This is a genomic window from Desertivirga brevis (genome assembly GCF_017355835.1).
The window spans coordinates 519,045-576,715 of the sequence record NZ_JAFEWF010000006.1; the positions used below are offsets into that span (position 1 = coordinate 519,045).

40 protein-coding genes and 1 pseudogene (2 of these 41 cut by a window edge) are annotated in these 57,671 nt (G+C 41.6%); 20 read left to right on the plus strand and 21 right to left on the minus strand.

Annotated elements, in window-relative coordinates; translation table 11 throughout:
* From J4N25_RS17530 to J4N25_RS17545, 4 genes are all read right to left on the minus strand, one after another.
* Positions 1 to 426, minus strand: partial view of a FecR family protein gene (locus J4N25_RS17530; RefSeq protein WP_207423086.1) — the 5' portion only. Its footprint begins 540 nt before the window's first position; 426 of the gene's 966 nt are visible here — the first part of the coding sequence; it begins with the start codon at positions 424 to 426; its stop codon lies beyond the left edge, outside the window.
* A 56-nt stretch (positions 427 to 482) separates the two neighbouring features.
* A complete protein-coding gene (locus J4N25_RS17535; protein ID WP_207423087.1) occupies positions 483 to 1,040 on the minus strand; it encodes an RNA polymerase sigma factor in 558 nt (185 codons plus the stop codon).
* 258 nt (positions 1,041 to 1,298) lie between these two features.
* Positions 1,299 to 1,736 (minus strand): Hsp20/alpha crystallin family protein, encoded by a 438-nt coding sequence (locus J4N25_RS17540; protein WP_207423088.1) that lies wholly within the window; start codon positions 1,734 to 1,736, stop codon positions 1,299 to 1,301.
* A 96-nt stretch (positions 1,737 to 1,832) separates the two neighbouring features.
* Positions 1,833 to 2,915, minus strand: a complete 1,083-nt coding sequence (locus J4N25_RS17545; protein ID WP_369410869.1) for a LacI family DNA-binding transcriptional regulator — start codon at positions 2,913 to 2,915, stop codon at positions 1,833 to 1,835.
* Between the two features lie 67 nt (positions 2,916 to 2,982).
* On the opposite strand from J4N25_RS17545, the gene J4N25_RS17550 reads away from it, so the two are divergent.
* From J4N25_RS17550 to J4N25_RS17560, 3 genes are all read left to right on the plus strand, one after another.
* Positions 2,983 to 5,595, plus strand: a complete 2,613-nt coding sequence (locus J4N25_RS17550) for a TonB-dependent receptor (protein ID WP_207423089.1) — start codon at positions 2,983 to 2,985, stop codon at positions 5,593 to 5,595.
* Between the two features lie 75 nt (positions 5,596 to 5,670).
* Entirely contained in the window at positions 5,671 to 7,521 is a 1,851-nt protein-coding gene (locus J4N25_RS17555; RefSeq protein WP_207423090.1) for a glycoside hydrolase 100 family protein, read from the plus strand.
* A gap of 31 nt (positions 7,522 to 7,552) precedes the next feature.
* Positions 7,553 to 8,857, plus strand: a complete 1,305-nt coding sequence (locus J4N25_RS17560; protein ID WP_207423091.1) for an MFS transporter — start codon at positions 7,553 to 7,555, stop codon at positions 8,855 to 8,857.
* Between the two features lie 105 nt (positions 8,858 to 8,962).
* Here J4N25_RS17560 and J4N25_RS17565 read toward each other — a convergent pair whose 3' ends face one another.
* Positions 8,963 to 10,600, minus strand: a complete 1,638-nt coding sequence (locus tag J4N25_RS17565; protein WP_207423092.1) for an ABC-F family ATP-binding cassette domain-containing protein — start codon at positions 10,598 to 10,600, stop codon at positions 8,963 to 8,965.
* 205 nt (positions 10,601 to 10,805) lie between these two features.
* Here J4N25_RS17565 and J4N25_RS17570 point away from each other — a divergent pair, with 205 nt between their 5' ends.
* Positions 10,806 to 11,606 carry an SDR family NAD(P)-dependent oxidoreductase gene (locus J4N25_RS17570; RefSeq protein ID WP_207423093.1) on the plus strand — a complete coding sequence of 267 codons (801 nt, stop codon included), beginning with the start codon at positions 10,806 to 10,808 and terminating at the stop codon, positions 11,604 to 11,606.
* Positions 11,607 to 11,738: 132 nt separating this feature from the next.
* On the opposite strand, the gene katG is transcribed toward J4N25_RS17570, so the two are convergent.
* From katG to J4N25_RS17585, 3 genes are all read right to left on the minus strand, one after another.
* Positions 11,739 to 14,006 carry a catalase/peroxidase HPI gene (gene katG, locus J4N25_RS17575; RefSeq protein WP_207423094.1) on the minus strand — a complete coding sequence of 756 codons (2,268 nt, stop codon included), beginning with the start codon at positions 14,004 to 14,006 and terminating at the stop codon, positions 11,739 to 11,741.
* 242 nt (positions 14,007 to 14,248) lie between these two features.
* Positions 14,249 to 15,571 (minus strand): serine hydrolase domain-containing protein, encoded by a 1,323-nt coding sequence (locus J4N25_RS17580; RefSeq protein ID WP_207423095.1) that lies wholly within the window; start codon positions 15,569 to 15,571, stop codon positions 14,249 to 14,251.
* A gap of 64 nt (positions 15,572 to 15,635) precedes the next feature.
* Positions 15,636 to 18,470, minus strand: coding sequence for an outer membrane beta-barrel protein (locus tag J4N25_RS17585; RefSeq protein WP_207423096.1), 2,835 nt, complete (start codon positions 18,468 to 18,470; stop codon positions 15,636 to 15,638).
* A gap of 180 nt (positions 18,471 to 18,650) precedes the next feature.
* Here J4N25_RS17585 and J4N25_RS17590 point away from each other — a divergent pair, with 180 nt between their 5' ends.
* The gene (locus J4N25_RS17590) at positions 18,651 to 18,950 is read left to right on the plus strand and encodes a hypothetical protein (protein ID WP_207423097.1); all 300 of its coding nucleotides are present in this window, start codon (positions 18,651 to 18,653) and stop codon (positions 18,948 to 18,950) included.
* Positions 18,951 to 19,185: 235 nt separating this feature from the next.
* Here the strand turns inward: J4N25_RS17590 and J4N25_RS27180 are convergent.
* Positions 19,186 to 19,806 (minus strand): annotated as a pseudogene (locus J4N25_RS27180) (DUF6607 family protein).
* Positions 19,767 to 19,970, minus strand: a complete 204-nt coding sequence (locus tag J4N25_RS17600; protein WP_207423099.1) for a DUF6607 family protein — start codon at positions 19,968 to 19,970, stop codon at positions 19,767 to 19,769. The pseudogene J4N25_RS27180 and the gene J4N25_RS17600 overlap by 40 nt, the downstream one beginning before the upstream one ends.
* 9 nt (positions 19,971 to 19,979) lie before the next feature.
* On the opposite strand from J4N25_RS17600, the gene J4N25_RS17605 reads away from it, so the two are divergent.
* Positions 19,980 to 20,684 carry a helix-turn-helix transcriptional regulator gene (locus J4N25_RS17605; protein WP_207423100.1) on the plus strand — a complete coding sequence of 235 codons (705 nt, stop codon included), beginning with the start codon at positions 19,980 to 19,982 and terminating at the stop codon, positions 20,682 to 20,684.
* A gap of 17 nt (positions 20,685 to 20,701) precedes the next feature.
* Here the strand turns inward: J4N25_RS17605 and J4N25_RS17610 are convergent, their stop codons facing one another.
* Together J4N25_RS17610 and surE are read right to left on the minus strand one after the other, a co-directional pair.
* Complete coding sequence (locus tag J4N25_RS17610) at positions 20,702 to 21,952, minus strand: cation:proton antiporter (RefSeq protein WP_207423101.1); 1,251 nt, start codon at positions 21,950 to 21,952, stop codon at positions 20,702 to 20,704.
* Between the two features lie 133 nt (positions 21,953 to 22,085).
* Positions 22,086 to 22,820 (minus strand): 5'/3'-nucleotidase SurE, encoded by a 735-nt coding sequence (gene surE / locus J4N25_RS17615; RefSeq protein ID WP_207423102.1) that lies wholly within the window; start codon positions 22,818 to 22,820, stop codon positions 22,086 to 22,088.
* Positions 22,821 to 22,893: 73 nt separating this feature from the next.
* Between surE and J4N25_RS17620 the strand changes: the two genes are divergently transcribed.
* Entirely contained in the window at positions 22,894 to 23,781 is an 888-nt protein-coding gene (locus J4N25_RS17620) for a diacylglycerol/lipid kinase family protein (RefSeq protein WP_207423103.1), read from the plus strand.
* Between the two features lie 10 nt (positions 23,782 to 23,791).
* On the plus strand, positions 23,792 to 24,205 hold the full coding sequence (locus tag J4N25_RS17625) for an OsmC family protein (protein WP_207423104.1): 414 nt from the start codon (positions 23,792 to 23,794) through the stop codon (positions 24,203 to 24,205).
* Between the two features lie 146 nt (positions 24,206 to 24,351).
* On the opposite strand, the gene J4N25_RS17630 is transcribed toward J4N25_RS17625, so the two are convergent.
* Complete coding sequence (locus J4N25_RS17630) at positions 24,352 to 25,275, minus strand: LysR family transcriptional regulator (protein ID WP_207423105.1); 924 nt, start codon at positions 25,273 to 25,275, stop codon at positions 24,352 to 24,354.
* A 90-nt stretch (positions 25,276 to 25,365) separates the two neighbouring features.
* Between J4N25_RS17630 and J4N25_RS17635 the strand changes: the two genes are divergently transcribed.
* From J4N25_RS17635 to J4N25_RS17645, 3 genes are read left to right on the plus strand one after another with little or no spacing between them, the layout of a single operon-like run.
* Positions 25,366 to 27,018 carry a peptidase domain-containing ABC transporter gene (locus J4N25_RS17635; RefSeq protein WP_207423106.1) on the plus strand — a complete coding sequence of 551 codons (1,653 nt, stop codon included), beginning with the start codon at positions 25,366 to 25,368 and terminating at the stop codon, positions 27,016 to 27,018.
* 13 nt (positions 27,019 to 27,031) lie between these two features.
* On the plus strand, positions 27,032 to 28,372 hold the full coding sequence (locus J4N25_RS17640; protein ID WP_207423107.1) for an HlyD family secretion protein: 1,341 nt from the start codon (positions 27,032 to 27,034) through the stop codon (positions 28,370 to 28,372).
* A gap of 2 nt (positions 28,373 to 28,374) precedes the next feature.
* Complete coding sequence (locus tag J4N25_RS17645; protein WP_207423108.1) at positions 28,375 to 29,781, plus strand: TolC family protein; 1,407 nt, start codon at positions 28,375 to 28,377, stop codon at positions 29,779 to 29,781.
* Positions 29,782 to 29,803: 22 nt separating this feature from the next.
* On the opposite strand, the gene J4N25_RS17650 is transcribed toward J4N25_RS17645, so the two are convergent.
* From J4N25_RS17650 to J4N25_RS17660, 3 genes are all read right to left on the minus strand, one after another.
* Positions 29,804 to 30,310, minus strand: a complete 507-nt coding sequence (locus tag J4N25_RS17650) for a DinB family protein (RefSeq protein ID WP_207423109.1) — start codon at positions 30,308 to 30,310, stop codon at positions 29,804 to 29,806.
* A 95-nt stretch (positions 30,311 to 30,405) separates the two neighbouring features.
* The gene (locus J4N25_RS17655; RefSeq protein WP_207423110.1) at positions 30,406 to 30,942 is read right to left on the minus strand and encodes a dihydrofolate reductase family protein; all 537 of its coding nucleotides are present in this window, start codon (positions 30,940 to 30,942) and stop codon (positions 30,406 to 30,408) included.
* A gap of 61 nt (positions 30,943 to 31,003) precedes the next feature.
* The gene (locus J4N25_RS17660; RefSeq protein WP_207423111.1) at positions 31,004 to 31,786 is read right to left on the minus strand and encodes a helix-turn-helix domain-containing protein; all 783 of its coding nucleotides are present in this window, start codon (positions 31,784 to 31,786) and stop codon (positions 31,004 to 31,006) included.
* Positions 31,787 to 31,911: 125 nt separating this feature from the next.
* Between J4N25_RS17660 and J4N25_RS17665 the strand changes: the two genes are divergently transcribed.
* Positions 31,912 to 32,859, plus strand: coding sequence for a hypothetical protein (locus J4N25_RS17665; protein WP_207423112.1), 948 nt, complete (start codon positions 31,912 to 31,914; stop codon positions 32,857 to 32,859).
* A 288-nt stretch (positions 32,860 to 33,147) separates the two neighbouring features.
* Here the strand turns inward: J4N25_RS17665 and J4N25_RS17670 are convergent, their stop codons facing one another.
* The 5 genes from J4N25_RS17670 to J4N25_RS17690 form a co-directional block, all read right to left on the minus strand.
* Positions 33,148 to 33,669, minus strand: a complete 522-nt coding sequence (locus J4N25_RS17670) for a hypothetical protein (RefSeq protein WP_207423113.1) — start codon at positions 33,667 to 33,669, stop codon at positions 33,148 to 33,150.
* 101 nt (positions 33,670 to 33,770) lie between these two features.
* Positions 33,771 to 34,154, minus strand: coding sequence for a DoxX family protein (locus J4N25_RS17675; protein ID WP_207423114.1), 384 nt, complete (start codon positions 34,152 to 34,154; stop codon positions 33,771 to 33,773).
* A 91-nt stretch (positions 34,155 to 34,245) separates the two neighbouring features.
* Positions 34,246 to 34,713: an SRPBCC family protein gene (locus J4N25_RS17680; protein ID WP_207423115.1), complete on the minus strand. Its 468-nt coding sequence runs from the start codon at positions 34,711 to 34,713 to the stop codon at positions 34,246 to 34,248.
* 35 nt (positions 34,714 to 34,748) lie between these two features.
* The gene (locus tag J4N25_RS17685) at positions 34,749 to 35,096 is read right to left on the minus strand and encodes an ArsR/SmtB family transcription factor (protein WP_207423116.1); all 348 of its coding nucleotides are present in this window, start codon (positions 35,094 to 35,096) and stop codon (positions 34,749 to 34,751) included.
* A gap of 360 nt (positions 35,097 to 35,456) precedes the next feature.
* On the minus strand, positions 35,457 to 41,630 hold the full coding sequence (locus J4N25_RS17690) for a T9SS type A sorting domain-containing protein (protein ID WP_207423117.1): 6,174 nt from the start codon (positions 41,628 to 41,630) through the stop codon (positions 35,457 to 35,459).
* A 600-nt stretch (positions 41,631 to 42,230) separates the two neighbouring features.
* On the opposite strand from J4N25_RS17690, the gene J4N25_RS17695 reads away from it, so the two are divergent.
* From J4N25_RS17695 to J4N25_RS17730, 8 genes are all read left to right on the plus strand, one after another.
* Entirely contained in the window at positions 42,231 to 43,694 is a 1,464-nt protein-coding gene (locus J4N25_RS17695; protein ID WP_207423118.1) for an alpha-L-fucosidase, read from the plus strand.
* Positions 43,695 to 43,855: 161 nt separating this feature from the next.
* The gene (locus tag J4N25_RS17700) at positions 43,856 to 44,977 is read left to right on the plus strand and encodes a FecR family protein (protein WP_207423119.1); all 1,122 of its coding nucleotides are present in this window, start codon (positions 43,856 to 43,858) and stop codon (positions 44,975 to 44,977) included.
* A gap of 198 nt (positions 44,978 to 45,175) precedes the next feature.
* Complete coding sequence (locus J4N25_RS17705) at positions 45,176 to 48,688, plus strand: SusC/RagA family TonB-linked outer membrane protein (protein ID WP_207423120.1); 3,513 nt, start codon at positions 45,176 to 45,178, stop codon at positions 48,686 to 48,688.
* Between the two features lie 72 nt (positions 48,689 to 48,760).
* Entirely contained in the window at positions 48,761 to 50,353 is a 1,593-nt protein-coding gene (locus tag J4N25_RS17710) for a SusD/RagB family nutrient-binding outer membrane lipoprotein (RefSeq protein WP_207423121.1), read from the plus strand.
* 99 nt (positions 50,354 to 50,452) lie between these two features.
* A complete protein-coding gene (locus J4N25_RS17715; protein WP_242695915.1) occupies positions 50,453 to 52,963 on the plus strand; it encodes a carboxylesterase family protein in 2,511 nt (836 codons plus the stop codon).
* Between the two features lie 190 nt (positions 52,964 to 53,153).
* Entirely contained in the window at positions 53,154 to 54,623 is a 1,470-nt protein-coding gene (locus J4N25_RS17720) for an alpha-L-fucosidase (protein WP_242695916.1), read from the plus strand.
* 22 nt (positions 54,624 to 54,645) lie between these two features.
* The gene (locus J4N25_RS17725; RefSeq protein ID WP_207423123.1) at positions 54,646 to 56,253 is read left to right on the plus strand and encodes a beta-N-acetylhexosaminidase; all 1,608 of its coding nucleotides are present in this window, start codon (positions 54,646 to 54,648) and stop codon (positions 56,251 to 56,253) included.
* 20 nt (positions 56,254 to 56,273) lie between these two features.
* On the plus strand, positions 56,274 to 57,671 hold the 5' portion of the coding sequence (locus J4N25_RS17730) for a glycoside hydrolase family 35 protein (protein WP_207423124.1). 486 nt of this gene lie beyond the right edge of the window; the window shows 1,398 of its 1,884 coding nt (coding positions 1–1,398); the start codon lies at positions 56,274 to 56,276; its stop codon lies beyond the right edge, outside the window.

The following is a 57,671-nucleotide window of genomic DNA, read 5'->3' on the forward strand; positions in this document are numbered from 1 at the left end:
AAATTTTATAGAACTTCCAGCACTCAGATAGATAAGCGAGCTATCTGGCAACCGGATGGCTACTAATTCTCCAGTACCGGCTTTCTTGACAACATAATTAATTGCAGAAGTGGTGGCCTTATGATCTTGGTTGAAAAAAGTTAATATTGAAATTAATATAATGACTGCAGCCGCACTAAGCCATGCTGCCATTTGCCAGTTAATGGCTTTCACTTTAGTTTTTTCTTCAGAGCCAATAACCGACCTTTCTATAAAGGAGAGCATCTCTGTTTTTAGCTTAGTCTTTTCTGACTCTGATATTAGATCAGTAACCGGCTCCTGTACTTTGTTAAGCCATTGTGTTAGCAGTAATTCCTCTCGGGGAGTGCAATTTCCCTGTTGGTGTTTTTCAAGAAGCTCGGCAATATCCTGTGGAGTTTTGTTCATTCTACAACTACATACACTTATGTAGAGGCAGCGTACCAGGCCGTTTGATTTTTTTTTTAAAGATCCAGGAAATAGAGCAGGATTGCCAGGTGATAATCTAAGGGGTATTCGGATAAAGCCTGTTTCAGCCGCTTACGCCCGGTACTTAGCTGGTTTTTCACGGTTTGAGTGGAGAGCGATAGTTGATCAGCAATCTCACTGTGAGAAAAATTCTCCATGCAGCTCATACGAACAATTTCACCCATTTTTTCTGGCAAAAGGCTAATCTCACGCCTAATAATCTGTTCAAGCTCTTTTACATTTAAGGTATGAAAAGTTTGTTCCTCGGCTTGAACGAGGGTTTGGAGGTATAATTCCTGATGCTTTTGTTTGACTCCCGTGTTTCTATAGTAATTAAAAAGCCTGTTTCGTATTGATTTTAGAAGATAGAATTTTATTTCTTCCTCTCCGATCGATGAAATATTATTCCAAAATCCAATAAATACTTCTTGTACCAGGTCCTTCGCTGCGTTTGTTTCCCCTGTTTTGGCAAGAGCAATATCAACCAGCATCTTCCAGTATTGCTCGTATGCATCGTAGAAGGTCTTATTAATATGCTCATTAGCTTTAATCATCAAGATCAAAGAAATGAAGTACTTATTAACTTACCGTTAATTAGTACTAAAGTCCATGTGAATTGATCTTAAATTAGGGATACCATGTGAAGGTATTGGTAAGTGCATTATTAAAAATAAAAAAGGGGGAGAGAGGTTTATAAAAAAAAAGGCTTTAGAATGAAATGACTCAAGGGTAATATTTGTTTGGTCATTTCTGAAGGGTCTAAAGCCTTGTTTTGACATTAAAGCTACTTCGAAATAGGCAACAGAGCTTGCTTATTTTATCTCAATTTGTCGTGAAGCTGTTCGGGCTTCTTCTTTTTTAGCCACTTTAATGTTTAATATACCATCGAAATATTCTGCTTCGATTTTTGCATCATCCACCGAATCTGGGAGAGCAAAAGAGCGTACAAAAGAAGTAAAACTATACTCTCTCTTATTATACTTCCTGTTCTCTTGAGAGCTCTCGGACTTTTTTTTCACTGAAATATTCAAAATATTCCGGTCTAAACTAACTTTAAAGTCTTCTTTTTTCAGCCCGGGAGCTGCGAGCTCAATGTGATACTCACTATCGGTTTCAGAGATGTTAACCGCTGGAACACGCGCCATTGTCCGGTTCGACAGCAAAGGATCGTTAAAAAATGATTCAAAAACGTCAGTAAATGGATTTAACAAAGCCCTGTTATTTCCTTCATTGAATTTCACTAGTGCCATAGTTATTTCCTCCTATAGTTATGATAATTTGATTTAGATATTTAACCAAAGGCAAATTAAATGCCAAAATTCAAGAGCCTGAGGGAAAATTGGTTTTTAAAGCGATCCCCCTTCCACTAGAATAGAGTCCAGCCGGAGTTCTTGGACAAAAGGGCTACCAGACAAGCAGCTCAGCATGCGGGTGAATGATAGTTTTGCTAATTTAGTCCCGCTTGTTTCAGCATAAGTGATTTCAGGGTAATACAGTGTTGGAATAAAACCATCACTGATAGCGATAACTCCAATATCTTGTGCGGTTTTTAAGTTCAATTTTTGAAGGCACTTCATCACTCCTGTAAGTATTTCGTCGCTCATACAAAAGATCGAATCTGGTCTTTCTGCCTTCGTTAACAACTCCTCTGTAACGGTAAGGGCTTCCAGAAAACTTCCCGCATAAGCTTTCGTTAATGTTGTTTCTAATTCAGCCTTTTCAATAACATGGGTAAATGCTTCCTCTCTTTTCCGTGTTATAGACATCCGTGGATCGCCAAAAACCGCTAGGATATTTAGTTTCCCCTTTTGAACCAATGCCTCTGCTGCGAGAACCGCCGCTGATGTATCTCCAACACATACCTTATTGCAAGCTTCATAAGATGGTACTTTATCAAAGAAGATTACTGGAATATCAATTTCAGTGAGCTTCAAAAATGAAGTAAGGTCTACCGTTGAAGAAGTAATAGCGACAAAAACGCCCGCCACCCTGGTCTGGCGGCATCGTTTTAAATTCTCTTGTTCGATCAGAGGATCATCTCCCGATTGAAGGATCAAGAGGCTATAGCCATATAAACGGGCTTCCTCTTCCAGCGAACTAATGAACGATTGATAAAAGTAATTGGATACTGAGGGTACTATTACCCCAAACTCCCGGCTACCGTTTGTACGGAGATTGATCGCATAGGTATTCGGTTCGTATTCAAGAACAGCCGCCAGGTCTCTGATCTTTTGTTTTGTTGATTCAGAAATATCGGGATGGTCTTTAAGAGCCCTGGAAACAGTTGATACACTTAGATTAAGCATATCGGCTAGTTTTTTTAATGTTACTGATGCCTTCAATACCTTTTGTTTATTCCTTTTTTCCACAACAATCGTTTGCGGAAATGTTTGCGAAAATGTTTGCGGAAGCAGAAGGCCTAAATACACTAAATTGGTCAATTGCTCTTGCTAACTTCACTTCACCAAAAATAACAAACCAAGAAATATAAATTAAATGAAAAGGATTTTACTAACCATGCTGCTTCTGCTAAGCAGCATCCTGATCTTTGCTCAGAGCACCACACTAGGTGGAAAAGTTGTCAGCGCTGCCGGAGAATCACTTCCTGGCGCAAGTGTTAAGGTGAATGGCACTGGAACGAACACTAATTCTAATGGAGAATTCCTCCTTAAAAATCTACCGGCTAAAAAACTTAATTTAGTAGTTACTTACACCGGGTTTGCCGCTCATCAGGAAGAAGTTGACCTTTCTGCCGGCAGCAAAACAGACCTGGTCATTACCCTCAAATCAGATCATTTGGCTTTAACGGAAGTAGTTGTTACCGGAACCGCCAACCCGCGCACCAAATTGAACAGCAGTTTATCAGTGAGCACGCTTAAAGGTGTTGAGGTGATGCAATCAGCTCCCCGTACGACGGCAGAGATATTCAGAGCAATACCTGGGATCAAAACTGAAGCTTCTGCGGGTGATGGGAATACCAATATTACCGTTCGCGGTGTGCCTATTTCCTCGGGAGGCTCGAAATATCTTCAACTGCAGGAGGACGGCCTGCCTCTTCTTCAATTTGGGGATATTGCTTTTGGTACCTCTGATATGTTTCTTAGAGCTGATCAGTCTGTGGCAAGGATTGAAGCCATCCGCGGAGGCTCTGCTTCTACGCTGGCAAGCAACTCACCTTCCGGGATCATAAACTTCATTTCCAAAACCGGTTCAACCGCTGGCGGGACTATAGCAACCTCCTTTGGGTTAGACTATGGGAATATGCGGACAGATCTAAGCTATGGAGCACCCTTAGGCAAAGGGTTCAGTTTTCATGCCGCAGGTTTTTACCGGCAAGGGGAAGGACCTCGGACTGCAGGTTCTGCGGGAAATAAAGGGGGCCAGATAAAGCTTAACTTAACCAAGACGTTCAATGGTGGTTTTGCGCGTGTATATTTCAAATATCTTGATGATAAGGCAGTAGCCTACATGCCACTTCCGATCCAGGTTACAGGATCTAATGATAATCCTGAATTTTCTTCACTACCTGGCTTTGATATCAAAAATGGGGCAATGCAAACCGATGCTATTAAGACTAATGCGGGCTTGGGACTAAATGGTCTACGCAGCCAGGCAGTTTCTAACGGAATGAATCCTGTATCTAAATCTGTAGGAATGGAACTCAATTTTAAACTTGGCCTGGGATGGACAGTTGAAAACAGGGGGCGTTATGCAGCCAATTCCGGAGGATTTATCTCGCCTTTTCCGGCAATGATCGGAAGTACATCTGAAATACTCGGCGCTGTAGGCGGGGCTACCAATCGCGTAGTAACAGGTGGACGATTGGTGTATGCTGAAAATGGTACAACTTTTACCGGCAGCAAGGCTATGGTGGTCCACATGTTCGATACTGAACTTAACAATTTGGACAATCTAGTTAATGATTTTAAGCTGAAGAAGCGATTGGGGAATGCGGACCTGGCCTTAGGGTTTTATCAGTCCCGGCAAAATATCAAGACTTCCTGGTTATGGAACTCTTATGTTCAGGAAGTATCTGGTGAAAATGCCAAAACTCTGGACATTGTTTCAGTCTCTGGCACTAATATCAGCGAAAATGGTCAATTTGCTTATGGGGTTCCTCTTTGGGGTAATCTGCACAGGAATTATAATACCACTTATAACACGTCTGCACCATATGCTGGCTTGTCCCTTCCTGTAACCAAAGCGCTTAGCCTTGATGTAAGTGCCCGTTATGACATTGGAAACGTATCTGGAAGCTATGCTGGAAACAAACAGACTTCTTATGATGTAAATGGCAATGGAAATATTTCAGCAGCTGAACAAAGTGTTTCTACAATTAACCAGGCTGCCGCTTCTCCTGTAGACTACGGTTATAAGTATTTTTCCTACTCAGCGGGAGCTAATTTTATGATATCCCAGGCAAAAGCAATCTTTGGTCGCTACAGTAAAGGTGCAACCGCAAAAGCCGATCGGATTTTGTTTACCCCGAACGTTCTTGCTGACGGATCAGCTGTGGGTGTGGTAGACGATATCAAGCAAGCGGAACTAGGGTATAAATACAAATACAACAAAGGAGGTGTATTCCTTACAGGTTTTTATGCAAATGTGAATGAAAATGGCGGATTGGAAGCTACTACTCAAAGGGTAATTGAAAACGATTATGTATCTTACGGTCTGGAGTTTGAGGGTGTTCATCAATTCTCAAAGCAAGTTGAACTTCGCGGAAGCACCACGTATACTCATGCCCGTATCAATTCTGGCCCGAATAAAGGAAACAAACCAAGAAGACAAGCAGATGTTATTTTCAATCTAACTCCAACTTATAAATACAATAACCTTACTGCTGGTTTAAGTATCTCTGGAACAACAAAGACTTATGCGCAGGATAACAATAAACTTGTTCTACCTGGTTATACACTCGTTAATCCTTTTGTATCATATAGGTTTGCCAAACGCTTCACAGGTACCTTAAACGCAAACAATGTTTTCAATACTCTTGGTATTACTGAATCTGAAGAGGGCGAGATCTCAGGAACAGGCACAAGCATTATCAGAGCAAGGCCTGTAACAGGACGTACTATTGCTGCTGGTCTTTCTTACAATTTTTAATCATTAAACTTTCCCTTCGGCCTCTTACTTCCATCCGGAAGGATAGGGGCCAGGGTTTATCAATTTTGGAATCTAATGGAGTTAAATAAAAGCACCGGGTTGTTGAAGGAAGCTGAAGAAGTTTTGAAAAAAGCATCTTCTCCTTATGGGATCTCTGCATCGGGTGGTGCTGGCGAAAATTACGGTCACGTTTGGGCAAGAGATAGCGCGGTAAGCGGTTTAGCTATTATTGCCTCTTCTTTGGAAAACCTTTATCCTACCATTGAAAAATCTTATCTCCTGCTACTAAAAGCCGCCGCATCTAATGGTCAAATACCTTCAAATGTTAAGCTGAACGAGCAGGGGGAGATAATATCGATAAGTTTTGGAGGGGTAGCGGGAAGAACGGACGCCAGTTTCTGGTGGATCATAGGTAGTATACATCTGGTAAATAAATTTGGTAACAGCGAATTCGAGCAACTTATCCAGAAGCAGTGCGAAGCTATTTTCAAGCTTGCCGAGGCGTGGGAATTTAACGGTAAGAATTTGATGTATCTACCTATGAGCAGTAACTGGGCCGACGAGTATGTTACGCACGGGTATGTCCTTTATGATCAGCTGCTTCGCTATTGGGCCCTCTATTTGGCGGGTAGGTATTTCAGGAACGAAGCCTGGAGGAACAAAGCCGAATTAGTTAAAAAGGCGATCAAGAAACATTATTTGATGGAGGCAGAAACCGCCCCTTCTCTATTTACTGAGGTTCAGATGAAAGAGCTGGGAAGCATTGACATTTCTGAGCGGTTTCTCGCATCCTTTTCTCCTGGTGACAGACTGGAGCAATTTGATGGTTGGTCAATTGGTTTATTGCTCATGCTGGGAATTCCTTCAGCCCAAAGCACGGAAAAACTTGAAAAGGCTTTAAGAAATGCGTTTTCACAGACTGGCAACAGGGGAATTCCCGCATTTTGGCCGGTTATAGAAGAGGGACATTGGTTTGAAGCATTAAAGAAAAATAATAGTTACCGTTTTAAGAACGCTCCTGGCCATTTTCATAATGGAGGAATATGGCCGGTGGTAAACGGTTTTGTTGTGGCGGGACTTAGTCGTGCCGGACTCCATAGTACTGCAGAGTTGTTAAGTCAGGCACTAGCTGCACAATCAAGGATTCATCATTCCGAAAATCCGTTCGCCGAATATTATAATTTTTATAATGGAAGGCCTGGAGGCGTCAACAATTTGTGCTTCAGTGCATCCGGTTACCTGATAGCACAAAATTCTATCAACAAAAGTTCTTTTATAAACGAAATGATCCTGCCTGATACTATGCTTGAAGGTCTGCGTCATTCAGTCCTTCCGATTGCCGGCGAGGTAATAGCACTATTCAAAACCAAGTCGCCCTGTCCTATAGCGGTTTCCATTGCCGGAGAATCTGGCTGCGGTAAAACAACTTTAAGCAAACTTTTACAGGAGATATTGGCAAGCAACGGAATAAAAAGTTTGGTTCTGCATCAAGATGAGTATTTTAAACTTCCGCCAAAGCAGAACCATCTGGCCAGGGAGAATAACTTTGACCATATAGGTCCGCAGGAAGTACGACTGGATCTAATTGAGCAGCACATTCTGACGATTAAAACGAGAACTGCTACTTCTATTACCATTCCTGTGATGAACTGGGAAACAGACACAGAAGAGGAGATCGATATTAACGTTGCTGGTATTCAGGTAGTCATTGTAGAAGGAACTTACACCACTTTACTTGGAAATCTTGACCACAAGATTTTTATTGATACAAGCTACCTTGACACAAGGAGCAACCGTATAAACCGTAACAGGGAAGAAGTGACCGATTTTATTGAGCGAGTTCTGGCAAAAGAAAGCGCAATAATTCAAAGCCAAAAAACTTCCGCCAGTGTTATTCTAGACAGTAACTTCAAGACGCTGAGCTAGACTTTTTAAACGTTTATAGCCAATTCGAAAGATGAAGATATTTAAGCAGAAGCTGAGCTTCTGGCAAATAATAAACATGAACTTCGGGTTTTTTGGTCTGCAGTACAGTTTTGGTTTGCAGCAGGCTAATATGAGCCCCATCTATTCATACCTCGGAGCTGAAGAAAGCAAATTGCCCTATCTCTGGCTTGCGGGCCCAATTACTGGGTTAGTACTTCAGCCAATTGTAGGTGCAATGAGCGATAAGACTGTTACGAAATGGGGACGACGAACGCCTTATTTTCTGATCGGCGCAATTTTTTGCAGTATCTGTTTGTTTATCATGCCCTACTCCAGCTCAGTTTGGATGGCGGCCAGTACTTTATGGATATTAGACGCCGCCAACAACATCACTCAAGAGCCTTACAGGGCTTTTGTAAGCGATAAGCTCGATGAATCGCAACATCCGATCGGTTTTCTTACTCAAAGTGCTTTTACCGGACTTGGGCAAACGCTTTCGTACCTAACGCCCTCAATTCTGATCTTTTTCGGAGTAAGTAAGCTCGCTGAAAATGAAAACCATATCCCAATTACAACGCTTATTGCTTTCGTGATAGGTGCTGTCTTTTCGCTTTCGTCCATTCTTTGGACCTTAAAGACTACCAAAGAAATACCGTTAAGCGAGGAAGAACTTAATGAGATAAAGGCATGTCCAAGAGGAACTTCAGCAGTTTTTGCCGATATCTGGCAGGCTTTGAAAAATATGCCTCCGGTCATGAAGCAAATGATACCGATGATGTTCTTTAGCTGGTATGCTATGTTTATTTATTGGATCTATATCGCCAAATGCTTATCAACAACGGTCTTTGCGAACAGGCCGGATGCTTTTAGAGATGCTGATCTGCTATCGGGGCAGATTGGTGCTTTTTACAACTTTATTGCCTTTATTTCGGCATTCGGCCTGGCTGCCTTGGCTAAAAGATACAATGCAAAATACGTTCATGCAGCATGTTTAACTTTTGCTGGAATAGGTTTGTTTATTCTTCCCGGCATTAAGGACCAGGAAATGGTGTTTATTCCAATGATAGGAATGGGATTATCCTGGGCGAGTATGATGGGTAATCCTTATGTAATACTAGCTGGTGGGATACCGAAAGAACGCACAGGCGTGTACATGGGTGTATTTAATATGTTTATTGTGATCCCTATGCTGCTTCAAAATATTTCCATGCCCTTGTATTATAATTCCTTGCTCCATGGTGATCCCGGACAGGCAATCAAACAGGCTGGTATCATGCTTGTCTTGGCCGCCATCTCTGTAGTATTTATCAAAAATGAGAATCTGAGCAAATCCTGAATGTCAAACATTTAATAATAAAAAAAGCAGCAGAAATATGATATCCTGCTGCTTTTTTTATTATTCCGGTGCTCGCCTTTGGCTGGCTCTTGAAAGAATCTATTTTTACTGCTTCTGTTCGATCTCCTTCAAGCTCGTCATTTTTTTGTAGGCGAGGAAGCCTTTGATATCTTCAAAATGCTCGCGTACACGTTTATTGCCGAATTCGAACACTTTTTTAACCAGTCCGTCCAAGAAGTCACGGTCGTGAGATACCAGGATTAAGGTTCCATCGAACTCTTGCAAAGCCTCTTTAATGATGTCTTTGGTCTTCATATCCAGGTGGTTCGTCGGCTCATCGAGGATCAATACATTCACTGGTTCTAACAACAGTTTGATCATCGCCAGACGCGTTTTCTCACCTCCTGAAAGTACTTTAACCTTTTTAGTAGTATCATCACCACTGAACATGAATGCACCCAGAAGGTCTTTGATCTTTATGGATCCATCACTAAGTGGAATTTGATCGATCGTTTCAAATACCGTAAGGTTTTCGTCAAGCAATGCTGCCTGGTTCTGAGCAAAGTAACCGATCTTGGCATTGTGACCCACTTTTAAGGTTCCCTCAAAATCGATCTCGCCCATAATTGCCTTGATCATGGTCGACTTACCTTCACCGTTCTTACCAACAAAAGCTACTTTTTCTCCCCGCTCAATAACCATGGATGCTTTTTCGAATACTACATGTTCGCCGTAGGATTTGCTTAGATCTTCTACAATTACAGGATATTGACCAGAACGTGGCGACGGAGGAAACTTCAAGCGTAAGGCAGAAGTGTCTACTTCATCGATCTGGATAATCTCCAGCTTCTCGAGCATTTTTACCCGCGACTGTACCTGCAGGGTTTTTGAATAAGTACCTCTGAAGCGGTCAATGAACTCCTGGTTATCGGCTATAAAGCGTTGTTGCTCTTCATACGCTTTTTGTTGGTGCACCCTGCGTTCAGCACGTAATTGAAGGTAGTGGCTGTATTTTGCTTTATAATCGTAAATACGGCCCATGGTAACCTCGATGGTTCGATTGGTGATATTATCAACAAAGGCACGGTCGTGAGATATCACCATCACTGCCTTTGCTGAATTAACTAAGAAGTCTTCTAACCATTGAATACTTTCAATATCCATGTGGTTTGTCGGCTCATCCAGCAGGATCAGATCAGGTTTCTTCAATAGGATCTTGGCTAATTCTATCCTCATGCGCCAACCTCCGGAAAATTCAGAAGTTTGACGGGTGAAATCTGAACGTTGAAAGCCTAAACCTTTAAGTACTTTCTCTACTTCAGCGTCGTAATTCGTCTCTTCCAACGAGTAGAACTTTTCACTAAGCTCCGAAACACGCTCTATCAGTTTCATGTAATCATCGCTTTCGTAATCGGTCCTGATGTTTAATTGCTCATTTAACTCCTCCAGTTCCTTTTGCATTGAATGCATTTCCTGAAAAGCTTTTGAGGCTTCTTCAAAAACGGTAACATTATCTTGAGTAAGCAAGTGCTGAGGAAGATAAGCGATTACAGCATCTTTGGGTCCGGTAACATTACCACTTGTAGGTTTAGCAGCACCGGCAATTATCTTCAATATGGTCGACTTGCCCGCACCATTCTTTCCCATCAGGGCAATTTTATCGTTCTCGTTAATTGGAAAGGTTACATCACTAAACAAAGTGGTTCCGCCAAAAGAAACGGAAATATTATTTACATTAATCACGAAATCAGGATATTAAAATGAGCGGCAAAGATAGTGTAATTTAGAACAATACTGAATTTGTTGCAAACTCTGATACTCTTAAATAGGGTGCATCCCCTCAATTCGTAGCAGTAAATAGCTGTTTGTGGAAAACTTACAATTTCGCTCTGCTAAACAATTGCTTTGGTAAGGAATTTGAGTAAACCCAGTATCTAAAATTATGACTATGGAAAACAATCAGAAGTACGCCTTAGTTACGGGCGGAACCGCCGGTATTGGATACGAGTTAGCGAAACTATTTGCTAAAGATGGTTACAACCTTGTTCTGGTATCCCGGAACGAATACGAACTTGCCCGCACTCAGGCGGAGCTTCAGGACCAGTACAAAATTCAGGTGCATACCATCTCTAAAGACCTTATGAAAATGGAAGCTCCTTTTGAGGTATACAAGGAAGTTACTGATCAGGGAATTAAGGTGGATGTGTTGGTTAATGACGCTGGCCAGGGTGTGTATGGAGAGTTTGTTGACACCGACATTCAGCGGGAAATAGATATTATCCACCTGAATATTATGGCCTATGTTGTCCTTACCAAATGCTTCGTTCAGGATATGGTGATCCGGGGAGGTGGTAAAGTTCTGAATGTAGGCTCTATCGCCGGTGAAATGCCTGGACCACTCCATTCGGTATATCACGGGACGAAAGCCTTTGTTAACTCCTGGTCAGAGGCAATACGAAATGAGTTGAAGGATTCTAACATTACGGTAACTGTTCTGCTTCCTGGTGCTACCGATACTGATTTTCCGGTAAAGGCGAATATGGAAAACGCGAAAATCTTTGCTGAGTCTAACCTTTCTGATCCTGCCGAGGTAGCTAAAGACGGCTTTGAAGCCTTAATGTCTGGAGATGATAAGATCGTCTCAGGCTTAAAGAATAAAGCGATGGTAGCAATGGGAAATGTGCTTCCTGATAGTGTTGTAGCTGAAAATATGAGAAAACAACAGGAACCTGTAGATAAGAAAGAATAGGTTCGAAAAATAACACCAGTAGTAGTAGCTGTTACTACTGGTGTTATACCACCGGGGAGTAGCAGGAAGCCGAAAGCAAAAAGGGCTTACCTGACCGGTAAACCCCCTTTTCTACATCATATTTTAATCCCCTTAAAACCTGTCAAGGTTCATTACTTTATTCCAGGCTGCAACGAAGTCTTTTACAAACTTCTCTTCCCCGTCAGCACTTGCATACACTTCTGCCACTGCTCTTAACTCAGCATGCGAGGTAATTACCAGGTCTGCTCTCGTAGCTGTCCACTTCGGCTCTCCGCTGTTGCGATCGCATCCTTCAAAAACTTCCTTATCTGCTGACTTAGCCTTCCATGCTGTACGCATATCCAAAAGATTTACAAAGAAATCGGTAGTAAGCTGACCTGGCCGGGATGTAAGTACTCCATGATTTGAACCATCGAAGTTGATATTGATCGCTTTCAAACCTCCCATCAGGACTGTTAACTCTGGTGGAGTTAGCGTAAGCAGGTGAGCTTTATCTACCAATAGTTCTTCTGTTGACACTCGAAGACCCGATTTTCGATAATTCCTAAATCCATCGGCAAGTGGTTCAAGATAGCCGAATGATTCGACATCAGTTTGTTCCTGTGATGCATCCATTCTTCCAGGACTAAATGGAACGCTAATATTATGACCAGCATCCTGAGCTGCTTTTTCTACAGCTGCATTGCCTGCTAATACAATTAGATCAGCTAGAGAGACTTTTTTGCCTGTACTCTGGCTACTGTTGAATTCTTTTTGAATACCTTCCAGGATTCCGAGCACTTTTTGCAATTGTACAGGGTTATTTACTCTCCAGTACCGCTGCGGCGCCAGCCGAATCCGCGCTCCATTGGCACCTCCACGCTTATCCGAACCTCGGAAGGTAGACGCTGAAGCCCAAGCTGTAGAAACCAGTTCAGAAATGCTTAGACCAGATGTTAGGATCTTTTCCTTAAGGATTGCAACATCATTATCATCTACTAATTCATGGTCAACTGCTGGAATGATATCTTGCCACAACAGATCTTCTTGTGGAACTTCAGGGCCTAAATAACGTGATTTAGGTCCCATATCACGATGTGTTAATTTAAACCAGGCACGGGCAAATGCATCTGAGAACGCCTCGTGATCTTCCAAGAAGCGCCTTGATATTTTTTCATACACAGGGTCAAATCTTAATGACAGATCGGTTGTCAACATGGTTGGGCGATGCTTTTTAGTACTATCGTAAGCGTCTGGTATGAATTCATCAGCGTCTTTTGCTACCCATTGGTGTGCTCCCGCAGGACTGGTAGTAAGTTCCCATTCAAAGCCAAAAAGGTTTTCGAAGAAGTTATTGCTCCACTGGGTTGGCGTTTTTGTCCAGGTTACTTCCAAACCACTTGTTATGGTATCTGCACCTTTTCCTGAGCCGTAACTATTGCTCCAGCCAAATCCTTGCGCTTCCAGGCCTGCTGCTTCAGGTTCATCACCAACATGGTCAGAAGACGCAGCTCCATGTGTTTTTCCAAAGCTATGTCCGCCAGCTATTAGAGCAACTGTCTCTTCATCGTTCATTGCCATACGCCCGAAAGTATCACGTATGTCTTTTGCTGCCAGTACAGGATCAGGGTTGCCATCTGGGCCTTCTGGATTTACGTAAATTAATCCCATCTGTACCGCTGCAAGTGGCTTCTCTAGATCACGGGTATGGATATTGCCATCAGCATTATCATCAGAAACCAAAACTCCTCCGTTTTCTACAACACCCTCTGAACCTTTAGCGTATCTCAAATCTCCACCCAACCAGGTCCTTTCTGATCCCCAGTAAACCGACTCGTCAGCTTCCCAGGCGTCTTCGCGACCACCAGCAAAACCGAAGGTTTTGAAACCCATCGACTCAAGGGCTATGTTACCGGCAAGGATCATCAGATCAGCCCATGAAATTTTACGACCATACTTTTGTTTGATCGGCCAAAGAAGCCGGCGGGCCTTGTCAAGATTTACGTTATCAGGCCAACTATTAAGGGGAGCAAAGCGTTGCAAACCAGCACCACCTCCACCTCGTCCATCAGTTACCCGGTATGTTCCCGCACTATGCCAGGCCATTCGTACAAATAAACCACCATAGTGTCCAAAGTCTGCTGGCCACCAATCCTGTGAATCTGTCATTAACTCATGGAGATCCTGTTTAACAGCTTCAAGATCCAGTGAATTAAATGCTTCCGCGTAATTGAAATCTTTGTCCATCGGGTTAGACAAAGGAGAGTGTTGGCGCAAAATATTTAACTTTAGCTGATTTGGCCACCAATCCTGATTTCGGGTTCCGCCCCCGGCAACATTATTCTTCATGGTGCCGTTATGGAACGGACATTTACTGATGTCGTTTGAGTTTTTATCCATTTTCTGTTGAACTTAATTATCTGAACTGTGCTACTGTTTAGCATCGATCACAGGGGTAAAGCTATAACAAGAAACGTTGTCCTCCCAATCACTTTGTTCTATGCGAAATAGGTAAAATCTATGCACCTATTTTGTAATCGTTTCCTGGGATGCAAATCTGCACAGTCTATTAAAACAAAAAATGATTAAAATCACCAATCATGTTGAACAGTAGTTGTCAGCCGTTCTTCCTTTGGAAAACCCTAGTCCCGCGAAAATCTATATTCGCCACCTCCCTGTTTCAGCACCATTGCTTTTTCTGCTGGTTTAAACTCCAGAATTACGCCAGCCTGAGCAAAGCCAAACTTATCTTTCTCTAATGCTTCTAATGGAAATGCCCCCTGGCCGGTAGCCTGCCCAATTAGGGTATTATCTTTTTTTGTTATAGTTACTTTAAGAGGTATAGCTGTTGAAGAATAAACACCCAAATACTTATCTAACTCCTCCGGGCTCAATGTAATTCCTTTTTTAAATTCAGGAATGCTGTACGGTTTACCAAATACTGCACTAAGGACTGCTATGCTTATATCGTTATTATTGAAGTTAGTGCCATTAGAAATTAATGCATAGGAAACAGCATCTTGAGGAAAATGTATAAAAACAGAACTGAAACCATCAATACCGCCAGTATGTCCAAATCCTTTTTTATCGTAAAAAGGCATTTGTATCAGCCCAAACCCAAAGTTGTCCTTCAGCGTTTTCATTTGCTCCAGACTCTTGCTATTAACTACTTTTCCTGCAAATAAGGCGTCTGAAAACTTCACAAGATCCGTTGGCGTAGAAACGATAGAGCCTGCACCAAGAGGAACAGAAGTGTCGGTTTCGGGCGCTTTTACCCAATTTTCGCCAGTAGTATATGAGCTTGCTTCTTTATTTTGAAGGCTGATTTTTCCTCCAACATAGGTGTTTCTAAGTCCAAGTGGTTCAGTGATAAACTCCTTTAACAGCTCAGCATAAGGCTTCTTGAAGCTCTTTTTCAATATAAAGGTCAACAAGATATAGTTCGAGTTACTATAGACCATTTTGCTATCCGGTTCAAAGTCAGTTCCTCCTTTTATGATAATGTCCAGCAATTCTTCCTCTGTTTTCGCCCGGGTATAATAGCTCGCGTAGGCTGCGTCGTCTGTAAGATTATGAATACCACTGCGGTGGTTAAGCAGATGTCTGATAGTGATCTTTGAGGCATTTTTAACAGCAGGGTAATACTTGTCGATCGTTTGATCAAGGGAAATCTTGTTGCTCTCTACTGCTTTCATTACTAGAGTGGCAGTAAAGGTTTTTGTGATTGAGCCTATTCGGTACCTCGAGCTTTGGTCTGCTTTGGTTTGCGATTCAACATCCGCAAATCCAACAGATCTGGTATAAATAACCTTACTATTTTGGGAAATAGCAACACTGCCCATAAAGCGATCATTCTTCTCGAGGGCATCAAAATATGCATCCAATTTCTGCTTGTCCAGTGCTTGGGAAAAGCCGAGATACGATACGAATGATAGTAGGATAGAGCTTAGGAATGTCTTTTTCATCGGATGTTTTTTAATTAGATAGTAGTGTTGGTTGTTTTGTTACAAGTTTCAAAGATGAAACAGGTTAATCTTTATCTACCCGGATGTGCTTTCCGCCGAACCTCGATAAATTATATTGTAGATTCATCGAAAACACCCTGGTTTGCTGTACATTCCGGCTATCTATTATTGTGTTCCCCGACATCATCCTTGAAATATTATTCCCTTGTCCAAGAAGATCACTTCCATAGATTTTAACACTTAAAGCATTGTCTTTTAAGAAGCTCTTCTCTATGCCGCCATTTATGATCATTGGATTGCTATTGTTTAGAGCATAACCATAGCGAACTCCTTTAGAAATACTGAAATGCATAAAATAGGATTTCTTAACCGTCAGTCGGCTAGAAACGTTCATGTTTAAATCACCGATACTTTGCCTGGTTTGACCGTTTCTTGCATTGCTATTACTGCTGTTGTAATTTAGACCTGCATCAACCTTCAAGTTCTTTAAACGAAGGTCGCCATTGAGTCTTGTGCGAATGCCTGTGGTTTTAAAAAAAGCAGGAGAGGGAATCTGACCTATTCCGAGAGACTGGAAACCGAAACCGCTGTACATAGAACTTACATCGTTATTATTTGTGAGATAATAGTTTAGGTTTAGATTAACTGAAAACTTTTTCATGGATAGTGTACCATCCAGTTGTTGATTAAAGTTGGTGCCTTTGCCCGAGATTTTCTGATTATTGAATAGTACGGTCCGGTTAGAAAAGCCAAAAGTGCCCGAATACCTCAGAGATAACTTACGGTGCATAAGTGGAAGATGGATGTGATAGTTAGCATTAGTTTGATAGTTGCCGTTTACATTTTCATAACGGGTTATCTGCTTCAAGCTATTTAACGTATCAGCTATAAGGCTAACTGCACTAACAATCTCTCTCTGAGTGGAAGAAGCACTAGCGCCAACCTGAATTGACAAGCCAGATTTGCTGTGATTGTAATTGAAATTGGTGTTTAGAGAATTTGTAAAAGAAGGTTTAAGATCAGGATTTCCAACAACAATGTTTTGGAGGCTCTGGGCATTTCTTATAGGTTGTAATTGGTAAAGAGTTGGATTGTTATTAGACCCGCGATAGGTTAGAGAAAGGGTTTTTCCTTGTGACAGCGTTTTGCTGAAGTTCAAACCCGGGGAATAATTGAATGTGTTATTTTTTGTTGTTGTCTTGAGGCGAAAATCGCGATTAGTGAGCAAATTAGGCTTTACATCAAAGCTAATGTTATATCGCATTTTACGGGAAGAATAGTTGTAATTGACACCCAGCGATTGTTGTAGAGAAATACTTCTGAATGAGTTACTAAGCGAATCAACAAGGGTTGACTGCCTGCTTAAGTTATCTAATACGAGGGTGGAAACACTATTGGTGGTTCTTGTAGAATATCCGTGATAACTTAGATTGAAGCTTCGTCTGGCAAGGGTATCTTTAGTTTTTTTCAATCCTATACTGTAATTGAGGCCTAAAGTTGCATTTTCGCTGTTCGTGGTGCTGTTGACATCTCTGTTTAATAGGGAGTCTTTAAGAAGGCTACCAGTGAGTTTGTCGTAATAAATAGTATTGGTGCCAAGGGTTTGATCATTGTTCTGTCCTGAAATGTGCACTGAACTATTGATAGAAAAGGAATTCTTCTTGTTTTTGGATCTTCTGGAGACCGAAATATTACCCGAGAGATAGGGCGAGGTGTTATTAGAACTATTATTATTTCGAAAGTCTTGCCGGATCACACCATACTGGTTACTTAAACCTGTGTTCTTATTGTCCGACCTATTATAGCCTGCTGCAAGGGAAGCCATTATAAAGGATTTATTATTATTAAAATCCAGTCCGAGGCTTAAAGTATGATTGGTGCTCCTGCTCTCTCCATCGTTTTTAGAGTTATTAATAAAATTCCCTTCGGGGTTCAAGGTTTCGCTGACCTGTTCACTCGAATAGGTGTTGCCATTTCCGTTAAAATTATAGTTGATGTCGCGGTTGCCGTGCTTACCAAATTTATCTCTGTTTGATATACTTCCACCATTTGAATGATTATCCCCTGCACCATTGTTAAAGGTGCTCGTGTTTAAATGAGCAGAGCTCTGCTTGCTACCATTCCATAAATTTAAAGAAGCGTTGCTTCCCAGCATATTGTTCGTGCCTGCATTTGCGTTAAATCCACCGAATTTACCTTTGTTCATGCCGGGCTTAGTCACGATATTCATCATCTTTACAGGTTCACCCGTCTTAACTCCGGTAAAGTTCGCCTCTTCCCCGTAATGGTCTATCACCTGGATCTTAGAAACAATTTCAGCTGGGAGTTTTCCAATAAAGTCCTTGATATTATTTGTAAAAAAGTCTACCCCATTTACCCGTAGTTTGACCATCTCACGTCCTGTGGTTTTTACATTATAGTCGTTGTCGACTTCCATACCTGGAAGTTTTTTCAAAAGGTCGGCTACATTATCACCTTCTCTTACCTCAAATGCCGCTGCATTAAATTCGACAGTGTCTTGCATAAACCTAACAGGGTTTGGTTTAGCTTTAATTACCACATCTTTAAGCATACGGCTTGATTTCTTCAGGACGATGGTATCCAGGTGGCGCTGCCTTTCTAAAGAGGGTAAGGAATAAGTTATTTCAGAACGATGATATCCCAGAGCATTAAGCTGGAGAATAAATTTTTCTAAATTAACTTTTGAAATGCTGTAGTTTCCGTCCTCAGAGGTCACTGTTCTAAGGGTATCACTATTGATGATAAGGAATACATCTACACCCCCAATTCCAACTTTCGCTGTGTCTGTAACACAACCGAAAACTCTCATGTTCTTCTGAGCATAAAGCTGAAGCATTGAGCATACCAGAATAAGTGTCAGGCAGAAGAACTTTTTCAACTGGATAAGATGAAGATTATATTCAAACTTAAGTTTTTATTTGTAAATAATTGTTAACAAGATTCAAGAATTTCAAGCTTTTGTTTAAGATGACTGCTTTAGAACATAGCTTTTTATTTTAGCTTGCAGTATTGTAACTATTGCTTTAAGTTACTATTTTTAGACTTAAAGTTTAAAGATTTGGCAATATTGAAAACCCCTCTTCCCGAATGTGTTCGTGGACATGTTGATAAACAAATAGTAATTAAGCACCGATTTGGAAAGACGATAATTACGGCATATCCGGATATGAGTAGAGTTTGTTTCAATGAAAATCAGAAAGCGAAACAAAGACTCTTTGCTGATGCTGTTATTTACGCCCGGTCAATAGTGAATGATCCTGTTAAAAAAGCGAGGTACAAAGCAATATTACCAGCAAGGAAAAGAGTTTTTAATGCAGCGATTGCAGATTTTATGCACGGAAGAGATTTAGGAGACTGAAGACTTCTTGTTCAGTTCTTGTTCAGTCATCCTACGCTCAAAAGCTACTTTTTAAGAACGAAAACACAAGAAGAACTGAAGTAAAACCTGCGAGAAAATTAGGATGCCAGCAAGGGCCTCTTCTTCTTTGCAACTCTATGAGAGGACCGAAGAATAAACAGGGGAGCATCTGTTCAGAAAGCTCCCCCGGGAAATGAATAGTAAAGAAGTTTAGATCTGCATATTAGCTCTTGGATTACTGCAGGTATGAGGCAATAATGGCTCTGCTTTCGCTTTTATTTTTTGTGGAGGCCCATTTTTCTTTGCTCGACTGATCGCCGAGTTCGAATAGCCTCTCAAATAAGGTCTTGCCATCCTTCTTGTTTTGCAGATGGATCTTGTCGTTTTTGGCAATGACTTCATCCCATATTGAACGGATATCTTTCCAATAGGTGCCCTGCTCGTTCCACCATTTTTGCGCGTAGGTGAATTTTGAAGGATCGGCTTTGGTAAATTCTTCGTATCCTTTTTCCATTGCGAGTAGTTTATCTCCTTTATCGCTGCGGACCATCTTCTTATTGTCCTGTTCAAACATCCAGCCTGTCTCAGTAAAATAAACCCTGTTACCTCTGCGAAGTACATTATAGTCGTTACGTTTGGTAAATTCACGGCGAGGGAGAGGGGAATCGGTTTCGCTTTGCTATTGATGGCGACCATCAACAAGTACCCAGGTACCTGTGCTTTCATAGCGGGGACTGTCATCCACCTGGAAAACTCTTTGGGTCCATTTTCCTTTTACTTCAGCTGGATTTAGATGCAGTTTTTCCAGGTATTTTCTCAGTCGAACACTAGTAGGGTAGGGTCTTCGTAAGTCCAATCCTGGCGCCAGTGCTTGATCACCATACTTTCGCCCACTACAAGTAAATCCTGAAGCACTATTTTCTTCGGACTCTCCTCAACAACTGTTACCCATTCGTAACCCCATGAATGATACCTGGGGTGGAATTTATAGGCTGTGTCGGAGCAAAGAAGGATTCCCACGGCTACGGAATGCTATTTATTCTTAATGGAAGTGCTGAGGTTTATTATGTTGATAGGCATTCAGCTACACTTGAAAAACAATATCTAATACTTCCAAGAAATCCTTCATCGTTTTTAATCCTGGCGAATACACCTCTGAGGCTATTGGTTCTAAGTGTCAATGGGAGTATAGTGTTGAAGTTGTTTGAAGACGAAGACAATGACCTTCTAAAGTCGCTACCAATGGTTCCATCTCTAGGTTCAATCCTTGATAGTATTAGACGCTGCGAGCACAAGGGGTATCCCAGAAGGATATTTTTTGAGGCAAAAATGCTTGAACTTCTGCTTCTGATCGGTGATGATTCAAAGCGCCGTAAACAGAATAACTTTATCTCTATAAAGAGTTATGACTTGGACAAAATTTACCAGGCAAAAGAATTCATTGAACGAAACATACAAAGTCCTTGTTCCTTAATTGAGCTCGCTCACAAAGTTGGACTGAATGATTTCAAACTAAAGCGGGGATTTAAGGAAGTAATAGGAACCACCGTTTTTGGATACTTATATGAATTTCGGATGGAGAGGGCCAAAATGCTTTTAGAGAATGGGGCTGCCGTTAATGAGGTTTCTTTTGAAGTTGGTTATAAAAATCCACATCACTTTACTGCAGCCTTTAAAAAAAAGTATGGCATATTACCCAGCTTGCTAAAGAGGCAGAATAAACATCTGGATTAGGAAGTATCCTTACCTGATTAAATTTTCTGAGACTCATTTCGTTCGTTTTGCTCCTTCTCAATATGTTGCATGCCCAAAGCGGCAGTGCATCCATGAAGTACTATAGAAAGTAGTACCACAAATGAAAGTGTGGTCCAAAGTTCGTCAACCTGGCTGAACTCTGCCTTACTTAGTGCAAAGGAGAGGTAGAAGAAAGAGCCAAGGCCTCTTATACCGAAAAAGCTTATTCCCAACTTTTCCTTGATGGTCAACCCCGAGGAGAACAGGGAGAGATAGGCAGTTACCGGTCGTATAATGAACAGAAAAAAAAGTGCGAATCCGACTATTTGCCAGTTTAGCTTATCAAGAATTCCCGTAGCAAGGCTACCGCCAAATAATATTAGGACGATGGCAAGTAAAATGCGTTCGATCTGATCCGTGAAGGAATGCATTTTAGTGTGGTACTTGTGGTCAAGTTCATAGTTCCGTAAAGCCACCGCTGCTACAAAAACAGCGATAAAGCCATAACCATGCGCCAATTCTGTTAATCCGTAAACGGTTAAAGTGGTTGAGATGGCAACAAATCCGTCCCTTATTTCAACCGTTATTCCTTTTCCGGGAAGGTAAAATAGCAGCCAGGCAAGCGCGCGGCCACTTACATAGCCAATTAAAACACCTGCAACGATGCGGTAAACAAGATCCATCCAGATCCAGTTTAAAATATTAGCCCAACTTATACCTCCTGCTAAAGCAGCAGTTATTGCAAGCCAGGTAAAGGGAAAAGCCATGCCATCATTCATTCCAGCCTCTGCAGTAAGGGCGAATCTCACCTTATTCTGGTCTTTTTCGAGAGGTGGGCCTACCTGCACATCTGAAGCAAGGACTGGGTCGGTAGGAGCCAGGACTGCCCCTAATAGAAGTGCAGAAGCCAGACCAAGGCCTAATGAAAAATAAGAGACCAAAGCAACCAGGGCTATAGAAAGGAGCATGGTGATCGTTACAAGCCGGAATGGAATTTTCCAGTTCTTAAAAGAGAATGGTTCGTCTAGCTTAAGGCCTGTTCCCATAAGTGATATAATGACCACCAACTCTGAGAGGTGAACTGTATAGCTCTCTTTTCTAATTGGATCAGGAGTGGGAAAGAAATCGAAAAAGCTATAAAGAAGTATGCCTGCAAGTATGTACCAGACAGAATATGATATTCCCGTTTTTTCTGTAAGAGCCGGCATCCAGGCCATAGCAAGTGATGCTATTCCTACGATGCTTATTCCAATAATGTAGATGTCCATTTGTGTGTACTGCGTTCTTCCTGCTTAGAAAGGGGATACGATCGAAATAAGCTGTATATGATAAGGGCAAGTGATCAACAATGAATTCCTTACCCTTATTTCAAGCAAATAATTAGGATGATCTTATTGTTTCCTACAGGGGATGCTCATTTGATAGTTTTTGCAGTTCCATTTCGTTTGTTAGGTCCAGCCTTAGTGGAGTAATAGAAACAAAGCCATTTTCAACAGCCCATCGGTCTGTTCCTTCTTCTGCTGGTTCCAATGGTGTAACTGTAAACCAGTAATGTTTTCGCCCCATTGGGTCTGTTCCGGGAATAATTGTTCCGTCGTAAAGCCTTACCGACTGCCTGGTCCATTTGAGTCCACGAGGCTCGGACGGGAAATTTACGTTATATAGAGCAAGTTCCTTCTTTTCAAGCAATAAGGCTAGTGTTTCTTCAACGTAAGGGGCGAGTGCTTCAAAGTCAGGCTCTGTATTTCCAACAGGAGTACTTAATGCAATTCCCTTCATTCCCAATAGCACAGCTTGTTTAGCTGCAGCAAGCGTTCCTGAATGCCACATTCCGTTTCCCAGGTTTGGACCCATATTAATTCCAGATAGGACCACATCGGTATTACTCCAAAGATGGGTTCCTAATGCTACACAGTCGGCTGGCGTACCATTTACTCTGTAGGCTTCGATTCCCGGAAACTCTATAGGTGATTTTTTATAGGTGAGGGGGCGGGAGTGAGTAACTGCATGCCCCATTGACGACTGTTCAACATCAGGAGCAACTACACGCACTTCTCCAAATTTCTTTGCCACTTTCGCTAATGCAGCTATTCCCGGGCTGTATATGCCGTCATCATTCGCTATTAAAATCCGCATAGGTTAAATATTTCGTCTAAAAATGTCAACTTATTAACACAAGGGGTGTTTTAATGTTTAAGTGATTCTACATATGCCAAAAGCAACATTATTGCACAATCCGAAGGCCGGAGAGGAAAGTTTTACCCCAGACGAACTGGTTTCAAAAATACAGGCTCAAAAAATAGACGTTGTTTATAAATCTGTAAAAGATGAATGGACAAACATAGATGAAGGAATAGATTTTTTAATAGTTGCAGGCGGTGATGGAACTGTTCGCAAGGTTACAGAACAACTTCTTGATCTGGATCTTCATCAAACATATCCCATAGCTTTGTTACCTTCTGGTACCGCAAATAATATAGGACTAACACTTGGACTTCCTTCGGATGAAGACCTTGTTATCAGGAACTGGCGAGACCCAAAAATAAAAAAGTACGATGTGGGCAGGATACATAACCTTAGCGGTTCTTCTTTTTTTCTCGAAAGCTTCGGCTACGGAGTATTTCCCGAACTGATGATTGAGATGAACAAGCAGGATGAGGACTTGAAAGACACGCCTGAGAAGAAGCTGCAACTGGCCGTTGAACTACTATCCCAGATCATCGAAAACTATGAACCGGCTTACTGCGAGCTGGAAGTGGATGGGGTAGACCATTCGGGCAAATTTTTACTTGTTGAGATTATGAACACAAGGTCAATAGGTCCAAATCTTTTTCTTTCACCCCATGCCAATCCCGGGGATGGAGAGTTTGAAGTTGTCTTGATCCCTGAGAGTCAGAAGGAAAAGTTGCTTAAGTACGTGAACGATAAAATCCAGGGTATAGAGGCTCCTAACTTGTTTGATATCTGTAAAGCAAAGAATATAAAGATCAGATGCGACGACTTGCTTGCCCATGTGGATGACGAAACGGTAGAAATTCACCAATCCGCTGAGGTGAGAATTGAATTAATTACAGGGATGCTAGAATTCATGGTTTAAAATAAGGGCAATGAATAATAATATATTAGCTACTGCGACTGCTGACAATAAGGGAGAGATCTACGAAACAGATATCGTAGCAGGCAGTCATTTTTTTATTGCTGACGAACCAGAGGAAATGGGTGGGCAGGATGAAGCTCCGTCTCCAATAGATTATTTATGTGCTTCGCTGGCTTCTTGTAAAGCCATCACCCTAAGGATGTATGCCAGGAGAAAGGGTTGGGAAGTAGATTCAATCAAAGTGGAAGTTACACTTATGAAAGCGGGAGATCCTGCTTTAGGACAAAACTCTTTTTTCTGTAAGCTGGAGATCGAGGGGAACTTGACGGACGAGCAAAGACAACGAATGTATAAGATAGCGGAAGCATGTCCTGTTGAAAAAATATTACGACAACCGATCGAGATATTTAATGAGAAGCATTAAAAAAACTCCTCAGGGTTATGGGAACCCTGAAGAGTAACCTAAACCTTATCACAATTTGATGCAAAAATAATAGAGGAGCATTTCTTTGTCAAGAGGCTACTTAATTTTTTATTTTAAAGCTTAAGGATGAACTGAGCTGGTATTATTTATAGCGTTTCGATCCATGAAAAGTTCTTTTTTATAATTTCACTTTTATTTTTTCGAACATGTTCTAGGTAGGCGGAGGCTACAGGGGGCAATTTTTTGTTTTTAAGCCAAATAAGCCTCCATGTTGATCTTATTGGTAGTTCCGTTACCGGGATGATCTTTAGGTCTCCGTCCAGGATTTCGTTCCTGATTCCAATCAAAGGCATCACCGAGTATCCTAAACCTGCTAAAACTGCCTGCTTTACCGCCTCATTTGAAGTTAGTTCAAGCCTTTTCTTCATCCGTATCTTCTTCTTCTCAAGAAATGTTTCCATCACCAGTCGCGTGGCCGAGCCTTCCTCCCGGTAGATCATAGGTAGTTCCTCCAGAAGTTTGATGTTCTTGCGGGCAACGTCTATTTCACTTTCGCGATTCCCAATCAGGAATAGTTTATTTTCGAGGAAGGGCTCATCCTCCACTCTAAGCTTATCAGGTAAAACAGAAACAAGGCCGAAATCAGCCTCATTATTTTCGAGCGACCGGATCACCGAAGCCCTGTTCGTCACGTCCATTTTTAGCTCTATCGCTGGTTTGTCTTGGATAAAAGTGGAGAGAAAGTATGGCATAACATATTTTCCTGTTGATGCAACAGTTATCCTTAATCGTCCGTATAACCTACCTTTATACACACTTGTGCGATAATCTATCTCTTCAACTTGAGTAAGGATTTGCTGGGCTAATTCTGCAATTTCTTTTCCAAAGTCAGTTATATACAATTGCCTGCCTATAACCTCCGTTAAAGGGATGTCAAACTGATCCTGGAAATTCTTTAATTGTATTGAGACTCCGGGCTGAGTTAAAAAAAGCTCTTCCGCTGCTCTGGTAACACTTTGAGTTTGAACTATTTTAGAGAAAACCTGCAGCTGATGTAGCGTGTATTTCATAAAGACTTTTTATGTATATCATAGCTAATATAAATAAAAATAAATGCGAAAGCACTAGTAATTTTACCCTATCAAAAGCGTAGTTTATTAATGGCTGAACAAAACATATCCATTCGAACTGCTGGCGCTAAATTGCTTCAGCTAATAAATCTCGAGAAGAAAGAGGTTACCAGGATCTACTTATTTGCCACATTGGCAGGACTCATACAATTATCTTTGCCTTTAGGAATACAAGCAATTATAGGGTTACTTTTCGGTGGAGTTATTTCAGCCTCGCTAGTTGTCCTTATTTCATTCGTGGTAGGAGGTGTTTTTCTTGCAGGGATATTTCAGATATTTCAAATGAGGGTAACAGAAAGTATTCAGCAAAGAATATTTGCACGTTTAACCTTTGCTTATGCGAACCGTATTCCGAGGATCGACTTGTTGAGTGTGAATAATTATTATTTACCAGAACTTGTAAACCGCTTTTTTGATACTGCAAGTTTACAAAAGGGATTATCTAAACTGCTATTGGATTTTCCAGCCGCTACAATTCAGATTGTTTTCGGTCTTACTCTGCTTAGTTTCTACCATCCCATCTTTATTGCCTTCGGTATTATTCTGGTGCTGATAGTGTACCTGCTATTTTATTTCAGCAGTGGAAAAGGGTTTAAAACAAGCCTTGAGGAGAGTGATTATAAATACGAGGTGGCCCATTGGCTGGAAGAAATTTCCAGAACCATCAAAACGTTTAAATTCTCACATAGCGAACTGCATTTGCGAAAGACCGACAAGCTTACCGCTGGGTACCTTGATGCAAGGAGTGCTCACTTTAAGATCCTTCTAATGCAATATAAAGTACTAATTGCCTTTAAGGTATTAATAACAGCGTCCATGCTTATTATGGGAGCTTTCCTTCTAACACAACAGCAGATCAATCTTGGGCAATTTGTTGCCGCAGAGATCATTATCATTGCAATTTTAAACTCGGTGGAAAAATTGATTGTAAGTCTTGAAACTGTTTATGATATATTAACATCAATAGAGAAGCTGGACAAGGTATTACAAAAACCACATGAGAATGAAGTTGAGGAACAAAAAGGCGTACAGGTATTTCTGGATAAATCTCTGGAAGTAAAGGTTCAAAATCTTAGTTTCTCCTATCCTGGAGGGAGTCCGGTTTTTAATGGTCTTTCTTTTGATATTGCGCCAGGAGAAAAGATACTGGTAACGGGTAAGCAAGGCTCTGGTAAAACTACGCTTCTAAGGGTTTTAGCAGGTTTATATCCTGATTATATGGGTTCTCTCCTCGTAAACGGTTTGCCCCTTAAAAATATTCCTGTGCATGAGTGGAGGAAAAAAGTTGCAGTGTTTTTTGCGCAGGAAGAGCTTTTTGGCGGGACATTGATCGATAATCTTACGATTGGTAATGCTGATATCTCTTTACCACAAATTGTGGAAGTATGTGAAATGGTTGGACTGCGTGAGTTCATTGAGAGTCATAAAGATGGATACCAGGTAAAATTAGATCCAATGGGACAAAGACTGCCGAATAGTATTGTTTCAAAGATACTAATGGCCAGATGTTTCCTTAACAGGCCTTCAATTCTTATTTTGGAAAATGGCTGGCAAGCCATCGAGAAACAGTACCGGACAAGAATAATAAACAAGTTAATTGAAGATAAAAGTTTTAGTCTCCTTGTAGTGACGGAAATCGAGGAGCTGTGCTCAAGATGTGATAAAGAAATATGTCTTAATTAAATAAAAGAAAATAATGTTCCTGGAGAAAAATATAGACAATAAAAGGCTGATGCAGTACGAGTCGTTCCGCAAGGCAATGCTCAATAAGCATCATTCTAATAAAAAGTGGCCTATCATCATTGTTATCATTCTTATTCTCGCACTGTTCCTTCCATGGACACAAAATATTAAATCACGAGGGGAGGTTTCTTCCATCGATCCTCAACAGCGTACCCAGGAGGTAAATACAATTATCCCCGGAAGGATCTTAAAGTGGTATGTTCGGGATGGTGCAATGGTGAAGGCTGGCGACACTCTGGTGCAGCTTGCTGAGGTTAAAGACGATTATCTTGATCCGCAACTGGCTGATCGTACTGAGGAGCAATTAAATTCGAAAGCTGAAGCCGTTAAGTTCTATAGCGGTAAGGCTGGAACAACAGATTCTCAGCTTAACGCTTTACAGCAGGCCTTGCTTCTTAAGACAGAGCAGCTCAGAAATAAACTAAAACAGTATAACCTGCAGGTACAAACGGATAGCATGACCATGATCGCTGCAAATAGTCAGCTGAAGATAGCTGATGAACAACTAAAGCGGCAGAAGGAACTGTATAATGCAGGATTGAAGTCACTTACTGAGTACGAACAACGACAACAATACTATCAGGATGCACTTGCAAAGAAAATGGCATCTGAGAATAAATATTACAACAGTCGGAATGAGTTGCTTATTATTCAGCTTGAGCTATCATCAGTGAAACAGGATTATTCTGAGAAGATGTCTAAAGTTTCTGGCGAGAAGTTTTCAGCTCTTTCTCAGGCGGCAACAGGGCAGGCAGAAGTGTCAAAACTTCAAAACCAATTGCATAATTACAGAACCAGACGCGGCTTTCATTATATCCTGGCTCCGCAAAGTGGTCAGGTTATGCAAAATGTGAAGGCTGGGATTGGTGAGATTGTAAAAGATGGAGAGAAGTTGCTTAGCATAGTTCCTTCAAACTTCGACCGGGCCGTGGAAATGTATGTTAGTCCTAATGACCTCCCCTTAATATCGAGAGGGCAGTTGGTAAGAATTCAGTTCGACGGCTTTCCTGCTATAGTTTTCTCGGGTTGGCCTCAGGCTTCCTATGGAGTTTTTTCCGGAGAAGTGGCAGCAGTAGATAATAGTATTGGTGAAAACGGAAAGTTCAAGGTTTGGATCAGTCAGAAGGATGGGGAGAAACCCTGGCCAAAAGACCTTAGGTTCGGAGCAGGGTGCCAGGCAATAGCGTTGTTAAACAATGTCCCTGTTTGGTACGAACTATGGCGTCAGGTGAACGGATTCCCTGCTGATTTCTACAAAAATGATAAGGCTAAGAAAGATACATCGAAAAAGTAGAGATGAGAGAAATTGCTTTAATTGTTCTTATTAGTTTGTTCGGGAAATGTCTGCATGGTCAGGAACAGAAATTGACGATGACCGAATACCTGGGGCTCATTAAAGAATACCATCCTATTGCATTGCAAGCTGGGTTAAATAGTGACAGGGCATTTTTACAGAGACGACAGGCACTGGGTGGTTTTGATCCTAAGATCGAAGTGAATGGTGGTCAAAAGACATATGACGGCAAAGAGTATTATAATTATGTTATACCGGAAGTTAAAGTTCCTTTGTGGTATGGTATAGATTTGAAAGCAAACCACACTCAGTATAAGGGTAATTATGTGAACCCGGAGAATAAGGTGCCAGAGGATGGTTTGAGTTATTTTGGAGTTTCTGTGCCACTTGGAAGAGGTTTGTTTTTAGATGAGCGCCGTGCCGCTCTAAGGCAGGCAGCCGTATTTGGTAAACAGGCAAGAGCAGAACAGCAACAGATGCTGAATAATTTGTTTATTTCAGCCGCGCAAGTTTATACTGAATGGATGAATGCATGGCTGAACAGAAGGGTTTATGCAGACGCCGTAGAGCTTGCAAAGGTGCGCTTGGAGGGAACTAGAACTTTGTTCAGAAACGGTGACAAGCCCGCTATTGATACAATCGAGGCCACGGTACTTCTGCAGTCGAGGGAGCAGCGGCTGGCTGAATATACACTTGCGCTAACAAATAAGCGAAATGAACTTGCCTCTTATTTATGGTTAGAGAACCTATCTCCGGTTGATCCGCAGAAACTTTCTGTTTATCCTGATACAGCTCTTATATATGAAAGAGCGCCGGAAGATCTGCTCAATAGAGATTTGAACCAGGTGCTTCAAAGCAGTCTTGATGTTCAGCTTTCCAGGCTCAAGATTGACCAATTGGATATTGAACGAAGACTGAAATTGGAAGAGGTAAAGCCCGATCTGAATTTGAATATTGGAGTATTAAACAAAGGATTTAACCCAGTCAGGAATTTCGACCCGGACTACTTTGTAAACAATCAGAAATTAGGCTTTACAGTTGCTTTCCCATTAACCTTCACCAAGCAACGAGCTGCTTATAGCTTAAGCAGGCTCAAGATCAGAGAAGCCGAGTATTCTTTATCTGACAAGCAAAACGCAGTTACAGTAAAATGGAGTAATTATCTGAACGAGTATTCTGTATTGAACAGCCTTTTGGCCTCAAATGCGGAAATACAGAAAAGTAATCGACAGCTTTTACAGGGCGAAGAGATAAAATTCAGGTTTGGTGATAGTTCCATCTTTATGATTAATAGTCGCGAGCAAAAAGTGCTGGAAACTCAGGAAAAACTATACGATCTTTATAGTAAGCGCATCAAGGTCATTCAGAGCCTTAAGTGGCTCGTGAATGACCTTGAGCAAAATAAGTAAGAGGCAGCAAAGTTGGTAAACCTTATGGTTTTCCAACTGATTCCTCATATGTCGGACCGTATAGACCGGGAGCCTTATTGCCTGAAGCTCGAAGGTAAACGATCATTTCTCCCCGGTGATGATAGAGGTGATTGAAAAGAAAGCCACGTGCAACAACGCCTCTGGGCATCGGACCAAGAACAGTTCGATCACCCACTTTCATTGTCCACATGGTTTGTAAACTTTCCTCTGTAGCAGTTTGAAGTGCATCTCTGGCCTTCTCTACATTCTTTTCGAAAAGGTCTAGTGTTGCTGCGATGTCTTCCGGGTCTCCGCGTTCAAGATTGTCAGCGGCTATATCGTAAACATCCTGGGTGAAAGTTCCCAAGTACCAGTAGTAAATGGTAGCGATATGCTGGGCGAGTTCACCCATTGTCCAGGAAATTTCTGAAGGCTTAAAACCAAGATCTTTTTCAGGAACAGCGTGCAGCAATCTTCTTGTGCTATTTACTTCATGTTCAAACTCAGCAATTAGGGATTGTAATATCATGATGCGTTTTTTATGATATAAAAACTTTTAAGTATAGGAAAGGTTTAATATTCAGCTTCAAATAGGCCTTACAAGCTCAGTCCCCTTCCTGAATTTCAATCTTTTTCAATCCTGTATTTTAAAGACACGAGCCCCGTTTCGTACGTTTTACTTTCCAGTAAAGTGAGAGGGATAGGTTTTTCCCGCTCGCGGAATAATGGTTTGCCTCTGCCCAGTAGGATCGGATGAACAGAAAGCCATAGCTCGTCTACCAAACCTTCCTGCATTAATACGTCTGTAAGGGATGCTCCGCCGAAAAGCCAGATGTCCTTCCCTGGTTGTTCTTTAATTTTCCGGACCTGGGTTATGCTATCTCCTGAAATAAGTACTGCGCCATCCTTTACATTTTTTAAAGTGTTGGAGAATATGTATTCGGTAGCATCAGGTATATCAGAAACTATTTTTCCTCCATTATTTTCGGCGTATTGCTGCGCTATCTCGTAGCTTTTCCTCCCGATAAATAGCGCGTCTATTCCGGCAAAAAACTCCGCCAGGCCGTAATCCTGATCTGTAAAACACCAGTCGTGTTCCCCCTTAGGGCCTTCAATAAAACCATCAAGTGTGACTGCTAAACCTAAAATTACTTTTCTCATAAATATTAAATTTAGGGCAAGGTGCAAATCGTTTAATAGTCCTGATTGTACAAAACGGACATCAGTACAAAATATTTGAAGAACTTATCACCTGTGCTGGAGTAAGTCCACTATAACTTTTGTAATCCCGAATGAAATGCGACTGGTCGTAATAACCGCTCTGATACACTATTCTGGTGAGGGAAGGAGCGGGCCTACCCTTTAAATAGTTCAACGACCTTAGAAACCTTTTGACGCGTAAATATTCTTTCGGTGACATTCCAATAGTCTCCTGAAATTTTCGTGAAAGATGACGTTGACTGGTGCCTGTAGCTTCGATCAGCTGTTTTACAGAGACAATGTCCGCGGATGAATTAATAAGTCTTAGACAATCGTCCATTAGAATATCTTCTTTGCTTTTCTTTAGTAGGGTCAAAAGGTATTGCTGCACAATTGCTGCCCGATGAACATTATCTTGCGCGTTTTCAAGCTTGTCCTCCAGCTCATTTCCTAAATGATTCCAGAGCTCAAATAATTCCATCGTACGATCACTCAATAAATTTATTGGCTGAGGAAAAAACCTGTATGCCATTCCGGGATAAAAACATATTGCAATGCAGCCAGAGCCTCTACGCATCTGGACATCCATGGGCTTACTCATACGTGAATTTATAATGCTCGAGGAATAAAGCTCCTTATCGATTACAGCAATGGGGCTGCTAGTATAATTAATAAAGATCTCTACGCAAATATCTGGAAGGACCCTTATATGGGTTGTATCCAAATCTTCATCACACTCCATCGAGCAAATCATTTTTACATAGGGTTGCAGGTAGGGGGAGATAATATGCTGTTGGAGACGCATAGCTGCAAAGTTAAGTATTATAGCCTTTCTGTGACATGCTATACCAAAAAATAGAAAACCGGAAACTCTAATTATAGTTATTCTATAATGATCGGAATCCTTTAAAACAAGTACAGTTAAGACTCATGAAACAAGCTTTTCTTATATCAGCGTTCATAATAGCAATAATTACCGGGGCTTTCGTTGTTCGTAGCACCGGAGCATTTTCAGGTGATTTAGCAAATGTTGAGTCGCAGGATGGCGACTCTGACAAGGGCGATAAAGACAAAAAAGGCAAGGGTAAAAAAGATAAAAAGGACAAGAGTAAAGATGACCAACCATCAGAAGGTATAGTGATCCGAAAAAAGTGGGATATGCCCGAGGTTCTAAAAGAAATATCCGCTTTAACCTATATCGATGAAGACCGCTTTGGTTGTGTTCAGGACGAAATAGGTAAGATCTTCATTTATAATACTGCTACTAAAAAAGTGGAGAAGGAAATTCCATTTGCGGGAACCGGAGATTATGAAGGTCTTGCAATTGTAGATCAAACCGCCTATGTACTTAGAGCTGACGGGCAGATATTTGAAGTGAAGAACTATACTTCAGGAAAACCCGAAACTATATTGCATAAAACCCATCTTACGGTTAAACATGATACTGAAGGAATGTGCTTTGATAGTAAAAATAATCGACTATTAGTTGCGGTTAAGGGGTCAGAGGGAGGAAGTGCCGGATATAAAGGAATTTACAGTTTTGACCTGAAGAGTTCTAAAATGGCAAAGGAGCCAGCTTATAAAATTAATTTTGACGACCCTGCGTTCGAGAAAGTTAAAGCTAAGAAACCGGAGTCAGTAATCGCTCCTTCTGCAATTGCTATCCATCCTAAAACCGGAGACATTTATATTACTGAAGGAACAAAACCTAAATTACTTATAATGGATAAGGAGGGTAAAATTAAAGATCTGAGAACGTTGAGTAAGGCAGATTTTAATCAGCCGGAAGGTATCATCTTCAAACCTGATGCACGTATGTTCGTCTCAAATGAAGGAAATAAAACTCCGGGAAATATACTGGAGATCGAAGCTTTGTAAGACCATTCGTTGATAAAAAATTGAAACCCGGCACTGTGTTATTGCCGGGTTTTTTTCTGAAAGTCTAATTGTTTCTAAGAGGCCAGAAAGAACCATCAAAAACTTTCATCCTCCAGTTGTGAGCTTCTGCTCATGATGGTTTTTCTTGAAAGTCTGACTGTTTTATCGAGATCATTAATTATTCTTTAAAGGCCTCAATGAGATCGCTTCGCTAAATTTTTAAGGGCAAGAAGAACCTTCAGGCTACTTTCATCCTCTGTTTTTGAGGTTCTGCTAATGAAAGTTTTTTTACCAGGTGATATGGTAAATATTTATTGAAGGATCATCTGTACTTTCAACATTCACTTTTGGAACAGCCCCCATACATGGCTTAAACTTTCTTAAAGAAGCTATAATTATTCCTCTATAGTAATCGGGAGGGTAGGGCGACCGGGCTTTCATTGTTGCAGTACGACGTTCCTGATCTATAGCTAATAATTCAGAGCTTCCTGCGTCACCTTTATGGTGAACCATTTGAAAACCCGCAGACTGAGCAGCGATTAGGTCTTGAAAACTAGAAATATTTTCGATGCTATCCGCGATTCCTTTACCCAGGGTAAAAATCGTATTAGGGCCGTATGTTTCTGCAGCTTCTGCAAGCGCATTAAGCCAGGTTTGGAAGGAATACCACTGGTCGGGAACCAGGTTTCCTAACCCGTGATGTTGGAGGATTTGATCAATTGATACGCCGTTAACTGAAAGAGCGTTTAAGGCAGCGCTGATCGCAAAACCACTGATCTGAGTATCCTCGGAGAACGTTTTGTAATGCATGAGTAATTAAGAATAATTTGAACTCCTTTTGCTAACGAAAAACTTCCTTCCGGGTTACAATTTGATTTTATTTAGAAGTAATTTAGGTAAGGAGGATACTTTTAGGTTTGATTAACCATTAGCTTCCTATCAGCTGGCCTTAAAAACCAGGATATTATTGTCAGGATAAGTAGTAATACCGGGCCGAAGAGCTCAATTATAGGATCTCCCATAGCTAAATGAGAAAAAATGGCACCGGTCATGATAAAGAAAAAGCCCGCATAGGCCCATTCTTTAAGCAAGGGAAGTCGAGGAACAAGTACTGCGATCACTCCTAATATTTTCCAAATACCTATTATAGTCAGGAAATACACGGGATATCCTAAAGCTTTCATTTTTATGACCTCTTCTTGCATATGAATTATTTGAACTATGCCAGTTGATGCCATTCCCAAGGAAAGCCAGAGTGTGGCAATCCAATAGATTACTTTATTTCTTTTTGTCATTGTGTTTCTTGAAAGGCTAATTATTTTTATGTTGGCAGAAAGGACCTTGTTGAAATTTTATTTCCAGTTTTGGGTCTTTATTCAGGAGGATTTAGACTAGTTTGTGGACTATGGATTCAAGGCGGTTATGTGCCATATTAATACCATAAGCAAAAGGTAATCTCAAGATGTTGTCCCTATCGGTAACCGATTTATATATCACGTGCATCGTAAGTTTGCTTTTACTGTCGGAAAGTCGTTCAAACTCTAAGAATTCCAGTTGTACAGGAAATGGAGTGTCTTTCATTTGAAAGGTCCTGACTATCCTGCAATCGGTTTTAAATTCATGAATTACTCCATGGGCGATGAAGGCAACATTTCCTTTATTATCTGAAGTCTCAAACTCATAAGCCCCATGAGTTCTGCTTTCCAGTTTAATTACCCTGGTACCCATCCATTGCTCAAGGATCTTCGGCTCGACATAGGCTTTAAAAAGTAACTCGACCGGGAGGTCAAATTCCCTGATTATTTCCAGGTCGTTCCGGCCTTCTTTTGCATTAACTTTTGTTTTTGGTTCCATTTTTCTTGATGGTTTATTTGTTTTTTATCTAGATGTCAGCTATTCGCACCCTCTTCCTTGCCTTTATTACCCTGAAAGTTTTTCATTATGGATTCCAGTTTATCAAACCGCTCTTCCCATAATTTTCGGAAGGGTTCAATAAAAGAGGCAATTTCTTTAATCTTCTGAGGGTTCAAATGGTAGTAGATCTCTCTGCCATTTTGCTCCTGTTCCAACAACTCACATTCTGTGAGAATTTGCAGGTGCTTTGATACAGTAGGTCTTGCCGTATCAAAATTTGAGGCAATTGCCCCGGCTGTCATTGATTGGGTGGCCAGCAGTAAGAGTATTGCTCTTCTTGTTGGATCTGCTATAGCCTGAAATACATCTCTCCTTAAATTCATTATGTAGCTATATAGCTACAAATATAAATGTAGTTATATAGCTACACAAATAAAATGTTTATTTATTTGTAAATCCTTTACCGCTTCAAGGGTATAGAGCCTTGCAACCTATAAATCCATTGGGAAGCGCTTGAATCCTTGGTGTTTCTTGTATGCTTTTGTATCCTTTTGGCGCCGTAAAGGCTACCTGCCGCAAATAAAAACCAAACACCCCTGTCGAGGGGACTGTATTCATCAGGATCCGGACACTCCTGGAATGGATCTAATTTGCTGTCACATTCTTGGGCAAAGCTTAGCAGAGACATGATTACACATATTCCTGCAATTAGAGAGGTTTTCAGTGACTTCACGATGAGTGGATTATTTCTTTATGATTTTTTCTGTTCCAAGTACATTCCCATTTGCGCTTTCGCTTACTCTGATCAGGTAGGTACCGCTTGGTAAGTCTTCTACATTTACCTGATTTCCCTCTGCTATCCGCAGCTCCCTGCCTTGTAGGTCAAAAACACTAAATTTTAATTGCTTCTCGTAGCCCTGAAACTGAACAGACAATGTTTTTTCAGTTGGGTTAGGGTAGACTGAAAGTTCAACAGTTGAGCTGATTTGCCAATTGAGATCTATGGTGTTCGAGTAGGAGGGTCCTCTGCTGGTACTTATTTCTTTAAGTCTGTAATAGTTAACACCTTCGGCAGGATTACTATCAACGTATGAGTAGGTTTGAGTTACAGAAGAGTTTCCCGCAGCGGGGACGGAACCAATGACGGTAAAAGTTTTTCCATCAATGGAACGTTCTATTTGAAAGCTATGACTATTTTTTTCCTGGGTAGTATTCCATTTTATTTCAGCTCCTGTTGGGATCTTCTTAACAGTAAAGCTTTTCAATTGAACAGCAAGGATTTTTGCAGGCGAAACAACTAACGCTAATCTGCCGGAACCAAAAGTGCTGGAATTGCTTAAGTCAATCTGGAAGTTGTAATCACCATTTGCTGTTACAGGTACGTTAGCGCCGTTCAGGTTATCTTTCAGAGATATTTCGTAAAGTAAGGAATGCGGAACTTCCGTGAAATGTAATGTCATTGAACCCGAGTAGGATGCGTTAACATTTAAGGGGATTTCTTTCATATTCTCCCATGGAACAGTATTTATGCTAAGCGCTACGCTGTCTGAAGATAAGGTAGAAAGGTTAACCGTAGTCCCTGCAAAATAGGGAGCATCATTTTTATCTGCTTCTTTTGAGAAATCTTCACGAAATGCAATTATTGCTTCTTCTGAACTCCTTGAATCTCCTATGCTCATGCGAAGGATTTTAGCTTCGGTAGAGCTTGAGAATAACTTTTGTGTTTTTGGCCGGCTGAGAAGTTTAATGGAATCGCCAATAGGTGAGTTTACGGGGCTGCTTAATAGCCTGCCCGGTACAATATCATCTCCAATTTTTTTGATGTTTTCGTTAAACCGTAAAACGCCACCCTCTTCAATTGCGCTTATATAGAAAGCCTGTCCGGGTTGAATGTACCTGGAACCAGAATTGGCAGACAAGTTAAGATCTGCATGATAGGTTGCGGCTGGCTGACCCGCCTTGACAATGGTAACAATGGGATTTATGCCATCTGATGCTTCCAGTAGTTCGTGGAAGTCGATAGTGGATGCATAAGGATTTCCAGCAAGCAAATATCCATTGTAAGGATCTCCGGGGTTGTTACTGTTTGGTACTGGAATTTCAATATCACCTTGGTTAAGGGGGCCATTGTATACAACAGTAACATTTTCGGGAACAGCGAAGGGGGCGTTTAATTTTGAAGAGGCATTTGATCGATCTCCACGGAAGAATACCATAAAACCCACACCTGGGGGATTAGCTGCATCATCGAGAGTCTCAATTGGAATAAATGCCGACTGCGATAACCCTGCTGCTTCATTATAGTTGGTGATGGTAACAGCATTAGGTTGAGCTTTCCCTCCTGCATCAAAACCGCCAGCGACACCGGAAGGGCCCGTGACAAGAATAAAAGACTTCAACTGCTCATAGATGTTGGTGCTACTAATGGGAGAACTCATCGCGCGTGTACCTCTCAGGCTTGAAGCTCCCCCTTTGATGAAGGACTGCACGTTTACGTCGCCAGTTATTAAAGCATTTTCAACTAGTGGAGCCACATTAGCGTTGGAGTTTTCAGAAGCAAGCAAAGTAATGTTCCCATTTGAAGCAAGCTCGCAGTTCGGGCCAACTGTAAGGGTGCGAGAAACTGAAACAGGTCCTCTAACAGCAGTGGCTGTGAGAGGAAACGATTCACCTCTGCTTGCAGTAATTGTCAGATCCTTATAATTAAGTGCCCCAACTTCCTGCACCGTCGATGATTCTCCATTATAAGTATACAAACCCGTTACATTAGTACCCGTTGCTGTATTTTTCCAGTCACCTCCAATCATGACAGGAATAGAACCAGTGTTGAGGGCCTTACTGCCGGAAATATTTTTTGCCACAAAGATGGAGGAGATATTATTGAAATCTGCTGAAGCATTAACATCAAGGTTCCCTCTAATCCTAAAATCACTAAGGCTTGCTGCTTTAATAGTTTTGGTTCCCGAGCCACTGAGATAGAGGCTGTAATACTGCAGACTAGCTGGTATTTCCTGCGCGCTGTTACCGTTAAACGAAATGATGCTTTCTGCTGTATTATGCCCATTAGCAGTACCTGTCGTTAATGTTCCAGCTATTAAAATATTTGCAGGGTCGGGGGGCTCATTACCGCTGTTTGCGGCACTTTCAAAAACTTTGTTGTAGTTGGAAAAACTGAGGTTGCCGTACCTTCCGCTAATTACAGTTTGTCCGTTACCCGCTTTGTTATAAATTACAGTTCCTGTTGCTGCGCTTGCCAGGCTTCCTCCCGTTTTGGAAATATCAGAAATAACAGTAAGCGTAGTTGTACCAATATTAAACAGTCCAGAGTTCAGTAAGAGGGTACCATTCACAGAGCAATTTGACGAAAGGGTTACTCCGCTCGTATTATCGATAGTTAGATTTCTTATGGAGGAGGGTAATCCGTTCCCTGTAACCTGTTCAGAAGTTCCATTGAAGGTATAATCGGCCCCAGAATGGAATGACCTCGCAACGGTTTGCACTGCGCCAATACTTCCGGAAGAGGAAATCCCTTCTGGATGAGCAGTCTGCAGCTCAGCTCCGGAAGAAAGGGTAAAGCTTCTGCCTGTAATAACGCTGGTGCCAAGAGAAAGTGTAGAACCCTTGTTGACAGTGAATTCAACGAGGGAACCTATTGTATTATTAGAGGAAGTGAATGTTTGGCTGCCCGGTTTGGTGAAAAATACTCTTGCTATTGCGCCGGAGGTTGTTGTAAGAGAGCCTCCATTTTGAGAAAAGTTTCCCTCGATATTAAGGGTGCCTGCATCTCCTGACACTACAGCAAATGTTCCAGCATTCTGGATATAGTCCCCGGAGATCGTTAAAGTAGATGTGGTAGAATTCAAGAGGAGAGATCCTGAACCAGTAGAAACTATTTTAAAATCGCCGCTAACTCCCATTGTGCTTGCCCGCATATTTAACGCAGAAGTTTGTGAGGGGCAATTCCATATGAAGTTATGAAAGAACTCTCCAGTGATCCCCTCAAGGGTAGTAGAGTTAGTAATACCAGTGACCAGACAGGTGGTCCCTTCCTGCCATGTTGCGTTTGGTACCTTGCCTCCGTTCCTCGCGTGTTCGTAGGAGGCCTTATTGTCGAAAATGTAGGAGGGTATATCGCAAGTGCCAGAGTTTTTGACAAATCCTCCATTTATCCAAATGGTAGAACCAGAACCAGTTAGGGTGCCCGCGATATTCACTGTGCCGTTGATCTCAGCTTCGATAGAGGCGGAAGTCAGATTCGCTATAGTTAAGGTTTTGCCCGAGTTAATAAACAATGTTCCACCTTTTTCAACCGTGAGTTGGTCTGCTGTTACATTGGTGGCAACACTTATGGTATGTCCCTCCCGTATGGTAATCACTCCATTTGCATTGGTGGGGAAGCTGTTTGGGGCAGACCATTGACTGCCGGTCCAGGTTTCCCAGTTGGATGTATTTCCCCATTCACCACTTAATTTGCTCCTAAAATCGCCTCTGGCGAGGGACCGCTGATGTTCAGTAGCCGGATTGGTAGTAAGATAGTTTGTGAAATTCGTTGTGCCGTTATACGAATAAATTGCTACATAATAGGTAGTTCCTGCTGATAGTCCTGTAACTGTTACACTGCTTCCGGATCCATTAAAAACTACAAAATTACCGCTTCCGAGTTGACTGCCAGAGCGGAACGCACTATTTGCAATATAGGAAGTTCCATCAACAGGATTCGAATTTACAGTACCTCCTGACTTCATTAATACGATACTATAAGTGTCAGGGGCTGAATTCCAATTGATTGTCATGCCACCTCCGTCGACATCAGAGAAGTTAATATCTGAGGCTTGAACCTGCGGCTCTGCTGCTAGAACATCAAATACAGAACTGGTGCCCGGGCTCAAACTGATACCGGAAGTTCTTGTTGCTGTGATAGCGGCTGTCCCGAATGAGCTGAATCTCGCCCCGCTGACAGTGGCAGAGTTTGCACCGGTGGAAATTGTGCCGCTTATGATTCCAGATAAAGGTCCAGCTGGTCCGCTGCTGCTGATATCAAATGCAGTTTTTGTTCCCACTATTGCTGGTTGGTTGTTGGCATCCTGGGCTTGTACAGTAACACTGAATGAAGTACCTGCGATAGGTACCGAGGGAGAAATGGATGTGATTACAAGCTTTGAAGGAGCTATGAATCCATTGTTCCTTCCTATTCCAAAGTATTTTGTTCCCGTACTCAGATCGCCCATTGCACTAAAGGTTGTTGAAGAACTGAAGGTGTAGGGATCCACACCGGCTTTGGCTGCGCTGTTCTGTTGCCAGAAAGTCCCGTTATAAAAGCCAATAAAATTGTAAGTTCCTAAATCAAAACCGTTGCCTTCCTCACCGCTGTTATATTGGGCCACTACGGATAAGTTACTTCCATTGGCGGTGTTTTCTGTAATAACCCAACGTCTGTTCACTGTTTGATCTGCGTACGCAATATTAGCTGGAATCGCACCATCTGCTACTCGTATTCCATATACGTCGGAAGTTCCAGAATTAGTAAGAGTGATTGGGTTGTAACTTGATTTTCCCACCGGGAAGACCGTTGCGATATTAGAGACGGTTCTTTTTAACTGACCGGTCCCTTCGGTTTTTATATAGGCGGAAGACCTATAGCCGACAATAGCCCCTGCGGCTGCAATAGTTAGATTGTAATTGCCTAAGGAAAGATTGCCTGAGGTAAGTGCAACGGTTCCGTTCACTATAAAGTTCTGTGCAAGCGAAGTACCAGAGCTATTGATCGTAATATTCTTTACGGTATTTGCCGTGGTTGTCGTAAAAGTACCAGTGGAAGCACCTCTAAACTGGTAGTTAGCTCCACTATTAAAGCTTTTGGTACCTGTTGTCTGGATGGAACCATTGTTCCCAAGTCCATTAGGATGAGAAGTGATAATAGTAGCGCCACTCGCCAGGGTGAAAGGAGATGACCCGTCTAAAACTGAAGTTCCAAAGTTTACAATTGCACCACTATTTATGGTGATAGGGATAGCTCCTGAGATAGAACCGCCACTTTTAGTGTAAGTACGTTCTGCTGTCCCGGTAAAAAAAATGCGGCCATTCCCGGCTCCTTTTTGCAGTATGCCGCCAGAAATTGAGAAATTGCCCGCTACATTTAGATATGAATAGTAGGTGCTGTTTGCATTTAACAGAGTTAAAGTTCCACCGCTTTGAAGGTAATCGCCACTTACAGCAAGCGTTCTATTTGCGGAAAGGCTATTGGCAAGTTGAAGAACGCCGGTGCCGGTTGATATGATGGAAAGATTCCCACGTACAGTTGTTAGTCCCCCCGACATGCTTAATACAGTACTTTGGGCTGGGCAGTTCCATGTAAAATTATAGAAACTCTGGCCGAAGCCGATATTTCCCAAAGAGCCTAAAGTGGAGTATCCGATAATTTCGCAGGTGGAGCCTGAGTTCCATGTGGAGCTGGGAATGCTACCAGCGGTAGTAGTGAAGTTGTGCTGGTATTTGCCACCACTATTGAAGGCTATTGTGCCTGTTCTAGTTATGGTACCTGCGTTCTTGAAAATACCAGATACAGAAAGATCTGGTGCCGAACCTGGGCCATTTGCTACAGTAAGAGTAACCCCAGGGTTCAGAACCACCTGTCCGCCGGAATTAATCGTAACCTGGTCGATAGAAATGTTCGCAGTAATCGTAACAGTATGACCTGCCTGAATTGTGATTGTTCCCATTGTACTAGTAGGAGTTCCTTGTGGTGGGGATGCAATCCAATTGCTGCCATCAAATCGTTCCCAGGTGCTTGCTGCATTCCAGTTTCCCGATGAGAAGCTACGGTAGTCTCCGGAAGACTGAGCAAAGACATTTTTAATTGGTAATAAAAGAACGCTTGTAGCAGCGCAAATCAGTAATTTTCTGAATGAGAAACTCATCTACTTAGGTTTTAGGGATATTCTGTCGTCAACAGAATATCCTTTAGCGTTAATACAATCTAGTTCACTTCTGTGAATAGGTGGAATTCTTGATTATTATTGAGCATAATGAATACCCTACTAAACTCGGGGAGTGTATTGCAATAATTTCACCAGCTGTTTTTGTTTATGATTACCCTGGTGATTTTGGCAGCTAAAAGATGAGACTTAAGAGAATAAAAATGGCAAGATAAAAACAGCAACAACAAAAGTGTCGTGTTAATCATTATGAAAATATTTTTCAATGTTTGACTTTTTGTCTTTATTTGTTTAAATAACCAGGCTTGTTAATGTGATATTTTTCCACCTTATTTCACATAATGATGTTTTTTCTCTACAGGACTAACTCGATCGTTGTTTTTAGGGAAAATAGAAATCGTAGGAGTGTTTATTTTATATTCTCAGTTAATTGGGTTTTAACCGTGCATCGAGTGGGAATTTCTTCTACCAAATCCTCGTTTCAACTTTCTTTTTTATTTAAAACACTCATTTATATTTTGTCTGTAAGCATTTTTTATCCTGCGGCTGTCTTTATTATTGGGTGCTTAATGCCCAATTTTTATGTTCAATAAAATTTCTATTCAAGAAAAAATATTAGCCCTTGTGTTTGCTGCGGTCTCCTACAATGCAGAAATCTCCGCCCAGGAGCAGGGTGTACACCAGCAATCGAAATTATACGAATGGCCAAGCGATCCCTTGGTAAAAAAGAAACTGGACAAATGGCAGGATCAGAAGTTCGGTATGATCATTCACTGGGGACTGTATGCAGTTCCTGGAATTATTGAATCATGGTCCATTTGTTCTGAAGACTGGATTGAGCGGGATAGTACTATTGCTTATGAAGATTATAAGAAGTGGTACTGGGGCCAAAGCAAGCTGTTTAATCCTGTAAGGTTCAACCCAGAGCAATGGGCTAAAGCGGGAAAGGATGCAGGTATGAAGTATCTTGTATTTACCACGAAGCATCACGATGGCTTTAGCATGTTCGACACCAAGGAGAGCGACTTTAAAATATCGGCCGGCCCTTTTGCTTCAAATCCCCGTGCTGATGTTGCCCGTCATGTATTTAATGCCTTCAGGAAGCAGGACTTCATGATCGGAGCTTATTTTTCAAAGCCCGACTGGCATTCAGAATATTTTTGGTGGCCAAAGTATGCTACAGCTGATAGGAATGCAAACTATGATATCCGTAAGTATGCCTGGCGCTGGAATAAGTTCAAGCAGTTCAGCTATAACCAGATCTCCGAACTTATGCATAATTACGGTTCCGTCGATATCCTTTGGCTGGACGGAGGCTGGGTAAGGCCCCTTTCTACCGTTAATGATGAGGTAAGAAGCTGGGGGGCTAAAATTCCGGAAGGAAATCAGGAAATTGATATTCCACGTATCGCTTCAATGGCAAGACAGGCTCAGCCAGGATTGCTTGTGGTAGATCGTACTGTCCATGGCCCTTATGAAAATTATCAGACACCAGAGCAGAGGATCCCTGACCATAAGATCGACAATCCCTGGGAAAGTTGTATGACCCTGGGAGGAGCATGGGGATATGTTCCTAACGACCAATATAAAGACGCAGCAACCGTTGTCCGGTCCTTAATAGAAATAGTAGCGAAAGGTGGAAGTTTATTACTTGGAGTTGGCCCTCGCGCGGATGGGACTTTACCCGAAGCCGTCATTCAGCGACTAGAGGATATCGGTAAATGGATGAAATTGAATGGTCCGGCGATTTATAATACGAGAGCTGTTGATAACTACAGGCAGGGTGATGTTTGGTTTACCAGGAGTAAGGATTCAAAAACCTTTTACGCCCTCTATGCTTCTGCTGATAAGTCTTTGCCTGACAACATCTCATGGAATGGTAATAAGCCGCATGCTGGATCTAAAATGAAGCTATTAAGTACAGGAGAAAGTTTACGCTGGACTAATGAGAATGGTCTTACAAAAGTTTATCTACCCTCTTCTCTTAAAGAAAAAGATCCGCTTTTGAGCACAGCCCTTGCTATTTCTTTTGATGTACAAAAATAGTTTTACAATTCTTTGGAAGAAATAGGTTATTTCATGAAGGTAAGAGGAAATTATCGGCAGTTTTGTTTATTCTAATAATAATTCAAAAAAATAATATTGTTGTAAGCATATATTAAGAAATTATTGTCCTTCTATTAAATGGAGGTATTTCACCTTTACAAATGATTAAAGAGAGATTTATAGAACTTCTTACAAAGGACCTCGCGGGGGAGATCTCAGATCAGGAAAGACAGGAGTTGTCTTATCTGATAGGAGAGGATGAATCATACCGCAAGGAAGCTGAGCTATACCGCATGTACTGGGGGAGAAGTTATGAGAAAAAGATAGATAGTCAGGCCGTTTTTAGTAAAGTTCTAGGTAAAATAAAGGAGCGGGAGAGTTTGGAGCAATCTTCTCCGTCATATTTTGAAGATACCGAAAGTGTTGAAGAGAATAAATCCAGAAGCAGTTTTTCTGCTCGTTGGCTAGCAGCCACGTTAAAGATAGCGGCTACTGTTTCTATAGCAGTTCTTTCGATATTTACTTATAACTATATCAATGACGAGAATACGAGTAAGAGAGGAGAAAATTGGCTGGTTAAGGTAACACCTAAGGGGGTAAAATCTTCATTCATTTTGCCTGATGGTACACGAATTATACTAAATGCGGGCAGCAAGTTAGAGTATCCCAAAGAATTTGATGGAAAAACCAGAGAGGTTTATTTTACCGGAGAAGGTTTTTTCGATGTGAGAGAAGATAAAAAGCACCCTTTCATCATCCATGCTGATGAGATGAATATCAAAGTTTTGGGAACAACTTTCAATGTTAAATCCTACCGAGGTGATAAAACTTCAGAAGCAACATTAATACGGGGCTCTATAGCGGTATCGATGAATGACCATCCCGACGAACGAGTTGTATTAAAGCCATCTCAGAAGCTGGTGATAATGAACAGTAAGGATCCTGTTAATGGAGAGAATAGTCGGGTTCAGCAGGGAGAAAATAAGAAAATATCAAAGCTTACAACCATCACCTATTATAAGGATAGTGATACTACTGCCATAGAGACTTCCTGGGTGGAAAATAAGCTGATTTTTAAGCAAGAGGATTTTGAGTCTGTTGCACGCAAGATGGAGCGTTGGTATAACGTAGACGTCAAATTCCAAAGAGAGAATGTAAAGGGCTTAAGGTTTACCGGGGCCTATGAACAGGAAACTTTGGATGAAGCATTGAAAGCCCTGCAGATGACTGAAGGTTTTGCCTTTAAATACAAGATAGAAAAGTCGACCGTAACAATATATTAACCTCTAACTATTAGATATGAAGTAAGAATGCTACAAAAAAAGAACCGGAAACTATTGGAGTAATTTCCGGCTGAAAAGATTAATCATTGCTTCCTGCCAGAAGCGAATAATAAACTAAAATCAAGTAAAAATATGGAATTTTTTACACGTCGTCAAGACGTCCGGGTCCCCTATGGACTTTTAAAGTGTCTTTTTTTGATGAAATTAACCTTAGGATTATTGCTGGTTTTTAATTTTCACGCGTTAGCAGGCGCCTTCTCGCAGACCAGGGTTACATTAAACCTCAAGTCGGTAGGGTTCCAGGATCTTTTGTCAGAGATAGAAGCTAAAACGGTTTACCGCTTCGTTTTCAGCAATCGCAACATACCTGCTGAGCAAAGAGTAGATGTGCGTGTCAAGGATGCAGAGGTGTCAAAAGTGCTTAATCAGGTACTTCAAAACTCTAGTTTTACGTATAACATTCTTGAGAGTAATCTCATCGTGATTGTTCCGAAAGAGAATGTTGCTCAGGCTGTTATTAAAGGACGTGTACTTGATGAAACAGGTCAGCCGCTTATTGGGGCAGCAGTAAAGGTTAAAGGTGGAGGTGTTGGAACCTCTACAGATGTTAACGGTAACTTTACGGTAAACGCCGCTGATAATGCAGTATTAGTGATTTCTTATATCGGATATATCACGAAAGAGGTTCCAGTGAATGGACAGTCTTCTATTACCGTTCGTCTTGATCCTTCTGCAAATAATTTGAAGGAGATTGTGGTAACCTCATTTGGTATCAAAAGAGAGCAGAAAGCTTTAGGGTATGCTGTTACTACCTTAAATTCGAAAGATCTTACTCAATCTGGAAACACCAATATTGGTTCTGCATTGTACGGTAAGGCGCCAGGTGTTTCTGTGACTACGGCTCCTGGGGGGGCAAGTAGTGCAGTAAACGTTCAGGTTCGAGGTATAAACTCGATTGGCTATAACAGGCAACCTTTATATGTTATAGATGGAATAATGATGCGGAACGACAACCAAAATGGGGCGGCAGGAGCTAACAATGATAACTATTGGGATGATCAACGTATTCGCGGTAATGGAATTCTAGATATCAACCCTGCAGACATCGAGAGCATGACGATCCTTAAAGGAGCGAGTGCAACAGCCTTATATGGTTCAGATGCAGCGAGCGGTGTTATCGTAATTACTACAAAAAAAGGTTCTAAAGACAGAGGGCTTGGTATTGACTTCAATTATGCGGGAACATTTGAAAATGCCGCATTTCTTCCTAAGTTTCAGAATGTGTATGGGCCAGGCTATGATAGGGCGACGAACTTAGCTAACGGGGCTACTGCCGAAGGTTGGATCGCTGATGCCAGCTCCCCAAGTGGATTTAGACCCTATTTCCGGGCTTACGGCCAGTTTGGCCCCAAGATGGAAGGTCAGCAGGTAAAATGGTGGGACGGCTCAATTCGTTCATTTTCTCCACGTGCTGATAATTACAAGGACGTATATGATGACGGATTCAGTTCTAATATAAACCTCGCTATCTCCAATCAAACAGATAAAGCAAATTATCGTCTTTCAGCTACCCGTCTTGACTATAAGGGTACTAACCCGGGAAGTGAGCAGGAAAGGAATACTTTTAATCTAAATAGTACTTTAAAGATTAGTAATAAGTTAAGTACAGATGTGGTGGTAAACTACATGAATACTCTTACTCATAATCGTCCGTACTTATTAGGACAAGTTTTGGGTTCCTTTGGTGGATACTTTAGCCGGACTGAAGATATGGGATTGATGAAGGAAAAGTACAAGACAAGTCAGGGATACAAGTATGTCACTTTAGCTAACGCTGCCCAGTCGCCAGAAGCCTTTGTTTATAACACAAGAGCTACTAATCTTCTTGATCTTTTTTGGCAACAATACCGGAACAGTTACGACGAAACGGAAAACCGTTTACTTACAAGTGTAACTGCTAATTGGGACGTAGTTAAAAATCTAAAATTAAGAGGTCGCATAGGTAATGATTATACCGGATTAAATATTGAACAAAAACAATATAACGAAGTTCCTTTGATTTACAACCAGCCAACAAGTAGTACTGGAGGGTTTAGTACTTCTAAAGGTTTTTACTCAGTGTTATACGGAGATGCATTGCTAACTTATAACAATAAAATTGGAAGAGATCTATCCTATTCAGCCTCCGGAGGTTTTCAATCCAGAACAGAAGAATACAGGGATCAGAGTTCAAATACAGAGCAAGGGCTTTCTACAGAAAACTGGTTCTCATTAGCTAATACCTATGCGCAAGCCAGGACAAATGCTTCCCGGAAAGAATTTTTACAATATGCCTACTTGGGTATTGCAAACCTTGGATATAAAGACTATTTGTTTTTAGAAGGAACAGCACGAAAAGAGTATATATCCTCTCTAGCGCCAGGGTATAATAATTATTTCTATTCCTCACTTAATTCAAGTTTTGTTTTCTCGGACGCGTTTAAATTGCCAAAATTTATCTCTTTTGGAAAGTTGAGAGCTTCTTATGGGGTAGTAGGAAACGGTCCGCCAATGTATGAGGCAAACGTTGCTTATTCTCAACAATCTCTTCAAACAGCTAACGGTTCTGTTCCTGCACAAACCATTTCAGGTACTTATGGAAATAGAACCCTGGAGCCTGAGAAGAAATATGAGGCGGAGTTCGGTGTCGAATCAAGATTTTTAAACAATAGGGTTGGATTTGATATAAGCTACTATGATAACCAAATCAAGAATCAAATATTGAGTCTAACAACTTCACCTACGGTTGGTGCTCCTGGTCAGATTGTTAATATCGGAAAGGTCGGCAGTAAAGGTTTGGAACTATCACTATTTGGAACACCTGTGAGTGGAGCATTAAAATGGAATACTCGTCTAAATTTCTCAATGAATAGGACAAGATTGCTTGATATTGACGGCGAGAGTAAACAGCTGAAGCATAGAGAGTTTGAGCAAGGTTCAATTCTTTTTGCTTCAAATGTCGGTAGTGTCTTAGGAGATATAATGGTTCATCGTAAAGCTACTGATGAAAATGGTAATTATTATATTAATAACAACGGGTTTTATGTATATGATCGCTCTGCCCTTGTAAAGGTGGGTAATATTATGCCTAAAGCCACTGGTGGTTTAGTAAACTCGTTCAACTATAAACGCTTCAATCTTGATTTTACGGTCGATTACCGTTTTGGAGGACAAATGTTGTCAGCGCCTACAAAATATATGATGGGTGTGGGAATGTTTGAAAATACACTACAGTATAGGGATGCTGAGCACGGAGGTCTTCAATACACAGTAAATGGTGTCACCTATAACGATGGCGTTATGTTGAAGGGGGTGAATCAGACAACTGGAGCTCCTAACACCCGAGTTGTTAGTGCAGCTGAGTATTATATGAATACATATGCTTGGGGGCAAGAAGCTGATAATGAAGAGGGGGCTGTATTTGATAATAGCTTCATCAAAATGAGGGAGGCCGTTCTAGGGTACAACTTACCGGTATCGCTTGCTCAGAAAATGCACGTTCGAAATGTGAGATTATCAGTAATTGGTCGTAATCTTTTCTATTTCTGGAAAACTCTTGAGAACCTCGACCCTGAAGCACCGGTTGGAAACAAATGGTGGTCACAAGGAATCGATGTAGGTTCAACAGCACCAACAAGAAGTATTGGTTTCTCATTAAATGCTCAGTTTTAAGTTCAGCCCCGGATTCTATTCTCTTAACGTCTAGAGACGTTAAGAGAATAGAATCCCAGAAAATTAAATCAAATGAAAAAGATATTATTTGCCCTTTGTTTATTAGCTGGTTCTGCTACTTTACTTTCAGGCTGTAAAGAGCAATTGGAGGAGAAGTATTTCAACCCAGAAAGATCAACTGAAGCTAATGTCTCAGGTCTTTTCTCCTCAATGCTTAATAATGACAGGGTTCGACCCTCTTATTATAACGTTAGAACATTTTTAGCGCAACATGCCATCGTTTATGGCCAGACTGGTGGTTTTTCAAATTCCAATAGAGTTTACGAGCAAAACGACAATTATAGTTCCGCTTACTGGAATGATTTCTACACATCTACGGTAAATGGAGGCGGAGTTTTAGCTCTTTATCGAGAGATGGAAAACGCATACGCTGCGCTTCCAGAATCTGATAAAGCTAGCAATGAAATTTTCCTCAAGGCTGCAAGTGTAATATTATACGATGAAGCATCTAAGTTGGTAGACTTGTGGGGAGACATACCTTTCTCCGAAGCGGGAAGTTTGAATGCTACAAGCACATTGAAATACCCCAAGTATGATGACCAAAGAGAGTTATACAACACCTTTATCTCTGGTCTTGATGCTGCTGCCACTTACTTTGCAACAGCAAAAACAACATCAAGCTTCAATAGGCACGATATTCTGTTGTCGGGTAACGTTGATAATTGGAGAAGATATGCAAATTCTATAAGACTTCGTCTTTTGATGCGGATTTCTAATGTTGATGAAGCTATGGCCCGCACGGAAATACTGAAAATGCTAGGTAATCCAGCACAATATCCCCTTGTAGACGGAGGAGGAGTATCAAATTATAACCCAGCCACTTCAGATATTCTTTTAAGGCCTTTAAGAACAAATAATGAGACATTAAATTCGGCTTTAACAGAGGTTAGTACCTATTGGGCACCAGATTATATGTTGAATACCGTAATGCTTCCAGCGAATGATCCTCGGATCCCCGTGATGTTCGACAAGTTCGGTAGAACCGTTAATGGCGTGTTTATTCCTAATCCAACTTACAGAGCAATGCCTATAGGAACACCCGCGGAACAGCAAACTCTAATTTTTACAGAATATGCTATACTGGATTCTGCAACCTTCTTGCAGAATAGAATGATTCCCGGAGTTGTAATAACTGCTCCTGAGGTTAATTTCATCAAGGCAGAAGCTTTTCAACGATGGGGCAGCGGAGATGCAAAAACTACTTATGATTTAGCTCTTCGTCAGTCTATAAACTTCTATTACTACTTAAATAGTATAAACGATGCAGGAGGAAGGAAAGAAACGATGCCTGCAAGCTCCGTAATTGATAACTTTGTTAACAATTCATCAGTAAACTATTCAGGTACTGATGCTCAGAAGCTGGCGAAGATCTATACTCAAAAATGGCTTCACCTTGGTTTCCTACAGGCTAATCAAGCGTGGTCTGAATACAGGAGGACAAATACTCCTACTTTAACTTTCCCTGTTCAAACGCAGGTGGGCCTTGAAAGTCCGCCGACCCGTTTACTCTATCCGGCCGTAGAAAAGACGTTTAACGCTGCAAACTACGAGGCAGTTAAGGCTGAAGATACCAGAACGACTAAAATCTTCTGGGACGTTAATTAATTCCCTTCATTCTTGTCAGGTTGCATTATGCAACCTGACATTCATTCCCCTTTTAACGCACATTATGTGTGTTACTGGCTTTCTTATGTCTAAATTTTTATGATCCACACTGCTAAATACACACTTAAATCAGGAGCGCAGAAGTTGAAGAATGTTTTCGGGCTGTCAATTCCCCTAAGCCTTTTACTGTTTTCTGCAGCAACTGCTCAACAAAACTATAATTTTACAACAGGCCTTGTCGCTCCATCTGTACATCGGTACGGTCGCGAGGCTTTATATAAAGATTTTTTTGCCCTTAATTATTATAAGGGTTCTATAAAAGCACCTTTAGAAAATGCCAACCTTTTAACCAATGATAAAGGGGAGAATATTTCCTGGAGATCATTGGCTGTAAACACAGATAAAAAATTTAAAGATAAGGCGTTAAGCAACGGCTATCTGTATCTTACTTACCAGTCAGATAAGGAGCAAAAGGCCATCTTGCATGTAAGCGGTAATAACATGGTTTATGTAAACGGAGAACCTAGAGCGGGAGACTTGTATGCATACGGCTATCTTTATTTGCCGGTTCAGCTGAAAAAAGGCCTGAACGAGTTCTACGTTCGAGGTAGCAGTTTCTCCTCAGAAGAGGGGATAGCTGCAGAACTTCTATTTGATCAGAAATCAACATTCCTGAATATAAAAGATCCGACTTTACCTATTATAATCGCTGGGAGGGATAAGAACCAACTTTCCGGTGCAGTTGTAATAGTTAACAATACAGATAAGACACTAAGCGGCTTGAAAATCAGCAGTAAGCTGGAAGGAAAAACAGCGAATTTAAACGTTCCCTCCATCCCGGCTATGTCTGTACGGAAGGTTCCTTTTAACATTGATCCTTCGGCTATTTCTGCTAAAGGCATGTACGATTGTTCTCTTAGTCTTGTGAAGGGATCCTCAACTCTCGACGTTCAAAATATCCGGATAGAGGCAGTATCGGAAACCGAGGATTATAGCAGGACTTTTGTCAGCAACGTCGACGGGAGTACACAATACTTCAGTGTAAGTCCTCAGAAGCAAGGAGGAAAAGCTACCCCTGATCTATTCCTTTCAGTTCACGGAGCTGGAGTAGAGGCCATCAATCAGGCCCGGGCTTACAAAAGCAAGGAAGAAGGTGTTCTGGTAGCAGCAACCAACCGCCGTCCCAGGGGATTTAATTGGGAAGACTGGGGAAGGATTGATGCATTGGAGGTATTAGGGATAGCAAAAAAGGAATTTAAACCAGATCCTAAACGCATATATCTAACCGGGCACTCCATGGGAGGTCATGGTACCTGGTATCTTGGGGCCACTTATCCTGGTATGTGGGCTGCCATAGCTCCTTGCGCAGGGTACCCAACATTGGCTGGTTATGGTTCTGCTGACGGAAAAATTCCGGATATCTCAGGAAAGCCAGCTGTAGAGAAACTTATTCTGCAGGCAAGCAATCAAAGCGATGTTTTTCAGCTTGCTAAAAATTATAAAGCAGGGGGTGTATACGTTCATCATGGAGATAGTGATGAAGTGGTAACGGTTAATTTTGCGCGGCAGATGCACCAGGTACTCGCTGGATTTCAGAAGGATATGAGTTATTACGAATATCCGGGAGGTAGTCACTGGTTCGGAGATGAAAGCGTTGATTGGGCTCCTCTTTTCGATTATTTCAAATGGCACACGATCCCTGCAGATACAGCGGTGAAAGATGTTGATTTCACAACGGCTAATCCGGCTATTTCATCTTCCTTCCACTGGGTTTCAATCCTTCAGCAACAGGAGTCATTGAAATATAGTCGCATTCGTTTATCCCGTTCAGATGATTTAAAAACAATCAGCGGTACTACAGAAAATGCCTCTGTTGTCTCATTCGATCTAAGTGGCCTTTCCGCGGGTACTCCTGTTAAGATCGCCCTGGATGGTAGTGAGATAAAGTACAGTACAAAGTCTGGCTCAGACAAGGTGTTCTTGAGAAGGAATAATAGCCAATGGACCATTGGAAATGCTTTGTCCGATTCAGAGAAAGGTACACTAAGGAACGGTACGATTAAGGAAGCCTTCAATAACAGGATGGTCTTTGTTTATGGTACTTCTGGATCTGCAGCAGAAAAAGCATGGGCCTATAACAAAGCAAGATACGACGCTGAATCATGGTATTACAGAGGTAATGGAAGTGTGGATGTTATTGCCGATAAAGAGTTTAGTCCGGCAAGGTACGCCGACAGAGGTGTAATTATTTACGGTAATGCAAGTACTAACTCGGCTTATAATAAACTATTGAAGAATTGCCCTGTGAAGGTAGACAAGGGTGTAGTAACTGCCGGAAATCAAAAATACAGAGGTGATGATCTGGCCGCTTATTTTGTTTGGCCTCGAAGCGACAGTAAAAAAGCTTCTGTCGCAGTAATTGGAGGTAGCGGATTATTAGGTATGAAGGCTGCTGATGCTAATCAGTACTTTGCAGGAGGCAGCGGCTTTGCTGATTATATGATCTTCAAGGCCGACCTTTTGGAAAAGGGCGCTTCTGCGATAAAGCAGGCAGGTTACTATGGAAACGACTGGAGCCTTGAAAAAGGTCAGAAAATAAGTCAGGATTAAGAGCGAGTTGTAAGCAGTTTCCTAATAAATATTGTCCTTATTAAAAATATTGATTGTTAGTGTTCGAAAGTGTAAAAGTGCGGCTTAGCCGCACTCTGCACAGTTCGCAGCCTACGAAAAAGTTCAGTCCATAATTATGAATTCCCACTCTCTTCTTCATTATTTAACTGCTTTTCTAATTATTACCGGGATGGCTGATTCCTCAGCTCAGAAGACAGGAGAGAGGAATTCTGTAATTATTGAAAGCAGTGATTCTTATGAAGAAATAATTGACAAAGCTGCTACTATTGTTCCCACCTCAAGGCAATTGCGCTGGCAGCAACTGGAGATGACGGGGTTCATACATTTTGGAATGAATACTTTTACAGGAAAAGAATGGGGGGATGGAACGGATAGCCCCGCGAAGTTCAATCCAACTAATTTAGACGCAGAACAGTGGGTAAGGATTTGTAAAGAGGCGGGGATTAAACAGGTTATCCTAACGGCGAAGCATCATGATGGCTTTTGTCTCTGGCCCAGCGATTATACAGATTACTCTGTAAAAAGCAGTCCCTGGAAGGCCGGAAAGGGCGATGTTGTAAGAGAGACTGCGGAAGCTTGCCGGAAGCACGGAATAGGTTTTGGAATCTATCTTTCTCCATGGGACAGGAACTCCAAATTGTTCGGTAATAATCAGGCTTATAACGCTTATTTTATGAACCAGTTAAAAGAGTTGCTTTCAAATTATGGCAGGGTAGATGAAGTTTGGTTTGATGGTGCGAATGGTGAAGGACCAGGCGGAAAGAAACAGGACTATGACTTTGATAGCTGGTATAAGTTGATCAGGAAGCTTCAGCCGCAGGCTGTAATTGCAGTAATGGGACCTGATGTGAGATGGGTGGGTACTGAAAGCGGATATGGGAGGGAAACGGAGTGGAGTGTGGTGCCGGTGGATCTTCAGGCTCAGGAAGGTATTGCAGCCGGCTCTCAAAAGGAGGTTTCTTTTGCTCCGAAGAACAGAATGGAAGACGATCTCGGCAGTCGTGAAAAAATAGTAAAAGCAAAGGCCCTTGTCTGGTACCCATCAGAAATAGACGTATCTATACGGCCGGGATGGTTTTATCATCCGGAGGAGGATAACCAGGTAAAAAGTCCTGAGAAGTTAACAGACATCTATTTCCACTCGGTAGGAAAAAATGGAGTTCTCCTCCTAAATATCCCTCCTGATACAGGGGGGCTGATCAGCAACAGTGACGTGACCAGCCTTAAAGGTTTTCGATCAATACTTAATAAAACTTTCTCCAAGAACTATGCATCTGAAGGAAAGACCAGTAGCAATAAGCGGCAAATAAAAGCGCTAACCGATAATGTTTATTCCACTGATTGGACCACCAAAGGAAAAGATTCAACTGCCACTATTAATATTACTTTAAAAGAACCACAGGAAATAGATATCCTTTCCATTCAGGAGAATATAATGAAGGGCCAGAGAGTTGAGGCTTTCAGTCTAGAGTATAAAAGTAATGGAGAGTGGAAGCTCCTGGCGCAGGGAACCACGGTAGGTTATAAACGACTGTGTAAATTCCCTCCAGTTAAAGGGAAAGAGTTTAGAATAAATATCCTTTCATCAAGAAGGAACCCGGTTTTAAGTGAGATCGGTTTATACAAGCAATCTTATTAATACAATCAAACACACACCAAAAATGAAAAAGATCCTGGTCGGCTTATTAGTAGCTTTATCGCTTGGAGGGGAACTTCGGGCGCAGGTAAGTATCATTCCACGTCCGGCTGAAATGAGCCTTTCCCAATCGGAAGGCAGTTTTAAGCTGAGCACAGGTACTCCAATTGTTTACAAGCAGCAAGGCTTAAAAAAATCAGCCGGATTTTTAAAGACCTATTTGCAGGAGTTTTATAATCTGAACCTTTCGGAAAACGCAAAGCAAACATCAAAAGGTATTTTTCTGAACCTTGACAAAAAGGCAGTGACAACAGCTCATGCTTACTCTTTAACTGTAAAAAAAGAGGGGATTTTTATAAATGCAGCAACAGAAGAAGGCATTTTCTACGGCGTTCAATCGCTGATCCAAACATTGGATCCGGCTAGAAAAAATCTTGAAATTCCATATCTGACAATTCAGGATAAACCTCGTTTCGACTACCGTGGAATGCATCTTGATGTAAGCCGGCATTTCTTCCCGGTTTCGTTCGTGAAGAAATACATCGATTACCTTGCCCTTCACAAGATGAATTACTTCCACTGGCATCTTACTGACGACCAGGGATGGAGGATTGAAATAAAAAAATACCCTAAGCTAACGGAGGTGGGGTCGGTTCGTAAGGGAACAATAATAGGTCATTATCCGGGCACGGGGAATGACAATACCCCTCATGGCGGATTTTATACTCAGGAGCAAATAAAAGAGGTGGTAAAATATGCCGCGGACAGATATATAACGGTGGTTCCTGAAATAGAGATGCCTGGTCATGCCTCTGCTGCTCTTACAGCTTACCCTTACTTAGGTTGCACTGGCGGGCCCTACAAAGTACAGGAAACATGGGGTGTCTTCGACGAGGTTTTTTGTGCCGGTAACGACCAGGTCTTTTCCTTTCTTCAGGATGTTATTGACGAAGTTATTCCTCTTTTTCCTTCTAAATACATTCATATCGGGGGCGATGAATGTCCTAAGACCAGTTGGAAAAAATGTCCTAAATGCCAGCAACGGATAAAAGATCATAAGCTGAAGGATGAGCATGAGTTGCAAAGCTATTTTATCCAGCGTATGGAGAAATATGTGAATGGAAAAGGAAAAACCATTATCGGTTGGGACGAGATCCTTGAGGGAGGACTTGCACCCAACGCTGTTGTAATGAGCTGGCGGGGTGAAGAGGGAGGAATCGAGGCTGCCAAGCAGAATCATTATGTGATGATGACACCAGGAGGCTATGTGTATTTCGACCATTCCCAAAGTGCAAGAGAGGATTCACTTACAATTGGGGGCTTTACAACAGTACAGAAAGTGTATAGCTACGAGCCATTGCCGGCAGCGCTACCTGTGGCATCGCATAAGTATATCCTTGGGGCACAGGCTAATGTCTGGACTGAATATATTACCAATCCTGCAAAAGTGGAATATCAGATCTTCCCAAGGATGAGTGCATTAAGCGAAGTGTTGTGGAGTCCGAAAGAAAGTCGCGACTGGAGCGATTTCGAGAAACGTTTGAAAGTCCAGTTTTCCAGGTACGACCTGTGGAAGGTAAATTATAGCAGGGCATTTTTCGATCCTCTGTCGACGGTTAAGAAAGAAAAATAGATCAATTCAAAGCCAGTCCAATGTTGAATTTTAAGGCTATAAACAACAGGATAGCTCTGCTGTTGCTCTTGCTGCTCGGAATGGAAAATAGCCTTTTCGCTCAGAAGAAACACTCGTTCGAGATTAAGGACGGCCAGTTCCTGTACGATTCCAAGCCGGTACAGATCCGCTCAGGAGAGATGCACTACGCGCGCATCCCTAAAGAATACTGGCGGCACAGGATGAAAATGTTACGGGCACTGGGACTTAATACCGTTGCCACTTATGTTTTCTGGAACTATCATAATACCGCTCCGGGAGTATGGGATTTTCGCTCGGGCAACAAAGACATTAGAGAATATCTGAAAATTGCACAGGAAGAAGGATTGTTCGTCATCCTGCGACCAGGCCCTTATGCTTGTGCTGAATGGGAGTTTGGTGGTTATCCCTGGTGGTTACAAAAGGAGAAGAATCTGGTGATCCGCTCTTTCAACAAACCCTTCCTCGATTCTTGTAACCAATATATCCAGCGCTTAGCGGCGGAGGTGAAAGGTTTTCAGGTAAGCAAAGGCGGACCTGTTATTATGGTTCAGGTGGAGAATGAATTTGGATCCTACGTAAATCAAAGAAAGGATATTCCACTTGCCGAACATAAGAAGTACAACGAGGCGATTAAAGGGATGCTTTTGAAGTCTGGTTTCGAAGGACCATTTTTTACCAGTGATGGATCATGGCTTTTTGAGGGCGGCGCTCTTCCCGGAGTTTTACCCACCGCGAACGGAGAAAACAATATTGATAATCTAAAAAAGGCCGTCGACAAGTATAATGGAAACAAGGGCCCATACATGGTAGCTGAATTTTATCCGGGTTGGTTGGATCACTGGGGCGAGCCCTTCGTGAGGATCTCCGCGGAGGAGGTAGCTAAGCAAACAGAAACTTATCTGAAAGCGGGAATCAGCTTCAACTATTATATGGTTCACGGGGGAACAAACTTCGGTTTTACTTCCGGCGCTAATTATAATAATGAACATGATATTCAACCGGATATTACCAGTTACGATTATGATGCTCTCGTTTCAGAACCAGGCTGGGTTACTCCAAAATATACAGCAATAAGGGAACTTCTGACAAAGTATACCAATGGGAAACTTCCGGAAGTTCCTCCTGCCTTGCCTGTTATTTCACTCGGTCCCCTGCGCTTTTCCAAAACCGTAGTGCTTTCAGACCTAAAGAAGCAGATAAGGCCTGTTTCTAATGTTCAGCCTCTGAGTTTTGAGGAATTAAACCAGGGTCATGGGTACGTGCTGTACAGTAAACGTTTTAACCAGCCTGTACAAGGGAAGCTGAAAGTTGAAGGATTGCGTGATTACGCTACCGTTTACGTAAATGGAACGAGAGTAGGGGTGTTAAACCGCATGCTTAACCAGTATGAGCTGGAG

Excerpts from the sequence above, each read along its gene's own strand:
- J4N25_RS17535 (WP_207423087.1), bottom strand. The coding sequence starts at position 1,040 with ATGATTAAAGCTAATGAGCATATTAATAAGACCTTCTACGATGCATAC.
- J4N25_RS17540 (WP_207423088.1), bottom strand. The coding sequence starts at position 1,736 with ATGGCACTAGTGAAATTCAATGAAGGAAATAACAGGGCTTTGTTAAAT.
- J4N25_RS17550 (WP_207423089.1), top strand. The coding sequence starts at position 2,983 with ATGAAAAGGATTTTACTAACCATGCTGCTTCTGCTAAGCAGCATCCTG.
- J4N25_RS17555 (WP_207423090.1), top strand. The coding sequence starts at position 5,671 with ATGGAGTTAAATAAAAGCACCGGGTTGTTGAAGGAAGCTGAAGAAGTT.
- J4N25_RS17560 (WP_207423091.1), top strand. The coding sequence starts at position 7,553 with ATGAAGATATTTAAGCAGAAGCTGAGCTTCTGGCAAATAATAAACATG.
- J4N25_RS17570 (WP_207423093.1), top strand. The coding sequence starts at position 10,806 with ATGGAAAACAATCAGAAGTACGCCTTAGTTACGGGCGGAACCGCCGGT.
- katG (WP_207423094.1), bottom strand. The coding sequence starts at position 14,006 with ATGGATAAAAACTCAAACGACATCAGTAAATGTCCGTTCCATAACGGC.
- J4N25_RS17580 (WP_207423095.1), bottom strand. The coding sequence starts at position 15,571 with ATGAAAAAGACATTCCTAAGCTCTATCCTACTATCATTCGTATCGTAT.
- J4N25_RS17605 (WP_207423100.1), top strand. The coding sequence starts at position 19,980 with ATGCTATTTATTCTTAATGGAAGTGCTGAGGTTTATTATGTTGATAGG.
- J4N25_RS17610 (WP_207423101.1), bottom strand. The coding sequence starts at position 21,952 with ATGGACATCTACATTATTGGAATAAGCATCGTAGGAATAGCATCACTT.
- surE (WP_207423102.1), bottom strand. The coding sequence starts at position 22,820 with ATGCGGATTTTAATAGCGAATGATGACGGCATATACAGCCCGGGAATA.
- J4N25_RS17620 (WP_207423103.1), top strand. The coding sequence starts at position 22,894 with ATGCCAAAAGCAACATTATTGCACAATCCGAAGGCCGGAGAGGAAAGT.
- J4N25_RS17625 (WP_207423104.1), top strand. The coding sequence starts at position 23,792 with ATGAATAATAATATATTAGCTACTGCGACTGCTGACAATAAGGGAGAG.
- J4N25_RS17630 (WP_207423105.1), bottom strand. The coding sequence starts at position 25,275 with ATGAAATACACGCTACATCAGCTGCAGGTTTTCTCTAAAATAGTTCAA.
- J4N25_RS17635 (WP_207423106.1), top strand. The coding sequence starts at position 25,366 with ATGGCTGAACAAAACATATCCATTCGAACTGCTGGCGCTAAATTGCTT.
- J4N25_RS17640 (WP_207423107.1), top strand. The coding sequence starts at position 27,032 with ATGTTCCTGGAGAAAAATATAGACAATAAAAGGCTGATGCAGTACGAG.
- J4N25_RS17645 (WP_207423108.1), top strand. The coding sequence starts at position 28,375 with ATGAGAGAAATTGCTTTAATTGTTCTTATTAGTTTGTTCGGGAAATGT.
- J4N25_RS17650 (WP_207423109.1), bottom strand. The coding sequence starts at position 30,310 with ATGATATTACAATCCCTAATTGCTGAGTTTGAACATGAAGTAAATAGC.
- J4N25_RS17655 (WP_207423110.1), bottom strand. The coding sequence starts at position 30,942 with ATGAGAAAAGTAATTTTAGGTTTAGCAGTCACACTTGATGGTTTTATT.
- J4N25_RS17660 (WP_207423111.1), bottom strand. The coding sequence starts at position 31,786 with ATGCGTCTCCAACAGCATATTATCTCCCCCTACCTGCAACCCTATGTA.
- J4N25_RS17665 (WP_207423112.1), top strand. The coding sequence starts at position 31,912 with ATGAAACAAGCTTTTCTTATATCAGCGTTCATAATAGCAATAATTACC.
- J4N25_RS17670 (WP_207423113.1), bottom strand. The coding sequence starts at position 33,669 with ATGCATTACAAAACGTTCTCCGAGGATACTCAGATCAGTGGTTTTGCG.
- J4N25_RS17675 (WP_207423114.1), bottom strand. The coding sequence starts at position 34,154 with ATGACAAAAAGAAATAAAGTAATCTATTGGATTGCCACACTCTGGCTT.
- J4N25_RS17680 (WP_207423115.1), bottom strand. The coding sequence starts at position 34,713 with ATGGAACCAAAAACAAAAGTTAATGCAAAAGAAGGCCGGAACGACCTG.
- J4N25_RS17685 (WP_207423116.1), bottom strand. The coding sequence starts at position 35,096 with ATGAATTTAAGGAGAGATGTATTTCAGGCTATAGCAGATCCAACAAGA.
- J4N25_RS17690 (WP_207423117.1), bottom strand. The coding sequence starts at position 41,630 with ATGAGTTTCTCATTCAGAAAATTACTGATTTGCGCTGCTACAAGCGTT.
- J4N25_RS17695 (WP_207423118.1), top strand. The coding sequence starts at position 42,231 with ATGTTCAATAAAATTTCTATTCAAGAAAAAATATTAGCCCTTGTGTTT.
- J4N25_RS17700 (WP_207423119.1), top strand. The coding sequence starts at position 43,856 with ATGATTAAAGAGAGATTTATAGAACTTCTTACAAAGGACCTCGCGGGG.
- J4N25_RS17705 (WP_207423120.1), top strand. The coding sequence starts at position 45,176 with ATGAAATTAACCTTAGGATTATTGCTGGTTTTTAATTTTCACGCGTTA.
- J4N25_RS17710 (WP_207423121.1), top strand. The coding sequence starts at position 48,761 with ATGAAAAAGATATTATTTGCCCTTTGTTTATTAGCTGGTTCTGCTACT.
- J4N25_RS17715 (WP_242695915.1), top strand. The coding sequence starts at position 50,453 with ATGATCCACACTGCTAAATACACACTTAAATCAGGAGCGCAGAAGTTG.
- J4N25_RS17720 (WP_242695916.1), top strand. The coding sequence starts at position 53,154 with ATGGCTGATTCCTCAGCTCAGAAGACAGGAGAGAGGAATTCTGTAATT.
- J4N25_RS17725 (WP_207423123.1), top strand. The coding sequence starts at position 54,646 with ATGAAAAAGATCCTGGTCGGCTTATTAGTAGCTTTATCGCTTGGAGGG.